The sequence below is a fragment of the Paenalcaligenes sp. DL 463 genome, from assembly GCF_057475185.1.
The window spans coordinates 115,343-171,874 of record NZ_JBYBKX010000002.1; the positions used below are offsets into that span (position 1 = coordinate 115,343).

57 protein-coding genes, 2 tRNA genes and 2 pseudogenes (2 of these 61 only partly in view) are annotated in these 56,532 nt (G+C 49.3%); 24 read left to right on the forward strand and 37 right to left on the reverse strand.

Annotated elements, in window-relative coordinates; all coding sequences use genetic code 11:
• From AC2UZI_RS10605 to wrbA, 5 genes are all read left to right on the forward strand, one after another.
• On the forward strand, positions 1-660 hold the 3' portion of the coding sequence (locus AC2UZI_RS10605) for an adenosine deaminase (RefSeq protein ID WP_486943844.1). Its footprint begins 375 nt before the window's first position; 660 of the gene's 1,035 nt are visible here — the last part of the coding sequence; its start codon lies off the left edge, out of view; its stop codon occupies positions 658-660.
• 4 nt (positions 661-664) lie between these two features.
• Entirely contained in the window at positions 665-1,252 is a 588-nt protein-coding gene (locus tag AC2UZI_RS10610) for a DNA-3-methyladenine glycosylase (protein ID WP_486943845.1), read from the forward strand.
• Positions 1,253-1,256: 4 nt separating this feature from the next.
• Positions 1,257-1,592, forward strand: a complete 336-nt coding sequence (locus tag AC2UZI_RS10615) for an I78 family peptidase inhibitor (protein ID WP_486943846.1) — start codon at positions 1,257-1,259, stop codon at positions 1,590-1,592.
• Positions 1,593-1,601: 9 nt separating this feature from the next.
• Positions 1,602-2,003, forward strand: coding sequence for a PaaI family thioesterase (locus AC2UZI_RS10620; protein WP_486943847.1), 402 nt, complete (start codon positions 1,602-1,604; stop codon positions 2,001-2,003).
• A 72-nt stretch (positions 2,004-2,075) separates the two neighbouring features.
• The gene (gene wrbA, locus AC2UZI_RS10625) at positions 2,076-2,675 is read left to right on the forward strand and encodes an NAD(P)H:quinone oxidoreductase (protein WP_486943848.1); all 600 of its coding nucleotides are present in this window, start codon (positions 2,076-2,078) and stop codon (positions 2,673-2,675) included.
• Positions 2,676-2,783: 108 nt separating this feature from the next.
• Here the strand turns inward: wrbA and AC2UZI_RS10630 are convergent, their stop codons facing one another.
• On the reverse strand, positions 2,784-3,947 hold the full coding sequence (locus AC2UZI_RS10630) for an alpha-hydroxy acid oxidase (protein ID WP_486943849.1): 1,164 nt from the start codon (positions 3,945-3,947) through the stop codon (positions 2,784-2,786).
• Between the two features lie 266 nt (positions 3,948-4,213).
• Between AC2UZI_RS10630 and AC2UZI_RS10635 the strand changes: the two genes are divergently transcribed.
• Positions 4,214-4,290 (forward strand) — tRNA-Arg (locus AC2UZI_RS10635).
• Between the two features lie 145 nt (positions 4,291-4,435).
• On the opposite strand, the gene AC2UZI_RS10640 is transcribed toward AC2UZI_RS10635, so the two are convergent.
• The gene (locus AC2UZI_RS10640) at positions 4,436-5,002 is read right to left on the reverse strand and encodes a tyrosine-type recombinase/integrase (RefSeq protein ID WP_486944010.1); all 567 of its coding nucleotides are present in this window, start codon (positions 5,000-5,002) and stop codon (positions 4,436-4,438) included.
• An 82-nt stretch (positions 5,003-5,084) separates the two neighbouring features.
• Between AC2UZI_RS10640 and AC2UZI_RS10645 the strand changes: the two are divergent.
• Both AC2UZI_RS10645 and AC2UZI_RS10650 read left to right on the forward strand, forming a co-directional pair.
• Positions 5,085-5,339: pseudogene (locus AC2UZI_RS10645) on the forward strand (transposase); the annotation flags it as partial.
• 89 nt (positions 5,340-5,428) lie between these two features.
• Positions 5,429-5,862, forward strand: a pseudogene (locus tag AC2UZI_RS10650) (transposase); the annotation flags it as partial.
• Here the strand turns inward: AC2UZI_RS10650 and AC2UZI_RS10655 are convergent.
• The 6 genes from AC2UZI_RS10655 to AC2UZI_RS10680 all read right to left on the reverse strand — a co-directional run bounded on the left by AC2UZI_RS10655 (position 5,831) and on the right by AC2UZI_RS10680 (position 10,820).
• The gene (locus tag AC2UZI_RS10655) at positions 5,831-6,349 is read right to left on the reverse strand and encodes a nucleotidyl transferase AbiEii/AbiGii toxin family protein (protein WP_486943850.1); all 519 of its coding nucleotides are present in this window, start codon (positions 6,347-6,349) and stop codon (positions 5,831-5,833) included. The pseudogene AC2UZI_RS10650 and the gene AC2UZI_RS10655 overlap by 32 nt on opposite strands.
• Positions 6,301-6,900 (reverse strand): type IV toxin-antitoxin system AbiEi family antitoxin domain-containing protein, encoded by a 600-nt coding sequence (locus AC2UZI_RS10660; RefSeq protein ID WP_486943851.1) that lies wholly within the window; start codon positions 6,898-6,900, stop codon positions 6,301-6,303. Before AC2UZI_RS10660 ends, AC2UZI_RS10655 begins: the two co-directional genes overlap by 49 nt.
• Before the next feature lie 383 nt (positions 6,901-7,283).
• Positions 7,284-7,745 carry a methyltransferase family protein gene (locus AC2UZI_RS10665; protein ID WP_486943852.1) on the reverse strand — a complete coding sequence of 154 codons (462 nt, stop codon included), beginning with the start codon at positions 7,743-7,745 and terminating at the stop codon, positions 7,284-7,286.
• Between the two features lie 23 nt (positions 7,746-7,768).
• Positions 7,769-8,476, reverse strand: a complete 708-nt coding sequence (locus tag AC2UZI_RS10670) for a Crp/Fnr family transcriptional regulator (RefSeq protein ID WP_486943853.1) — start codon at positions 8,474-8,476, stop codon at positions 7,769-7,771.
• Positions 8,477-8,564: 88 nt separating this feature from the next.
• On the reverse strand, positions 8,565-10,469 hold the full coding sequence (locus AC2UZI_RS10675) for a heavy metal translocating P-type ATPase (protein ID WP_486943854.1): 1,905 nt from the start codon (positions 10,467-10,469) through the stop codon (positions 8,565-8,567).
• Positions 10,470-10,586: 117 nt separating this feature from the next.
• Positions 10,587-10,820: a heavy-metal-associated domain-containing protein gene (locus AC2UZI_RS10680; RefSeq protein ID WP_486943855.1), complete on the reverse strand. Its 234-nt coding sequence runs from the start codon at positions 10,818-10,820 to the stop codon at positions 10,587-10,589.
• A 147-nt stretch (positions 10,821-10,967) separates the two neighbouring features.
• Here AC2UZI_RS10680 and AC2UZI_RS10685 point away from each other — a divergent pair, with 147 nt between their 5' ends.
• A complete protein-coding gene (locus AC2UZI_RS10685; protein ID WP_486943856.1) occupies positions 10,968-11,624 on the forward strand; it encodes a DUF924 family protein in 657 nt (218 codons plus the stop codon).
• Between the two features lie 187 nt (positions 11,625-11,811).
• On the opposite strand, the gene AC2UZI_RS10690 is transcribed toward AC2UZI_RS10685, so the two are convergent.
• Together AC2UZI_RS10690 and AC2UZI_RS10695 are read right to left on the reverse strand one after the other, a co-directional pair.
• Entirely contained in the window at positions 11,812-12,258 is a 447-nt protein-coding gene (locus AC2UZI_RS10690; protein WP_486943857.1) for a type II toxin-antitoxin system VapC family toxin, read from the reverse strand.
• 5 nt (positions 12,259-12,263) lie between these two features.
• Complete coding sequence (locus tag AC2UZI_RS10695; protein WP_486943858.1) at positions 12,264-12,530, reverse strand: antitoxin; 267 nt, start codon at positions 12,528-12,530, stop codon at positions 12,264-12,266.
• Positions 12,531-12,986: 456 nt separating this feature from the next.
• On the opposite strand from AC2UZI_RS10695, the gene AC2UZI_RS10700 reads away from it, so the two are divergent.
• The gene (locus AC2UZI_RS10700) at positions 12,987-13,991 is read left to right on the forward strand and encodes a zinc-dependent alcohol dehydrogenase family protein (protein ID WP_486944011.1); all 1,005 of its coding nucleotides are present in this window, start codon (positions 12,987-12,989) and stop codon (positions 13,989-13,991) included.
• 101 nt (positions 13,992-14,092) lie between these two features.
• On the opposite strand, the gene AC2UZI_RS10705 is transcribed toward AC2UZI_RS10700, so the two are convergent.
• From AC2UZI_RS10705 to AC2UZI_RS10725, 5 genes are all read right to left on the reverse strand, one after another.
• Positions 14,093-15,301, reverse strand: a complete 1,209-nt coding sequence (locus tag AC2UZI_RS10705) for an MFS transporter (protein WP_486943859.1) — start codon at positions 15,299-15,301, stop codon at positions 14,093-14,095.
• A gap of 58 nt (positions 15,302-15,359) precedes the next feature.
• Positions 15,360-16,388 carry a methionine synthase gene (locus AC2UZI_RS10710; protein ID WP_486943860.1) on the reverse strand — a complete coding sequence of 343 codons (1,029 nt, stop codon included), beginning with the start codon at positions 16,386-16,388 and terminating at the stop codon, positions 15,360-15,362.
• Between the two features lie 27 nt (positions 16,389-16,415).
• Positions 16,416-17,399 (reverse strand): DUF1852 domain-containing protein, encoded by a 984-nt coding sequence (locus AC2UZI_RS10715; RefSeq protein ID WP_486943861.1) that lies wholly within the window; start codon positions 17,397-17,399, stop codon positions 16,416-16,418.
• A 482-nt stretch (positions 17,400-17,881) separates the two neighbouring features.
• Positions 17,882-18,787 (reverse strand): LysR family transcriptional regulator, encoded by a 906-nt coding sequence (locus AC2UZI_RS10720; RefSeq protein ID WP_486943862.1) that lies wholly within the window; start codon positions 18,785-18,787, stop codon positions 17,882-17,884.
• Between the two features lie 114 nt (positions 18,788-18,901).
• Positions 18,902-19,834 (reverse strand): LysR family transcriptional regulator, encoded by a 933-nt coding sequence (locus AC2UZI_RS10725; RefSeq protein ID WP_486943863.1) that lies wholly within the window; start codon positions 19,832-19,834, stop codon positions 18,902-18,904.
• 191 nt (positions 19,835-20,025) lie between these two features.
• On the opposite strand from AC2UZI_RS10725, the gene AC2UZI_RS10730 reads away from it, so the two are divergent.
• The 3 genes from AC2UZI_RS10730 to AC2UZI_RS10740 all read left to right on the forward strand — a co-directional run bounded on the left by AC2UZI_RS10730 (position 20,026) and on the right by AC2UZI_RS10740 (position 22,450).
• On the forward strand, positions 20,026-20,451 hold the full coding sequence (locus AC2UZI_RS10730; protein ID WP_486943864.1) for a DUF4148 domain-containing protein: 426 nt from the start codon (positions 20,026-20,028) through the stop codon (positions 20,449-20,451).
• A gap of 152 nt (positions 20,452-20,603) precedes the next feature.
• On the forward strand, positions 20,604-21,581 hold the full coding sequence (locus AC2UZI_RS10735; protein WP_486943865.1) for a glutathione S-transferase family protein: 978 nt from the start codon (positions 20,604-20,606) through the stop codon (positions 21,579-21,581).
• 47 nt (positions 21,582-21,628) lie between these two features.
• A complete protein-coding gene (locus AC2UZI_RS10740; RefSeq protein ID WP_486943866.1) occupies positions 21,629-22,450 on the forward strand; it encodes a DUF3108 domain-containing protein in 822 nt (273 codons plus the stop codon).
• 34 nt (positions 22,451-22,484) lie between these two features.
• Here AC2UZI_RS10740 and AC2UZI_RS10745 read toward each other — a convergent pair whose 3' ends face one another.
• The 3 genes from AC2UZI_RS10745 to AC2UZI_RS10755 form a co-directional block, all read right to left on the reverse strand.
• Positions 22,485-23,051 (reverse strand): NADPH-dependent FMN reductase, encoded by a 567-nt coding sequence (locus AC2UZI_RS10745; protein WP_486943867.1) that lies wholly within the window; start codon positions 23,049-23,051, stop codon positions 22,485-22,487.
• An 82-nt stretch (positions 23,052-23,133) separates the two neighbouring features.
• Positions 23,134-24,480, reverse strand: a complete 1,347-nt coding sequence (locus AC2UZI_RS10750) for an APC family permease (protein ID WP_486943868.1) — start codon at positions 24,478-24,480, stop codon at positions 23,134-23,136.
• Positions 24,477-25,343, reverse strand: a complete 867-nt coding sequence (locus AC2UZI_RS10755; RefSeq protein ID WP_486943869.1) for an SAM-dependent methyltransferase — start codon at positions 25,341-25,343, stop codon at positions 24,477-24,479. Before AC2UZI_RS10755 ends, AC2UZI_RS10750 begins: the two co-directional genes overlap by 4 nt.
• 213 nt (positions 25,344-25,556) lie before the next feature.
• Between AC2UZI_RS10755 and AC2UZI_RS10760 the strand changes: the two genes are divergently transcribed.
• Positions 25,557-26,537, forward strand: coding sequence for an arsenic resistance protein (locus tag AC2UZI_RS10760; protein ID WP_486943870.1), 981 nt, complete (start codon positions 25,557-25,559; stop codon positions 26,535-26,537).
• Positions 26,538-26,710: 173 nt separating this feature from the next.
• A complete protein-coding gene (locus AC2UZI_RS10765; protein WP_486943871.1) occupies positions 26,711-27,526 on the forward strand; it encodes a siderophore-interacting protein in 816 nt (271 codons plus the stop codon).
• 39 nt (positions 27,527-27,565) lie between these two features.
• Here AC2UZI_RS10765 and AC2UZI_RS10770 read toward each other — a convergent pair whose 3' ends face one another.
• From AC2UZI_RS10770 to xsc, 8 genes are all read right to left on the reverse strand, one after another.
• Positions 27,566-28,510, reverse strand: a complete 945-nt coding sequence (locus AC2UZI_RS10770) for a cache domain-containing protein (protein ID WP_486943872.1) — start codon at positions 28,508-28,510, stop codon at positions 27,566-27,568.
• A complete protein-coding gene (locus AC2UZI_RS10775) occupies positions 28,510-29,850 on the reverse strand; it encodes a TRAP transporter large permease (RefSeq protein WP_486943873.1) in 1,341 nt (446 codons plus the stop codon). Before AC2UZI_RS10775 ends, AC2UZI_RS10770 begins: the two co-directional genes overlap by 1 nt.
• Positions 29,850-30,419 (reverse strand): TRAP transporter small permease, encoded by a 570-nt coding sequence (locus AC2UZI_RS10780; RefSeq protein ID WP_486943874.1) that lies wholly within the window; start codon positions 30,417-30,419, stop codon positions 29,850-29,852. Before AC2UZI_RS10780 ends, AC2UZI_RS10775 begins: the two co-directional genes overlap by 1 nt.
• Positions 30,420-30,526: 107 nt before the next feature.
• On the reverse strand, positions 30,527-31,522 hold the full coding sequence (locus AC2UZI_RS10785) for a TRAP transporter substrate-binding protein (protein ID WP_486943875.1): 996 nt from the start codon (positions 31,520-31,522) through the stop codon (positions 30,527-30,529).
• A gap of 78 nt (positions 31,523-31,600) precedes the next feature.
• Positions 31,601-33,004 (reverse strand): NAD(P)/FAD-dependent oxidoreductase, encoded by a 1,404-nt coding sequence (locus AC2UZI_RS10790; protein WP_486944012.1) that lies wholly within the window; start codon positions 33,002-33,004, stop codon positions 31,601-31,603.
• Positions 33,005-33,050: 46 nt separating this feature from the next.
• Positions 33,051-33,440, reverse strand: a complete 390-nt coding sequence (locus AC2UZI_RS10795; protein WP_486943876.1) for a nuclear transport factor 2 family protein — start codon at positions 33,438-33,440, stop codon at positions 33,051-33,053.
• A gap of 22 nt (positions 33,441-33,462) precedes the next feature.
• Complete coding sequence (locus AC2UZI_RS10800; protein ID WP_486943877.1) at positions 33,463-34,272, reverse strand: thiazole synthase; 810 nt, start codon at positions 34,270-34,272, stop codon at positions 33,463-33,465.
• Between the two features lie 75 nt (positions 34,273-34,347).
• Positions 34,348-36,168: a sulfoacetaldehyde acetyltransferase gene (gene xsc, locus AC2UZI_RS10805; protein WP_486944013.1), complete on the reverse strand. Its 1,821-nt coding sequence runs from the start codon at positions 36,166-36,168 to the stop codon at positions 34,348-34,350.
• 274 nt (positions 36,169-36,442) lie between these two features.
• Between xsc and AC2UZI_RS10810 the strand changes: the two genes are divergently transcribed.
• Positions 36,443-37,393 carry an AAA family ATPase gene (locus AC2UZI_RS10810; RefSeq protein ID WP_486943878.1) on the forward strand — a complete coding sequence of 317 codons (951 nt, stop codon included), beginning with the start codon at positions 36,443-36,445 and terminating at the stop codon, positions 37,391-37,393.
• Positions 37,394-37,434: 41 nt separating this feature from the next.
• Entirely contained in the window at positions 37,435-39,144 is a 1,710-nt protein-coding gene (locus AC2UZI_RS10815; protein ID WP_486943879.1) for a cobaltochelatase CobT-related protein, read from the forward strand.
• Here the strand turns inward: AC2UZI_RS10815 and AC2UZI_RS10820 are convergent.
• Positions 39,141-39,950, reverse strand: coding sequence for an IclR family transcriptional regulator (locus AC2UZI_RS10820; RefSeq protein ID WP_486943880.1), 810 nt, complete (start codon positions 39,948-39,950; stop codon positions 39,141-39,143). The genes AC2UZI_RS10815 and AC2UZI_RS10820 overlap by 4 nt on opposite strands.
• Before the next feature lie 148 nt (positions 39,951-40,098).
• On the opposite strand from AC2UZI_RS10820, the gene pta reads away from it, so the two are divergent.
• The 7 genes from pta to AC2UZI_RS10855 all read left to right on the forward strand — a co-directional run bounded on the left by pta (position 40,099) and on the right by AC2UZI_RS10855 (position 47,991).
• On the forward strand, positions 40,099-41,106 hold the full coding sequence (pta, locus tag AC2UZI_RS10825; RefSeq protein WP_486943881.1) for a phosphate acetyltransferase: 1,008 nt from the start codon (positions 40,099-40,101) through the stop codon (positions 41,104-41,106).
• Positions 41,103-41,873, forward strand: coding sequence for a TSUP family transporter (locus AC2UZI_RS10830; protein WP_486943882.1), 771 nt, complete (start codon positions 41,103-41,105; stop codon positions 41,871-41,873). The genes pta and AC2UZI_RS10830 overlap by 4 nt, the downstream gene beginning before the upstream one ends.
• A 351-nt stretch (positions 41,874-42,224) precedes the next feature.
• Entirely contained in the window at positions 42,225-43,211 is a 987-nt protein-coding gene (locus AC2UZI_RS10835; RefSeq protein WP_486943883.1) for a PDR/VanB family oxidoreductase, read from the forward strand.
• Between the two features lie 86 nt (positions 43,212-43,297).
• The gene (locus AC2UZI_RS10840; protein ID WP_486943884.1) at positions 43,298-44,401 is read left to right on the forward strand and encodes a Rieske 2Fe-2S domain-containing protein; all 1,104 of its coding nucleotides are present in this window, start codon (positions 43,298-43,300) and stop codon (positions 44,399-44,401) included.
• A 103-nt stretch (positions 44,402-44,504) separates the two neighbouring features.
• Positions 44,505-45,695, forward strand: a complete 1,191-nt coding sequence (locus tag AC2UZI_RS10845) for a CaiB/BaiF CoA transferase family protein (protein ID WP_486943885.1) — start codon at positions 44,505-44,507, stop codon at positions 45,693-45,695.
• A gap of 16 nt (positions 45,696-45,711) precedes the next feature.
• On the forward strand, positions 45,712-46,455 hold the full coding sequence (locus AC2UZI_RS10850; RefSeq protein ID WP_486943886.1) for an enoyl-CoA hydratase/isomerase family protein: 744 nt from the start codon (positions 45,712-45,714) through the stop codon (positions 46,453-46,455).
• 171 nt (positions 46,456-46,626) lie between these two features.
• Positions 46,627-47,991: a short-chain fatty acid transporter gene (locus tag AC2UZI_RS10855; protein WP_486943887.1), complete on the forward strand. Its 1,365-nt coding sequence runs from the start codon at positions 46,627-46,629 to the stop codon at positions 47,989-47,991.
• A gap of 92 nt (positions 47,992-48,083) precedes the next feature.
• On the opposite strand, the gene AC2UZI_RS10860 is transcribed toward AC2UZI_RS10855, so the two are convergent.
• The 10 genes from AC2UZI_RS10860 to cysS all read right to left on the reverse strand — a co-directional run.
• Positions 48,084-48,977 carry a LysR family transcriptional regulator gene (locus AC2UZI_RS10860; protein WP_486943888.1) on the reverse strand — a complete coding sequence of 298 codons (894 nt, stop codon included), beginning with the start codon at positions 48,975-48,977 and terminating at the stop codon, positions 48,084-48,086.
• Positions 48,978-49,093: 116 nt separating this feature from the next.
• Positions 49,094-49,630 carry a hypothetical protein gene (locus tag AC2UZI_RS10865; RefSeq protein WP_486943889.1) on the reverse strand — a complete coding sequence of 179 codons (537 nt, stop codon included), beginning with the start codon at positions 49,628-49,630 and terminating at the stop codon, positions 49,094-49,096.
• A 142-nt stretch (positions 49,631-49,772) separates the two neighbouring features.
• A complete protein-coding gene (locus AC2UZI_RS10870) occupies positions 49,773-50,531 on the reverse strand; it encodes a tyrosine-protein phosphatase (protein ID WP_486943890.1) in 759 nt (252 codons plus the stop codon).
• Positions 50,532-50,658: 127 nt separating this feature from the next.
• Entirely contained in the window at positions 50,659-50,817 is a 159-nt protein-coding gene (locus tag AC2UZI_RS10875; RefSeq protein WP_486943891.1) for a hypothetical protein, read from the reverse strand.
• 218 nt (positions 50,818-51,035) lie between these two features.
• Positions 51,036-51,128 (reverse strand) — tRNA-Ser (locus AC2UZI_RS10880).
• A gap of 37 nt (positions 51,129-51,165) precedes the next feature.
• Positions 51,166-52,434 (reverse strand): aspartate kinase, encoded by a 1,269-nt coding sequence (locus AC2UZI_RS10885; protein WP_486943892.1) that lies wholly within the window; start codon positions 52,432-52,434, stop codon positions 51,166-51,168.
• 91 nt (positions 52,435-52,525) lie between these two features.
• A complete protein-coding gene (gene tilS / locus AC2UZI_RS10890) occupies positions 52,526-53,608 on the reverse strand; it encodes a tRNA lysidine(34) synthetase TilS (protein WP_486943893.1) in 1,083 nt (360 codons plus the stop codon).
• Positions 53,580-54,545: an acetyl-CoA carboxylase carboxyltransferase subunit alpha gene (locus tag AC2UZI_RS10895; protein ID WP_486943894.1), complete on the reverse strand. Its 966-nt coding sequence runs from the start codon at positions 54,543-54,545 to the stop codon at positions 53,580-53,582. Before AC2UZI_RS10895 ends, tilS begins: the two co-directional genes overlap by 29 nt.
• Positions 54,546-54,576: 31 nt before the next feature.
• Positions 54,577-55,194 carry a DNA-3-methyladenine glycosylase family protein gene (locus tag AC2UZI_RS10900; RefSeq protein WP_486943895.1) on the reverse strand — a complete coding sequence of 206 codons (618 nt, stop codon included), beginning with the start codon at positions 55,192-55,194 and terminating at the stop codon, positions 54,577-54,579.
• A gap of 8 nt (positions 55,195-55,202) precedes the next feature.
• Positions 55,203-56,532: the 3' portion of a cysteine--tRNA ligase gene (cysS, locus tag AC2UZI_RS10905; protein ID WP_486943896.1), read on the reverse strand. The gene runs 119 nt beyond the window's last position; only the last 1,330 of its 1,449 coding nucleotides appear in the window; its start codon lies beyond the right edge, outside the window — the gene reads right to left on this strand; its stop codon occupies positions 55,203-55,205.

Here is a 56,532-nt window from a genome sequence, read left to right on the forward strand (position 1 = left end):
GCCTGTAGAGATGCACAAGCGCAATTGGGTATAAGCAGCTATCTCATCCTTAGCTTTTTACGTCACCTCAGCGAAGAAGAGGCGTTTGAAACCCTAGAAGCCGCCCTACCGCTTCGCGACGCGTACAGCGATTTATGGATAGCCATTGGGCTGGACTCTGCCGAGAATGGCAACCCACCTGAAAAATTTGCCCGCGTCTATGCGCGTTGTAAAGCGCTCGGGTTTAGGCTGGTGGCTCATGCGGGTGAAGAAGGTCCGGCGCAGTACGTCAAAGATGCACTGGATATTCTTCACGTTGAGCGCATTGATCACGGTGTGCGCAGCGAGGAAGACCCCGCCCTAGTGCAGCGTATTCTTCAAGAAAAAATCGCCCTTACCGTTTGTCCTTTGTCTAACCTAAAGCTAAAAGTGGTAGACGATTTAAGCACACACAACTTAGCTCGCTTACTGCGTCAAGGCATGCGTATCACCTTAAACTCCGATGATCCCTCTTACTTTGGAGGCTATTTATTGGATAACTACTTAGCCAGCGCCCATGCGTTAAATTTAAGCAAGGATGAGCTCGTCACCTTAGCTCGTAACAGCATCGAAGCGTCTTTCTTATCTGCTGCTGATCAGGCTAAACACCTGCAGGCACTTGAGCAGGCACAAGCACATTAAGCTCATGCAGCTACCCGAACGATACACTCGCGAATTTTACGCTCAAGACACAGTCACTGTGGCTCGCGCACTGTTGGGTAGCTATCTGGTCGTAGGGCGGCCTACTCAGCTTCAAATCGGGCGAATTGTAGAAACCGAAGCGTATCTGGGAAAAAACGATCTGGCCGCCCACAGCTCCAAAGGCATCACGCCTCGCACCAAAATCATGTTCGGCCCCGCTGGCCATGCTTACGTCTACCTGATTTACGGCTTACACCATTGCTTTAATATCGTGACCGAAGCTGAAGGTAGCGGCACAGCCGTATTAATACGTGCCTTAGAACCGGTGCATAATATCGAAATGAATGCTTCTGGACCGGGAAGACTGTGCAAAGCCTTGTCGCTAGATCGCTCGCATAATGGGCTAGATCTTTGCCATGGCGAGCTTTACGTGTGCCCAGCCAAAAGCAATGCCTTACTTGCACAAGAAACCATACTTCAAGCCCCTCGCATTGGGGTAGATTATGCTGGCGACTGGGCACAAAAACCGTTGCGCTTTTTACTCAGTCCAAACTCCTATGTTTCCAAACCTGCACCGATAAAAAAGGATTAAAACCATGAGCTTTACTGACACCAAGCGCCTGATTTTCTCTGTATTCGTTGTGATAGGTTTAAGCGCATGCGGCGCTAGTCAAGAAGACCCTTCTTCCTCTGCCACCTCCCGAGACTACTCGGCATCCAGTAATACGGCATCATGCGATACCGCCCCCGTGCAATCAGCGGTTGGCCAATCGCTAGGTTCAAATACGGCTGCCGATTTGCAGAAGCGTTCGGGTGCAATAAGCCATCGTATTCTTAGACCTGACGCGCACTACACTACCGACTACGACCCCGAACGATTAAACATCCGTATTGATGAAGCCGCCTCCATTAGCAACATTTATTGTGGATAGCCTGCCCCTATGACGGTTGATGAGTTACAGCGCTGCCTGCACCACCACTTTGCCCCTTGGGTACGCTCTTTGCCGTTACACGTTCAACAACGTAGCGACAACTCACTTACCCTGACGTTGGCCGCCGATGCGCAGCTTTATGATGCGTCGGGCGCGCTTAGTGCGCAGGTTTATGCGGTAGCAGCGCAAACAGCCATGAGCTTAGCGCTCACACGTAGTGAGAGCGATTTATCTACGATGCATTGCATGGCTTTTAATATGAATGTGATGAACACTCGCTATGCTAATAGCGTAACGCTGGTTGCTAGCATCCTTCGTCGTGGCAGAAGCGTCGCGTTTGGCGAAATTTCGCTCTACGATCAACAGTCACAACTCGTGGCCCATGCTAGTGCAACATACACCTTGCGTTAGCGTTACCAATGCGTTACATCTGAATCCTAAACATCGATCTTTCTTGATCTATCACCCCTCAGGAGATTCACCATGGCAAAGGTACTTGTTTTATATTATTCGTCATACGGTCATATCGAAACCATGGCACAAGCTGTTGCCGAAGGCGCAAAAAAAGCCGGTGCACAGGTAGACATTAAACGCGTACCTGAACTGGTACCTGAGTCAGTGGCCATAGCTGCCCACTATAAAATGGATCAGCCTGCCCCCATTGCCAAAGTTGAAGAATTAGCCGATTACGATGCCATCATTATTGGCTCAGGCACCCGTTTCGGACGCATTGCTTCGCAAATGGGTAACTTTTTAGATCAAGCAGGTGGCTTGTGGGCTAAGGGTGCGTTGAACGGTAAGGTAGGCGGAGCTTTCACATCGACAGCTACCCAGCACGGGGGCCAAGAGACCACCTTATTTAGCGCTATCACCAACCTATTGCACTTTGGAATGGTAGTTGTAGGCTTACCGTATAGCTTTCAAGGTCAAACCCGCCTTGACGAAGTCACAGGGGGAAGCCCTTATGGCGCCAGTACAATCGCCGGGGGCGACGGCTCACGCCAACCCACCGCCAACGAACTGGATGGGGCCCGGTACCAAGGCCAACACATTGCCGAAGTGGCGATCAAACTTTTCGGTTAACACTTCGTTCACTTGACGCCATACGTAAATAAAAAAGCCCACATAATGATTGATGTGGGCTTTTCTACGTCAATATGCTGTACAAGCTATCTTGTACAACGCATTGAATTAGCGATCAAAGATATCAGGGTTCAATAATATGCTGCGGTCGATCTCTTTAATATCATTACGTCCACAAAAACCCATCGTAATGCTTAATTCGTTTTCAAGCATTTCTAAGACGCGTGTAACGCCTGCTTCGCCCGCTGCACCTAAGGCATACAAGAATGCCCGACCAATCATTGTAGACTGAGCACCCAGTGCCACCGCTCGTAGAATATCTTGGCCTGAACGTATACCACTATCCATCCACACTTCGGTCTGATTGCCAACGGCATCGACAATGTGCGGGACTGCCGAAATGGCTGACGGCGAGCCGTCTAACTGACGTCCACCGTGGTTAGACACCACAATAGCATCGGCGCCAACGTTCACCGCATGGCGAGCATCATCGGCTTCCATAATGCCTTTAAGGATGATTTTTCCACCCCAGCGCTGCTTAATCCATTCAATATCATTCCAAGACAAGCTAGGATCGAACTGCTCTGCCGTCCAGGTGGATAACGAGCTTAAGTCGCTTACGCCTTTAGCATGGCCTACGATATTTCCAAAACTACGACGCTTCGTTTGACGCATGGCATTGCACCAACGCGGCTTGGTCGCAAGATTCAGCAAATTCAGCAAGGTAGGCTTCGGTGGCGTGGACAAACCATTTTTAATGTCTTTGTGACGTTGCCCCAAAACCTGGAGGTCAAGCGTAATCACTAACGCTGAACAATTCGCAGCCTTAGCACGATCAATAAGCGCAGCAATATATTCGCGATCGCGCATCATATATAGCTGGAACCAAAACGGAGCACGTGTATGTTCTGCAATATCTTCCAATGAACAAACGCTCATGGTCGATAAGGTGAACGGCACACCAAACTTATGCGCAGCACGCGCTGCTAAAATTTCACCATCGGCATGCTGCATGCCCGTTAAACCGGTCGGTGCAATCGACACTGGCATACGTACGGGCTCGCCCAACATCGTAGTTTGTAGGCTACGAGTTTCAATATCCACCGCCACACGCTGCCTAAACAATAGACGCTGAAAATCACTATCGTTGGCTCGGTACGTGGACTCAGTCCATGACCCAGAGTCAGCGTAATCATAAAACATGCGCGGCACGCGTCGGCGTGCTAGCTTCTGAAAATCAGCTACGCACGTAATTTTGGATAAATCTTCCACACTGCATCTCCTGTAGTACTTGCGGTGTCACAAGACCGTTATTCTACAAGTAATAGAAGAGTAAAGCACTTACTCCATACAAATAATTCCCCCACTTGATAAAAACAATGCTAGAATAGCGTTCTTCGTAAGACAGAAGACGGTTTTTTGTTGTGAACGGGTCGCCGTTTAACGAGTTAAGGCAACAGCTGATTAACTCAAAAAATTAACCACATGTTAAGTGTTGACAACCTCAAAATTTACATGCTATAGTTCTTCTTCTTTGCGCGGCTGTAGCTCAGTTGGATAGAGTACTTGGCTACGAACCAAGGGGTCGTGGGTTCGAATCCTGCCAGCCGCGCCACTATTCTTAAAAAAGCCACTTCTTCGGAAGTGGCTTTTTTATTGGCTTACAGCGGGTCTATGGGTTAAAAGTATACCTTTTAAAGCAGAATGTTTTAGGTGGTCTTTTTGGGGTGTGGGGATTTTAAGCCAAATAATCCCCACACCTATGTTTGCTCAACTCGTGACTTCAACTTCGCCTGTCGTAATAAAGTTAGTAAATCCATAGATTCCTCATAATCTCCTTTCTTAGAAATAAGCTCTAAAGCATCATAGATTTCTCTGATCTGGGCAGCAGCATAATGAGATGACATACCGCTATTGCTATGCCATAGAATCTCGTCTTGAGTACGTTCAGCTACGCCAGCCATACGCAATCGCATACCTACGGTATGACGTAAATCATGCACATGCAGATCATCTAGCCCTACCTCTCGTCTCACCCTTTGCCAGGCTGTATTGTGTAAAGAGCGAATGGGTTTATAAGTCGGTTTAGTATCCTCTTTGGTTACCCGATAAAAAGTAAATACGAACTCATCATGCCTGCCTCTTTGGTTATCAATAACTTGTTGAGCAACTGAGTTGCAAACAATTATCTTTTCCTGCTTACGTCCTTTGACATAACGTCTAGGAACAATGAAAAGACTGCACGGCTTACCGGCAATATTGAATTGATACTCCCATTCCCAACGTAATTGGCAAACCACGTTAGAACGAACCCCTGTGTTTAAAATGAATAGGGTTTGTAACTATCCCCTAAAATAATACAGCTGAAGCGTAGAATTTTTCTTACACCAAGAAAAAAGGATTTTTACGATGAGCAAACGGATGACAGAAAGCCAAATTGTGGCGATGTTGAAAGAAGCGGAAGCTGGGATACCGATTAAAGAGCTGTGCCGCAAGCATCATGTAGGTAACTCCACATTTTATAAATGGCGAGCCAAATATGGCGGCATGGAGCTCTCCGACGTAAAACGACTCAAAGAGCTTGAGGAGGAGAATCGTCGCTTAAAGCAGATGTATGCTGATTTAAGTTTGAAGTCTCAGTTGCAGGAAGAAATCATAAAAAAGCTGTAGTGCCTGTTGCGACGCGTAAAGACTGGTAATCCCCCCACCAAACCGTAGTGCTTTAAAGTAGAATTTCTCGCAAAGGAAATTCAATGAAAAAGTCTCGTTACACCGACAGCCAAATCATGGCCATCTTAAAACAAGCTGAAGCCGGTACACCGATACCAGAACTGTGCCGTGAGCACGGTATGAGCAATGCCACATTTTATAAATGGCGTGCGAAATACGGCGGCATGGACACCTCCATGATGGCTCGGCTCAAAGAGCTGGAGCTAGAAAATCAACGGCTCAAGAAAATGTATGCCGAAGAGCGCTTGAAAGCGGAAATCGCGCGTGAGGCCATCGAAAAAAAGTGGTGACGCCATCTCGGCGTAAAGAGATGGCGCAACGTGCTGTACAGCACTACAACGTGAGTATTCGTCTGGCCTGTACGGTATTTAGCATTAGCCAGAGCTGCTATTACTATCAGCCAAAACACGCTCAAGAAAACGATGTCATCGCAGACTGGTTAATTCAGTTAACGACAGGACGGCATCACCGTATCCCACATCAACTTGAACTGAGCAACGAGCCCCATCAACCCGTCCGAGTAAAGTGACACGAATACCTGCGTAATTCGATTCTTTACGAATTTCTGCAGCTTGGATGCTAGTTACGTCAAATTGAATCCCGTCATCGACCTCTAACAGACATAAATCTTCAAAAGCCGCTACCAAGTACGGTTCCTCCGCCAGACCAAAGCCAAGTAAATCTATGTCTCGCGTCGGGCGTAGAGGCACATCGAACCAAAGATCAAACAGTAAGGCACCTTTAAGCAGAAAATGGTCGGCATGCTCAGAAATGCTCAATCGGTACAACAGACGCTCAAGAGCATATCGTGTCAGCACCAATGAAAAATCGCGCTTTTCCGCCCTGGCCTTATTAAAAAGTCGTGCACGTACTGACGCACCAACATTGCGCACATTCAAGTCAGTGCCTCCAGGTAAGGCCGCATCACATTTGTCATGCGACATATTTTTGCGTAATGCCAGATTTCATCCATCGTTACACGTTTCGTATTCCATGCATCACGCAGTGCTTCCAGCGCGACATCCAGACCGATCTTATTGCGAAACTTAAAGCAGTCAACTACCGTTTTAGCTACGCTGGTTACACGCACCTTGACGCCTTCTACAGTATGAGTTTCGACGCCTTCGGTTAGCGCAGCTCCACTGAAACGAACAATCCGCAGGGGTGGATATTCCATTTTTGGGGCACGTGCTTTATTGGGAATGGCGATCCACACCTCGAAAGGTGACTGTGTCGTCAGCTCATGAAACCGGAGCGCTGACAGTAGACAAATAAGCACATCTGGATGCTTGCTGGCAACTTCGACCAGTGTCGTATGTTCGGATATGGGTCGATCAGGCAATGCGTAAAGCCCTCGACTAAGTCGTGTCAGTTTGCCTTGCCGTTCCAATGTGCTAAGCGCCATGCGAGAGAAGCCGTGGGCTTCTACATCACGTGGACGGATTAGACCGTGGCGTTGAACCAGATCAAGGACAAGACTGTTAGAACTTTTCATTACATCATTATTTCATAACGTCGGTATTTGTCAATATTTACCGACGGTTCGATGTTTCAAAAGAACCTCGCATTGATTATTGAAGGATTAAAAAGCTTCACATTCATGAGGATAACAGGCCAACCCTACGAACCAAGGGATCGTGGGTTCGAATCCTGCCAGCAGCGTCATATTTAAACTAGTGATATCAACTAGTTATAACCGCCTAGAGCACAAAATGCTTTAGGCGGTTTTTTTATACCATGGGGATTTTGTGAGCACTCACTCTACCGCAGTCCCAAAATGAATCTCTACGGCAAATCTCCCAGCGCTCGCCTGTGCATGGTTCGCCCTGCTGTAAACAGACAGCTTTTGGCGCTTTTCTTAATTTCGCAATCAAAATACTATAGCCACCGGCGTACTTTACTCTTGTAGCTGTCGAACGCCACCCCAAATTTTTGGCTCAATAGGCGTTCCTCGGGAATGATCTGAAAGCGCGTGATATAGGCAATAAAAACAATCAAGCCCGTCATCGACAGCACATTGCCAAGATAAATCGCCCATCCGGCAAGAAGAAGCAACACCCCAAGATACATGGGGTTCCGACTGTAGCGATAGACCCCTGAGCTGATCAGGTTCGAAGCTGATGCGGGGTGTTTTGGATCCATTGTGGTGCGCGCGCGTCTGAAAGCAACCATGCTCACCAGGCTGATAACAAGCCCAAGCAGTGCAAAAACATAGGCGATCACGGTGTTCTGGAGCCAGGCCAGGGTGAATGCAGAAAACATCCTTGACACCACCCACATCATCAGTCCGATCAGGAACATGACAAGGGGTGGCGGAATAAGCAACTCAAGTCGTTTCATAGCTATCATCATCCTGGCGGGTTTTAATCCACCTGTAAAAGTGCATCCAGATCAAGAATCGCGATCTGGCGCTGACCGGACTGTGAAATCCACCCTGCTTCTTCAAACTCACCCAACCTGCGACTGACAGTTTCCGGGGTAGTACCCAGAAAAGAGGCCAGATATCGGCGGCTCATGGGCAGACTGAAGCTTGGGGAATCTGCTTGCTCGGCCTGGTCGACCAGATACTGGGCCAGGCGCGCATTGATGGACTCCGTAGCGATCGCCGTCGTCTGCTTTTCGCTGGTACCCAAACGTCGCGACAGTTCTGCAAGCACATGCAAGCTGATATCGGGATATTGACGTAGAAGCTCACGTACATCGGCCTGATAAATCGTACAGATTTCGGATGCCTGCATGGCCTCGGCATACGAATCCTGGGCGCTAGCCGAAAACAAGGCCAGTTCTCCGGCAAAATCACCGGGACTCAGGATGCGTACCAGTTGCTCTTTTCCGGCATCGGAAAGCCGGTACACCTTCACCTTCCCCTTATGGACAATGAAGAGCTTATCTGAGGGGTCGCCGGCCCGATGAATAAACTGGCCTCGTTCATAGGTACGCATGGCCGCTTTATCAGCAATTATTGCCAGCGTATCGGAAGGCAGATGATTAAAGATCGGTACCCGTGAAACGCACAAGGTCGGGATGTGCTCACAGTTATCAACTGGTGAAGAATGAGGCTTAAGGGTCATACTTGATCACTCATGTGGTGGGGTTGTGTCATAACAAAGGCTCCAGCCGCCTGGCCGGAGCGTCTTCTTACTTCAGACTCGCTCAAAATCAGGCGCCTTGGGAACCCGGGCTGGCGTTTACGAGTTTGTCGGTCTGTCGCGCGGCTTGACCCCGTGCCCGATAGCTTATCAGCCTGACCGCGTTAAGGGTAACCAGTATGACGCTGGCTTCGTGGATGAGCATGCCGGATGCAAGGAAGATCTTGCCCAGCAGCACCCCGGCAAGCAGCACAGCCACGGTACCCACGGCCATAATCGTGTTTTGCTGCATATTGCGTACGGTCGCCTTGGCCAGGGAATAAGCGTGCGCGAACTGATCCAGCCTGTCCGACATCAGAACGATATCGGCTGCTTCCATCGAAATATCGGTACCCCCGACACCCATGGCCAAGCCAACATCGGCAGTGGCAAGCGCGGGCGCATCGTTGATGCCGTCACCCACCATGGCCACACGATAACCCTGACTTTTCAGCGTGTTGACCCACGTCACCTTGTCTTGGGGCAGCAGTTCAGCGTGTACGGCATCCAGACCCAATGCGTCACCTACCAGCTGTGCCGTATGACGGTTATCGCCCGTAAGCATAATGGCTTGCTTCACGCCCGCATGTCGCAGTTGCTGGATGGCCGATTTGGCTTCAGGCTTGATCTGGTCAGCGATCGAGATCACACCGGCCAACGTCTTGTCGATGGCCACTAGTACAGCCGTATTGCCAGCTTTTTCACGTTCGATGGCATAGGCGTCAACCTGGCCGGTGAGCGCCACACCCTGATCGGTCATAAGCTTGCGGTTACCGATCGCCAGGTGCTGCTCGGCGACCGTGGCAACCATGCCCCCGCCCTTGATGATGGCCACATCTTGTGGTTCTTCGGTCAGGGCAAGATCCCGCTTCCTGGCTTCCGCGACAATGGTTTGACCCAGATGGTGTTCGGACACTTTTTCAGCATCGGCCACCAGGCGCAGCAGTGCATTTTCTTCCATGCCCCAGGTTTTGACTTCAGTGACCTCGGGCTTGCCTTTAGTGAGCGTACCCGTCTTGTCAAAGACGACAAGATCAACTTTAGAGAGCTTTTCCATGATTTCGCCACCCTTGACCAGCACCCCGTTACGCGCACCGTTCCCGATACCGGCCACCATGGACACTGGCGCAGAGATTACCAGCGCACCCGGACAGGCGATCACCAGAAAGGTCAGCGCCAGTTCGACGTTACGCGAGAACATATACACCAGGATGGACATAATCACGATAGCGGGCGTATAGATCTGGGCGAAGCGGTCCAGAAATTTCTGCGTGGTTGTCTTGGTCTCTTGCGCCTCTTCTACCATTTCAATGATTTTGGCAAAAGTGGTGTCATCCCCCACGCGATCGGCCGTGACTTCGATATAGCCATTATCAAGGATGGTGCCGCTGAACACGCGATCCCCTAACGATTTGCTGGCCGGCACGGATTCTCCCGTAATGGCGGCTTCGACAATCAGCGCCTGACCCGAAGCGATGATGCCGTCTACGGCGACTTTTTCGCCTGAACGGATCAGCACTCGATCGCCTTTGACCACCTCTTCGACCGGTACCGTAACGTGACCTTCGGGGCGAATCACCGTCGCTTCGGTGGGGGTCTGGTCAATCAGCTCACGCAAGGATGAGCGGGTCTTTTCCAGGGTGCGCGATTCCAGGTAGGCACCAAAAATAAAAAGGAAGGTCACGACGGCCGATTCGGCATATTCGCCGATAATCAGGGCACCGATGACAGCGATCGTGACAAGCAGCTCAATGCTGAAGGCCTTCATGCGCAGCGCTTTGAAGGCCTTGACAGCAATAAAGTAGCCCGCGAACAGGGACGAGACAATCAGGACATAGTCCTTCCATTGCGAGAGATCTACCCAATGCAGACCAAACGCCGCCAGCAACATCAGACTGGTGATGGCGGCGATATGAGAATTTTTCAATTTGTTCATACCGTACTCCAGGGTGTACAGGTTCAGGGCGACCGGATACGGGCCGCCAATGACGGCCTAGCTCCGGGAGCCCAGTAGTGATGGATTAAGAATGATGCTCACAATCCAAAAAAGCGGCTATGCAACTTTTTTCGAGAGCACTGGATAACCCAGTTTTACGATGACATCCTGCACGGCATCGGCCGTGGTTGTGGCCGCATCGAATTCGACGCGAACGTGTCCCGAGTTAAACATCACCTGGACCTTTTCTACACCATCGACTTTGCCGACCGTGTTTTCGATCTTCTTGATACAGGAAGGACAGGTAAAAGGCTCCATGTTGAAAACGGCTTTGCTCAAAACTTTAGACATATGTTGACTCCTTAGCGATTGAATTGATGGTTCTATCGTAAGGTGCAACCACACGTGCCACCATTGACGGGTGACAAGTTTCAGATTGGCTCCGAAAAAGATTTTTCTATACCATATGGACAATGCAGACTCTTACCGGTAGGGCAAATGAACGACAACGGTGCCAGCCAGAATTGGCAAGAAGTGCTCGATTTCTGGTTTCCTGAAGGACATTCACGCCAGATTGACCTTGCAACCCATAAAGATTATTGGTTCTGGCGGATGCGTGGTGGAGCAGACAACGAAATTACGAGTCGCTTTGCAGACCTGACCGCGAGAGCGGCGGCTGGTCGCCTTGGCCAGTGGGCGGCTGACCCGGAAGGCAGACTGGCCCTCGTCATCGTGCTCGATCAGTTTTCAAGATCGGTGTGGCGAAACAATCCCCGATCCTTTGCTCAGGATACCGCCGCACTAGCGTTGACCATGGAAGGACTGTCGAATGACCACTACGCCCGACTGCCTACGCCTTGGCACAAGGTAGTTTTTGGCCTGCCACTTGGGCATTGCGAAGGGGACGATCATCTCGAGCGCCTTGATCTTCTTATTAAACTTCGTGAAGAAATAGCCACGCAAGCGCCGCCGCACCTGTTGCCGGTATACCAGTCTTTGGTGAAGCAGGCTCAAGATGTGCGACAGGTTATTGCTGCTTTTGGACGGCACCCACACCGCAATCAACTACTGGGCCGCCAATCCACGCGTGATGAACAAACCTATCTGGGCAAGAAGCAGTTTCCACATTTACGAGCATTTCAAGATCTACAGTAAGCACGTAACGACCAGCGTACCAGTCAAGCTTTTTCAGCCTGCAATAGCACGTGGTCAACAAACGTGTAGTTGCCCGTGGCCTGCCCGGGTTTTTTCGATCCACTGTAACTGGACGGCGTTTTGTATTCCTCATAGCTATAACCTCCTCTAGCCAATGGGTCGCATCCAGGACATTGATAAGCAGGTGTTATGCAGATGCTGTCCAATCGTCGATCACTAGTCCTGCACTTTTTGGCACTCGACTGAATACGCGGTCTTTCGTCACAAGCATAAGTTTTTCATGACGCTTTTTAGCGTCCTGTTGCCGTGCACTGGTATGTGCAGCAATCATCATGTCCATGGATGCCAATGTAGTGCCAGCGGCTTCGCAGGCAGCACGTAGCTGTCCATATGCTTTGGCCACGTCTGAAGTCCAAGGCAACACCTCAACGCGGGCTAAAAACTCCGTCACCCGCTTTGTCAGCCCTTTCGGATAATCGCGTTTAGCGACCCCATACAGCAACTCTGCTTCGGTCACCACTGAGATAAAAATGCAATGCATAGGCACCTGCACCAACCGCTCACGCACGATGGGCAAATCACCTTTGATGATGTGACTGGCTATGTTGGTATCAAGCAGGTACGTTTTCATCATCAGATTTAATTCTGATCATTCGATCTGGAAAATGGATCACCCGATGATTCTGGTTGATCACGGTCTGCCTCGGTCATAAAGTCTGCGGGCACATCAGTAGTCTTATCAAGGGCAAAGAAATCAACCCACGAATCGGGGCGGCGTGACAAGATAACATCGCCCGTTTCAGGGTCGCGTCTTATATAGACTTCACTTTCGTCAAAACGAAAGTCTTGAGGCAGCCTAACCGCCTGGCTGCGTCCATTCATAAAAATTTTGGCAATCTGAGTCATAGCAAGCTCTTAATGATTGGTATATACCAAAATATATATCAAGCAGATCTGACACGCCAAACTCCTTATCGGATTTTCGTGCTGCCACGGAGCCACCTGCCTCGGCCATGCCGTACCATCCTACGAACCAAGGGGTCGTGGGTTCGAATCCTGCCAGCCGCGCCACTATTCTTAAAAAAGCCACTTCTTCGGAAGTGGCTTTTTTTATCTTGTGTTATGTGCGATGCGATGCGCATAAAGACCGAAAAGGTGGATGTAGCCTGAGTCAACGGGCCCAGTAACATCGAGCGCCTGTACACCTTCATGCATCGTAATCGCAACGGTAAATCTCATGCAGGGCTCTCTTCTTTTAAAGCGGTACTTTTCAGGCTTTTGATCAGACATCCTAAGAAAAGATGGTACTTTGATACGATAACCACGATTTGCAGTGGCTATTCATTCGGAGAAAGTATGAGCATCAAGACCATGTTTGTCGAAGCCGGAGGTGGCTTTGACGCGGTTTCTGTCGGAACAACCCAAGCCAAAGATCCTCAGGCGGGCGAAATCACTGTTCGGCTGCGCGCTAGCTCCCTGAACTATCATGATCTTGGGGTAGTCAGCGGTGCAATGGCGCCTGCCGAGCGTCGTATCCCCATGTCAGACGGCGCTGGTGAAGTGATAGCGGTTGGGGCGGGCGTGGAAGAATTCGCGGTAGGCGACCACGTTGTCAGTACCTTCTTTCCTGATTGGCTGGCCGGTGAGCCCACCGTCGCCGGCTTCGGGCGCGTGCCCGGTGATGGCATTGACGGCTATGCGCGTGAACAGGTGACCATGCCTGCAACCGCATTCACTCTGACTCCTAAGGGATACAGCCACGCAGAAGCCGCCACGTTGACGACGGCCGGGCTCACTGCCTGGCGTGCATTGTTTGAAAACGCAAACCTCAGTCCAGGCCAGACCGTATTGGTTCAGGGTTCGGGAGGGGTGTCCATCTTTGCATTGCAGCTTGCCAAAATCGCTGGTGCTCGCGTAATCGCCACTACGTCAAGCGAAACAAAAATGGCCAGACTGAAAGAGCTGGGTGCCGACGACGTCATTAACTATCGTGAAGATCAAACCTGGGGTAAAACGGTCTTGCGCCTTACAGAAGGCCGAGGTGTAGACCACGTCATCGAAGTGGGTGGACCTTCCACGCTAGCCCAGTCCATAGCAGCAACGCGAGTGGGCGGCCATATCGCGGTGATTGGTGTGCTGAGCGGTATGAATAGCGAACTGCCTCTGGGGCCTGCATTGGCCCGCCACGTGAATCTGAAGGCATTCATTGTGGGGAGCCGTCGTCATCAGGAAAATTTCGTTCGCGCCATCGAAGCCAATGGCCTGCGACCCATCATCGATAAACACTTCGCTATGGAAGACATGGTGGAAGCTTTCAAATATCAGGCCAGCGGCCAGCACTTTGGGAAGATTGTGCTAGATATCTAGGACGATGGTGGCACCCGCCTACGAAGCAAGGGGCTGTGGCTTCGAGCCCTTCCAGCTGCGCCACTATTCTTAATAAAGTCACTTCTTCGGAAGTGGCTTTATTATTTTGTGCTGATCTTGGCCGGCGTCAACCCCAGCACAGCCACTGCCAGCACCAGTGGCACAACGGAAACCCACAGCACCGTGTCCCAGTCGTACGCTGCCAGCAGACTGCCTGATGCGAACGATCCCACTGCCATTGTGCCGAACACGATGAAGTCGTTGAACGATTGGACCCGTGTTTTCTCTTCTGGGCGATGGCATTCCAGCACCATCGCTGATGCGCCCACAAAACCGAAGTTCCAGCCTATGCCAAGTAGCGTTAGTGAGATCCAGAAATGAGCGACTTCTAGCCCCGATAGCCCAACAAGAATCGACAACCCGGTAAGCGCAAGACCAGCCATCACAACGCGCCCTGCCCCATAGCGGGTGATAAGTCCGCCTGTAATAAAACTTGGCGCGTACATGGCAATTACATGCCACTGGAGGCCTAGATTGGCGTTTTCTTGCGAATGCCCGCACATTTGCATCGCCAATGGTGCGGCCGTCATCAAGAAATTCATCAGCATGTACGACACTGCGCCACATGTGATGGCAGTAATAAAAAGAGGCTGCCGCACGATAACGCCTAAGGGTCGACCTCCGGCAATCTCTGCTGCAGTGGGCTTGGGTAGCTTAACACCCAGTAAAACGATGGCGGACAGAGCCGCAGCTACTGCTTGGGCAATATAGGTAGCTGCGAACATGTGAGGAGGCCAAATGTACATGGTATGGGTAACTAACTGTGGCCCGACCACTCCGGCCAGTACTCCACCGCCCATGACGAATGACAAGGCACGCGCCCGTTTTACGGGCTCTACACCATCGGCGGCAGCAAAACGAAACGACAAAACAACCGCAGCGTATGCCCCACCAAAAAAGGTGGCCATGCAAAATAGCCAAAACGAGCCGATATAAACCGCCAGCGCTGCCAAGATTCCCGTCAACACGCCACATCCGGTACCAGCTAAAAAAGCCGCACGTCTGCCGTAGTGCCGAGCAATAGCCCCAGCCGGCAGGATGCAAGCTGCCATGCCCACTACAAAAATAGAGATCGGCAACGTTGCCAGAGATTTACTCGGTGCAAGCATGTGCCCGACGATGGATCCTGTCGCATACACAACCACAGCGTTCGCGCCTGCCAGCGCCTGAGCAACGGTTAGACGAAAAACGTTACTGCGTTGCTGAGACGTAGGCAGTATAGAAGGCTCATCGGGATTTTGTGGGGACACTGTAATGGCCATAATCAACTTACAAAAGATTTCACCGATTACACCATAATCGTTTGGACTATGCCGAAATTTCTGCCCGCACGATTTCCGCACCCGCAGCGAGCGCCTCAAGTTTGCCTCTTGCTACTGCTCGAGGCAAAGGCGCCATGCCGCAGTTAGTGCAAGGGTAGAGCTTGTCAGCATCAACAAACTGCAGCGCCTGCCTGAGGGTGTTAGCGACTTCCTCAGGCGTTTCAACGATGTTGGTGGCTACGTCGATGGCGCCTACCATCACCTTTTTCCCACGTACGAGTTCAATCAAATCAATCGGAACACGAGAATTGTGGCATTCGAGCGAAATGATGTCGATACTGGATTGCTGTAGTTTTGGAAAAGACGCTTCGTATTGACGCCACTCGGATCCAAGCGTTTGCTTCCAGTCGGTATTGGCCTTAATGCCATAACCGTAACAAATATGCACCGCAGTTTCGCATTTAAGCCCTTCAATTGCCCTTTCCAAGGCAGCCACTCCCCAATCGTTCATCTCATCGAAGAAAACATTGAAAGCGGGCTCGTCGAATTGGATGATGTCAACACCTGCGGCTTCAAGCTCTCTCGCTTCTTGATTGAGAATTTTTGCAAACTCCCATGCTAGTTTTTCACGGCTTTTATAATGATCGTCGTAAAGCGTATCAATCATTGTCATCGGCCCGGGTAGCGCCCACTTAATGGGTTGGGTGGTGTGCCTCCGCAAGAACGTAGCATCCTCTACAAAAACAGACTTTGAACGACTCACAGCGCCGACTACTGTTGGAACGCTTGCATCATAACGATCTCGAATTCTTACGACCTCCCGCTTCTCAAAATCGACTCCGTTCAGGTGCTCTATAAACGTGGTGACAAAATGCTGGCGAGTTTGCTCACCGTCACTGACGATGTCAATACCTGCGTGCTGCTGCTCTTTCAGAGCCAGAAGTAGAGCATCTTGTTTCCCCTCTATCAACTCATCCCCTTGAAGCTTCCAAGGTGACCAGAGTTTTTCGGGTGCAGCAAGCCAAGAAGGTTTAGGCAAACTGCCTGCCGTAGAGGTTGGTAATATTTTTTTCATGTTCGTTATCTCGTGCATCGTAGGTAATTAAAGAACGTAGTCGGCAGCCCATTGCTCAAGGCGTTCTTTGTAAGGGTTGATAAACTCAATCTCTGCATGCTTTCCTTGCTTAACGGCCAATTGATTCCGCTCTTCGCGATCATAGATAATTTTTGTAAGTGAACAGTTTTGATTATCTAGGCTCGGTTGATAAATGCTTCCCGCAGCAGAATTAGCGTTATAAATTTCAGGGCGATATATCTTCTGAAACGTTTCCATTGTGCTAATGGTACTGATAAGCTCAAGATTGGAATAATCGTTCGATAGATCACCCATAAAATAGAAAGCATAAGGGGCGACGCTGGTAGGCGGCATAAAATATCGTACGTGCATCCCCATTTTCTCAAAGTATTGATCCGTCAACGACGTCTCGTTTTGACGGTATTCGACACCCAGTATGGGATGCCGGTTTTCAGTCCTGTAATAGGTTTTGCTACTGGAGACACTAATACAAATCACGGGTTGCTTGTGGAAGTGTTTTTTGTATGAATCCGAGTTCAGAAAGTGTTGGAACAGTTTTCCATGCAAATCACCAAAATCATCGGGCACATTAAAAGCTGATTTGTCACGATTATGCTCTTTCAGCAGAATGCTGAAATCATAATCTCGCACATAAGAGGAAAAATTATTTCCCACAATTCCCTCTATACGCCCACCCGTTTTCTTATCAATGACGTTTGGTCTTAATATCTCAATCAACGGGAACGTATCTTCATGCTTGTCGGAATTCAGGCCCACCTCAACAGAAATAATTTCCAGCTCAACAGAGTAGCGATCTCCGGTCGGATTATCCCAATGCGCCAGACTGTTGAAACAATGATCAATCATCCTAAACGTATTTTTCAGGTTCTCCTGACGATTTTTCCCTCTGGCTAAATTCGCAAAATTTGTTGTAGCGCGGGTTGAATCTGAAGGGCGATAATTCTCGTCAAAGGGAATGGTTTGGATGTTATAAAAAAATTCTGTTTCCATTTACAATCGCGTCCTAAATTTAAATACTCAGTCCCAGAAGTTGCTCTGCTAAGACCGCTGCCTTTGATGGGCGATGCAATCCACCTGAAACCGCGGCCACACGAAGTGGACATATGATGTTTTCTTTCATAAAAATTTGATTTTTTCGATACTCGATTGCACATTTTTAAGGAGTATCATCCGCTCGCGTACCGTAACCACCTTGATGCCAAACCAGCTCTCATCTTATTTTTTCGCGCGGTACGCTCCTCGATCAGGAACAATGGATGCTAACCTTTGCTCAATCATGAAGTAAAATGGTCTTATTTCATTAAGCCATGAATTTTTGTCATTATTTGGCGCGAAACTTCGGTTCTGTAGAAACTATCATCAAATAAATCGACCCCGCTTCATCTGTGTGAAGACGCGGTTTGCTCACATCACATTAAAAATGGATTAGCCTGGTCTGACGCCGCTTTATGACTCTAAAAATATCGCAGCAGCTAACTAGTAGACAATGCGTCTATAGCGAGCGATTGTGCCACAGTGATAAACGCTTTTAGGTACTCAGACTCGTGCTCGGAGTCGCGCCTGCCCAGATGGATTTGTTTGTGTATACCCTGCTTTCCTAAGCGTACGGAACTGATCTTCATACGTTTGGCGTACTCCAACACCAGCCAGCGAGGTAGAGCCGCTACGCCACGACCCGCAGCCACCATTTCCAGCATGATGTCGGTGCTTTCAAGACTTTTATGAACACGCGGCATGACACCTGCAGGACTCAAAAATTGGCTGTAGATATCCAATCTGGCAAGCTCTACTGGGTAGGCAATAAGGGTTTCCGAGACTAAGTCCTTCGGCTGAACGTAGGGAAGCTGCGCAAGCGGATGTTCACGCCCCACTACCAAAACTTGCTCGTAATCGAACACCGGCAGATAGCTCACGTCGGGTGTCAATAAGGGGTCAGGCGTAACGATGAGGTCGATCTCGTGGTTAAAAAGTGCGCCCATGCTGCCGAAACGAAACTTCTGTTTCACATCGATGTCGACATCCGGCCAGTCACCCATGTACCGCGAAACCACCTTGAGTAGCCATTCGTAGCAGGGGTGGCATTCCATGCCTATGCGTAAAGAACCGCGCCCCCCATCAGCGTACTCCCTGAGATAGGTCTCGGCAGTTTCAAGTTGCGGGAGCAGACGTTGCGCCACGGCCAATAGGTACTCACCCGCCTGAGTCAACCGCAAAGAGCGACCTTCCCTCAGCCACAGCGGCACGCCAGCTAAGCGTTCGAGCTTGGCGATGGTGTGGCTCAGTGCTGACTGTGTCAGATGCAGTGATTCTGCGGCTGCGGTCACAGTACCGTGTCGCTCGACTGCCCGCAGAATTTCCAGATGCGATCGCTCAAGCATGTCGATTATGAATAAAACTAATTGTTATGTAAGAAACCACTATTTTACATCATGCGGTACAAAGCCAAGAATGACAACGACAAACTAAACTTGCTAGACAGACGAGGCCCTACATTAGCACACCATACACTTTTTCAGTGCTTCATTATTCTGCTCACGAGTGTGTTTGATCAAGTAATCCAAAAACACGCGAGACCGCTGGGGAATGAACTTACGACTGGGCAGCGCTGCATACATCGCCAGTTGCCCCGTAATCCACGGACTCAAGATCCGCACCAAATCGCCACGCATTAAATACGGCGCTGCAATATCAAGCGCTACAGACGTGATACCGACACCATCTATGGCCGCACGCAACAGGGTGTCGGTGTGATTCGCAATCAGAACCGGATCAACATTCGTTTCTACGACCTCATCGGGTTTAGTGCTAAGCCACATTCGCCAAGCCCGAGGGGGGCCGTCAGGCCGCCTAAGAAAAAGGCAATCGTGTTGAGCAAGATCGGCTGGCTCGACTGGCATCTGTTTGCGTTTTACGTATGCAGGAGAAGCGGCCAGAATCACTTCTGACTCAATCACCTTACGCGCAATAATATCCGCATTGAAACTAGCGTCAGTTCCGAGCAAAGTGATGTCGTAGTCTTCTATCGGAGGGTTCCGGTGAGCCTCGACCTCGATGTCAACAATGATCCCTGGGTAGCTTTCTCTGAAGGACGACAGTAAGGGAGCAATTACGTGACTTGCCAAAACGGGTTGTGTGTTGACGCGCAAACGTCCGGCCAGTTCACTTGTGTGCGCGCTGGCTAATGCATCGGCCTCGTCGACGTCCTGCAGAATCTGACGCACCCGTGCCAAATACGTTTCGCCAGCCTCAGTCAGGGAAACTCGGCGTGTGGTGCGCTGAAACAGCCGCGTGCCCAAGTAAGCCTCTAGCTCTGCGATCAATCTCGTCACCACCGGTGGGGACATTTCCATGGCACGGGCAGCCGCCGCAAACCCGCCTTCGTCAGCGACTCGTTCAAACACTCGCATCCATAACAAACGATTCATGGTTTTCCTTTACTTAGTGACTATTATTCCTAATTTAAGAATAGTAAGTATATATTTTTACCATTTATTCCTTTATCAGGATTTACTAAAGTTACTACATCGACGAGTTCAAACACTAAAGCACTCGCCGGAATCACTAAGAGTAACGCTCTGGTGATCCCACTAACGAATTGATTTAAAGGATTTACATCATGACACGCACACAACTTTCCGCTATTGCCATCGCCTTCAGCTCTATTTTTGCCACACAAGCCATGGCTGCAAACGACGCCTCTGTAACACGAGCTCAAGTACAGGCTGAGTTGGTCGAAGCGGTACAAACTGGAAACATCGTATTAGGCGAAAGCAGCAAGCGCTTAAATGAAATTTTTCCGCACAACTACCCAGCACAACAATCAGCATCGACCGTAACCCGCGCACAGGTCAAAGCAGAATTAGCTGAAGCCGTACGAAGCGGTAACATCGTTCGGGGTGAAAGCAGCGCACGATTAAACGAAATTAACCCACAGAACTACCCTGAACAACAACATGTTGCGAGCAAAACTCGCGAAGAAGTTCGTGCTGAACTGGCTGAGGCTGCCGCCAATGGCTTGCTTGACCGCCACATTCCAGCTTAAATCGTTGACTCATTTCAAGACGATCACCTCAATAATCAAGCAACAGAGCGCAGTCATCCTGAACGCGCTCTAACAGCAACCTTTATTTAACGCGACGTTGTCTTTCAGTCGACGTCACCATTACACTATTCATCAAAGTAAAAGGAGTGACCATGGGACTATTAGTTGATGGACGTTGGCATGACCAGTGGTACGACACATCCAGCACTGGCGGTCGTTTTGTACGCAGTGATGCCCAGTTTCGCAACTGGATCACACCCGATGGCAGTGCTGGTCCTAGCGGTGAAGGCGGCTTCAAGGCAGAGGCCGGTCGCTACCACTTGTATGTATCGCTAGCCTGTCCTTGGGCTAATCGCACGCTAATTTTACGAGCCGTTAAAGGTCTGGAAGACATGATTAGCGTTTCGGTGGTCAACCCCTACATGGCAGAAAACGGTTGGACCTTCGAACCTGGCCCCGGTGTGATTGCCGATCCCGTTGGACAGGCCGACTATATGTATCAGGTGTACCTACGCGCCGACCCTGAATACAGCGGCCGCGTCACCGTACCTGTACTGTGGGACTTACAACAAAACACCATTGTTAGTAACGAGTCTTCCGAAATTATTCGAATGCTGAACTCAGCTTTTGATGGGCTGGGCGCAAAAGAAGGAAACTATTCACCCGTTGATCTGTTGCCAGAAATCGATGCTATCAATGCTTTCACCTACGACAACGTCAATAACGGGGTCTACAAAGCGGGCTTTGCCACGGCTCAAGATGTTTATGAAACGGAAGTCCAACAATTGTTTGCCGCACTGGATAAGCTTGAAATCAAACTGGGCCAGCAGCGCTACTTGGTAGGCGACCAAATCACAGAGGCCGATTGGCGATTATTCACCACCCTCATTCGTTTTGATGCGGTTTACCACGGGCATTTCAAGTGTAATCTCAAACAACTCGCCGATTACGAGAACCTGTGGAGCTACACACGAGAGCTATACCAGCAACCCGGCGTTGCAGACACGATAAACTTTGACCACATTAAGCAGCATTATTATCGCAGCCACGGCACCATCAACCCCAATGGTATTGTGCCTGCAGGTCCTATGCTTGATTTAGAGCGTGCTCCCAGCCGAAAAATAGTCTAAGTCACCTGATCTGCACACCCTTTGAAGCACACCCTGCCGCACTTACCATGATGCAATCGATACTACAACTTATTAAAGAACGCGGTGATAACACCTTGTTCAATCGCTCGGTTTTTCCGCTTCTTACTAGGCTTATTCAGCGACGGCCATTACGTCCGCTCAAGCTTGGGGTAAGAAAGTATGCTTGGCTAGCCGCAGGGCTGCTTTGTTTACACGGTGTGCAGGCCCAAGACATTGATTATGTAAATGCTAACTTTTCCGTTGAGTACAACAATAAACTAACACAAGGGGAAAACCGCTTAAGCATTCAACGAGAACAGAAGCAATACGAGATCAATTTTGGTTTAGATCATTGGTTATTGTCGTCCCACCAAACCGCTGTCTTTACTATGGAGCAATGTCAGGCACAGCCTCTGTCCTATACCTCGACAGCTAAGCGCCCATTAAAAGACGAAAGCACCCAAACCTTAAATTTTGATTGGCAGCAAAAGAAGGCCACCTTTCAGAGTGACGGAGAGCATAAAAGCTTTGATTTAGACACGGCTTTATATGATCCCCTAAGTTTCTTTTTTGAAGCGCGTTGCGATTTAATCGCAGGGAAAACAGCGTTTTCCTACCCGCTCATTCATAAGGGAAACAAAAAAACCCACCACTATAAAGTGGTGGGTATCGAAACAGTTGAAACAGGACAAGGCCAAGTCGACGCGCTCGTTATTGAACGCGAACGAGAGAGTAAAAGCCGTCAGACACGGCTTTACGTCGCGCCCAGCCTCGATTACTTATTAGTCAAAATCGAGCACCAAGAAAGCCGCTTATTAAAAATCGTTGCAACGCTCAAGAGCATGGATTATCAACTGATCAATCACTAGGAATTATCGAGCTTCGGCAAGGGCTTAATCGGACTTAATCACGCATTGTTTTTAAGGCCACAGCCCATTTATGCAACTCGTCTAACAGGCTTTCTGCTGAACGATCAATGGAGTCGTTGGACTGAAACTTCTTATTTTCATCAACTAAAGTTCCCACCATTGGCACCGCGACACCTTCAACCATCGGCATCATTTTTAAGGTCGTCACCAACTGCTTAGTAATTTGTGCTGCCCGTAAACCGCCCGAAACCCCGCCATAACTGACAAAGCCACACGGCTTATAGTTCCACTCTTGGTACACATAATTAAGCGCATTCACTAAGGCCGGCGTGGGGCAATAGTTATATTCAGGGGAAACAAAAATATACGCATCGGCACTTGCGACACTTGCGCTCCACTTTTTAGTGCCGTCGTGCTCGTACTGCTGCAGGCGAGGGTGTTGGGGTTCGTTATAGACAGGAAGCTCGAAATCAGCCAAATCAATAAGTTCGACATCAAACTGACCATGGCGCTTGGCATAGTCAGTAAACCAGTCAGCAACCGAAGGCCCTATCCGCCCTGGGCGTGTACTACAAATAACAATCTGCAATTTCAATGACATAAGAATTCCTACTAATAAAACAAAGAATATGAACACCCTAGCGTTGGACGAACAGTAACGATACGCTCATCGCGTACTTACGCTACGTCGTCGACAGCTTCTTATCCAACCAGAGTAATGGCAAACCCATGGCTAAGACCGCAAGCCCTAATAACGCACCAGAACCCGCATACTTCACACTAGACCAACATAATGCTAAGCAGCTTAACGAAAACACAATTGGCGTAAAGGGGTATAACGGCACACGAAACGGACGCGGACGATTTTTATCGCGCACGCGTAACATCACAACGGCTCCGCCAGTTAAGGCCATAAATAGCCAAAAGACAGGTGCGGTATAAGCAACCATCGCTTGCACCCCTCCGTTACTTAACGCGCCGAAAAGAATCAGTAGCAACGTAATCAAGCCCTGCAAAATTAACGCTCGAGCCGGCGTTGCTCCGCGAGCGTTCCATGCCCCTAGGCTTCTAAAAATGGGGACTTCCCGGCCCAGAGCAAAATACATGCGGCCACCGGTGAAAACGCTTCCATTTATCGTGCCCAATGCGGTGCAGCACACAAGCAAACTTAGGACGATAGCCGCCCAGGGGCCGGCGACTAATTGCATCAGATCAGCACCCACCGCCTGCGAGTCACGTAGTCCTTCCAGACCAAAAATTCGCAAATAGACAAAATTTATCAGTATGTAGACCGCGGTAATCACCACCGTACCAATCAACAGCACACGACTCATGTTTCGCTGGGGGTTGCGCAGCTCGCCAGAAAGATACGCCGCTTCGTTCCACCCCCCATACGTCAGCAGCACAAACACCATCCCCATTCCTAATGATCCTGCTAGCCCCCCAGTAGGGGCTTGCCAGACCGAATGACTAACACTGGCACTCGTGTTCGCGTCAGCAAGGGTAAAGCCAACAATGCTAACGATCAGCAAGGCACTGATCGTGGCTCCGGTTAGTATCAGTTGTAGCCTTTTGGACTCGACGGTACCCACAACATTCAGCAAGGTGAGTAACACCACGGCCGATGCGCCGTGAATCGCTGGACCATACACACCCAAAGGCAACAGTGTTTGCGCGTAATCGCCGTAAATAAACGCCACAGCGGCGATGGAGCCGGTTTGTATAACCGAGCCACGTACCCATGCAAATAACAAGCTGATGGGTGCCCCCCAAGCCCGCCGCAAAAAATGGTATTCCCCTCCAGAGTCGGGATAGGCAGAGCCTAACTCGGCATAACATAAAGCGCCCACCAGCATGACCAAACCACCCATCAGCCACAAGCCCATGTAGATGACAGGTGTCGCCGAGTGCTGCGCCACCAGTGGTGGAAAGCCGAAAATGCCTATTCCTACAACTACTCCGACTAAAACGGCTACGGCATCAATGACTGAAAGCTCAGCTCGGACAGGCTCCTGTTTAGCTGACGTCATAACCCTTCACGCTTTGTTGCCTGCCACCCCAGTACCGAACCATTCTCGGCTAACGCCACAATCGTATTTCCTTCCACACGACCGGTGTAACGCTGCGGGGTTTGGCCATCTTGACTGATGTAGAGATGAACCACATCCCCCTCTAGCTTTCCACGCAAACTAAAAGAGGCGTTATTTTCTCCCGTCGCACGTCCACTGACTTTTTGGAAGGTTTGGCTGAGATCGGCTGTAAAGTCACCATCACGCCCCACAAACAACCATCGTCCCTCGATATTCTCAGGCACAACCCAATAAAATATCTCTAAACCATCAGCAACGGAGCGCGCATCGGGCTCCCAGTCACCCATGGTAAAAGCATGCGACACAATACGCGTACCAGGACGTAGGTCCAATATTTTGGGCCGTAGCTGCAAATTAACCGTAGGCAATAGGTACATGCTCACTACCGTGGCGTTAGAAAAATCCGTTTCGAATAAATCCTGAACTTCAAAGCTCACACGATCCGCCACACCCGCTTCTTCGGCCAACTCACGAGCCTCCGTCACGCGCACCGGATTGATGTCCACACCAAACGCCCCTTTGGCACCACGATCACGCACTGCAGCCACAGCGATACGACCATCGCCTGCTCCGAGGTCAATCAGAAAGTCTGATTCCTTAACGTCAGCTAAACTCAGCATCTCTGCCACCACACTATGGGGTGTGGGTACAAAAGGCACATCGAGCTTAAATTCTTGAGAAGTGGATGTTGCGTTAGCGTTATTAACTAACAGAGACTGCATTGCACAGATAGCAAGCAAGAGGAAGATCGCAGCAAACTGCTGGGGAAAACGGTAACCACGCGTAGTCGACCATCTAGACATGAACGCCTCCTTTCGTATCAATTTTGTGAACGACGATTGGTGTAGCATGGGGACTCAAGGTCCGCGAACAACACAGTGTACAGCAAGCTTAGTGACTTTATGGACGATAACTGTGGCTGGATTCTCAGATGGTGTAAGCCTTCAACATTGATAAAATGTACTACCCCTGTTTATGGTCAAAAACCATGAGCCAAATCGCATAAGGATTGTGTTTTGTCAGCACGTAAATCGGCGTTAAAAGACCGCTTAGAAAGCGCCCAAGTTATCATTTACTTCTTTTCAGTGGGCCTAGCAGCAACAATCGCAACAAGGTTGAGCGGCACTGAGGCGCTAGAAAGTGCCATCACCCCGGCATTAGGTCTTATGCTGTTCGCCACCTTTTTACAGGTTCCTCTTGCTGAGCTAAAAAGCGCTTTCGCTAACACGCGTTTTCTGATCACGCTGCTGATCAGCAATTTTCTGCTTGCCCCATTGCTCGTGGCACTGTTGCTGCAATTCGCACCCTCCGACCCGCTGGTCCGCTTAGGGCTATTACTCGTATTACTAACTCCCTGCATTGACTATGTCATTACGTTTGCTCATTTAGGACGTGCTGACTCACGGTTACTGCTCGCCTATACCCCTGTGCTGCTGATCGTACAAATGCTGTTACTGCCGTTATACCTACGGCTATTACTGGGTGATGCAAGCCTGCAACTTCTACATGTAGCGCCTTTTATTTCGGCGTTTGCTTGGCTTATTCTGCTACCCCTGCTCTTAGCTTATCTCGTACAACGCTGGGCAGCTCAAAGCGCCACGGGTAAAGCGATTAGAATAAATCTTGATCTACTACCCGTGCCGGCAACCGCATTCGTATTATTCATTGTGGTTGCAGCCGTTGTGCCGCAACTGGCCACTGTTAAGTACGCCGCCTTACACATTATTCCGCTTTACGCTGCGTATGCCATCGCCGCGCCGCTAATTGGGTGGATAGCCGCTAGAGTAAGCGGGCTGGAAGCCAAAGCAGGTAGAGCCATTGCATTTAGCACCGGTACGCGAAACTCATTAGTTATCTTGCCGGTAGCGTTTGTCGTTCCTGGGGCAATTCCAATATTGCCCGCAGTCATCGTGACCCAAACCCTTGTCGAGCTGATGGCGTCCATTCTCTATATACGTCTTATACCTAAGCTAAAAACAAAACCCCGAACGGTATAGCACTATCTTTCTCGTGGTAGAGGACACACAGAACACACAATGAGAGTGATTCGCAATATTAATTGCGTTACGGTGCTCTGCATAGTATCTTAAAGTACGTGGCTTAGCAGTTTAGCAAGCACACGTTCAAGACCCCGTCCCGACATAAGGACCTTATTTTCTGTGAACACACCATGACAACCAACCCTTCATTTACCGTAGAAAGACAGCGACATCCGATCAAGGTTCGTCTATTAACGGTAAAACGTATCACCAGCCTGAGCCCTTCAATGCGGCGTATTACGTTTACCGGTGATGATTTGGGTGGGTTTAACTCGGCGTCGTTTGACGATCACGTCAAATTAATGGTCCCCAACGCTGCTGGCGAGGCACTTTCTCTTCCTACTCTCGGTGAGTCCGGCTTGGTTTTTGATGAAAACAAAGCAAAACCCGCCCTGCGTGACTACACACCACGACGTTATGACGCCGCTGAAAATGAACTGGATATTGATTTTGTATTAGGCCACGATGGCCCCGCAACACACTGGGCAAGTCAGGCCGAAGTTGGGCAACAGGTGGGGATTGCGGGACCACGAGGCTCATTTGTGGTCCCAACCGTCTTCGACTGGCACCTTTTAGTAGGAGATGAAACTGCCCTTCCTGCCATTAGCCGACGACTGGAAGAGCTTCCACCACAAACTAAAGCCATTGCGGTAATCAAAACCACGGCGAGCGAAACGCCACTTACGCTACCTTCTCAAGCTTCTGTCGAAACGCATTGGGTTCAAGACTCCCCTGTCCAGCCGGGTCAGATGGACATACTGGAATCTGCAGTACGCCAGCTAACATTACCCGAAGGTGAAGGCTTTATTTGGGCTGCCGCTGAGTACAACGTGATCAAGGCAATACGTCAATACTTCGTCGAAGAGCTACACATTCATAAAGATCGAATCCGAGCTTCAAGTTACTGGCGTAATGCCGCTGAGAACACAGAAAAAAATTTCGACTAATCGTAAAAAAGCAAATGGGGGATGACTCGCCTAATCCATTTAGGGCGCGTCCATTAATACAAATGTACCCACCGCCAACACGGCATCGCCCACTTGCTGATAAAAGGCTCGACGCAACTCGACTTGCCCCGTAATAGGGCTAAACCACCAATAATCAATTTGCTGAATGCGATTCGGGTTGGCCTTGTCTGCCATTTCAGTCAAAAAATGAACCCCTTTTATATCTTCCACCTGATCTAATGGCCGACCATTCAAATGGGTGGTAATGGGGTTCCAAACCACCGTACGCTCTGCTTTATCGAGAACAAAAACATATTGATCGATATTGCGATACTGGCTGTGTTTATTGCGAAACTTACGCATCGCCAAAACGGGATCGCTGAAATACTCACTAACCGCCGCCTCTAACAACGTTTTAGCCTCTTCTTCGGTGGAGACTTGGGGCGCATAGCCTGAGGCGATAATGACGTCATCAACCACCCGAAAATAGGTGATTTTGGGTGCCGTGCCACCTTCCATCGGATTAAACCAAAGGTACTCTACGCTGCCTTGCTGCATCGACCGTGCGCGATCAAGCATTTGCTGGAAAAAAGGCCGTCCTTCATCGTCAGTCAAATCAACCACATTTTGTCCGATTAACGAAGCCGACCAGCCACCACTGGATAAGATAAGCCCAGAACGACTAAGACTAAATAAATAAAGTTCGTTATCGATAAAGTTAGGACTGTGGTTGAAATCGTTGACTGCACCGATCCCATTGCGCTGCACGTGAGCTTGCGCCTTATCTAAAAGCGCGTGTACACGTTGTTCTAACGCCTGCGTGCTGGAGAAAATCGAACTTTTCTCTGCTGGCGGGGTTGTTACTTCAGCGGCAGTGCTACGCCCTGCCAACGCCACACTGAGCATCAGCCCTACACCTACAACACCGATAAGCCATTTGAGCGTAGGAGATTCTGCTTTGTAATTAAATAAATACCGCATCATTAATACCCCATTCGCTCAGGTAACCACAAGGTCAATGAAGGGAAAAAAGCAAGGATAAAGATCGCGCAAACCAAGGTGAAAACAAAAGGCAACGACTTCACCACAATCTGTTCAACCGTGGCACCCCCAATCCCAGAGGCGACAAAAATATTTTCCCCAAGTGGCGGTGTAATAAAACCCACCGATAACGCACAAATCACCACAATGCCCACGTGGGTAGGATCAATGCCTAACATATAGGTTATCGGTAGTAAAACCGGAACCAAAATCATGATGGCGGCCAATGTTTCCATGAACATGCCCACAAACAAGAGGAACAGAATCAAAATGGTCCAAATTAAATAAATATTATCTGTCCAGCTGATGATTGATTCTGCCAACATGGCCGGTATACGCTGCTCGACTAATAAACGTCCGAACACAGTGGCCGCAAATAAAATCAGTAACACGCGTCCCGATAACCACGTCGTGGTTCGTAACGAAAAGAATATTTTCTTGTAACTTAATTCACGGTGAATAAACACACCAACGAATAAGGTATAAAAAATAGCGACCACAGCAGATTCTGTTGGCGTAAAAAAGCCAGCATAAATACCACCCAAAATAAGAACGGGTGCCAAGATTGACCATATTCCGCGTCGCAGTGTGGTAGCTAACTGCTGAGTGTCCCAACCTTCGTCCGCCCCCTTATAGCCGTTTTTCTTAGAAATCACGTAATTCATGACTAATAAGCTGGAGGTCACAATAAGGCCTGGCACCACACCAGCAATAAACAATTTCGTGATCGTAACGGAGGAAAAAGGACCATGCATGCTGATAGCTTCGGCAGGCGGACGCAAACCAAGCGCTGAAATGCCAAAAATAACCAGCGGAATCGAAGGTGGAGTAATAATCCCTAACCCCCCTGATGACGCGGTCACAGCCGACGCGTAGCCCAAGTCATAATTACGCTTGGTCATGGCGGGAATCATCAACATACCGACCGCTGCGGTAGTGGCTGGGCCCGAACCTGAAATTGCACTGAAAAACAAACACGCTAAAACTGTCGCAGCACCTAAACCACCCGTAATAGGCCCCGCAAGGCTTTCAGCGATGTCGACAAGCCGCTTGGAAATCCCCGCGGCTTCCATGAGTGCTCCGGCTAAAATAAAGGCGGGTAAGGCCATCAATGGGAAACTACCCACTGAGGTGAAGGCAATTTGTACAAAGGAAATGGGGTTTTTATCCAGCACCAAAAATGCTGCCATCGCCGCCCCAGCAAGCGACACTGTGATGGGCGCGCCAATTAGCAGCAGGACAATAAAACCACCGAATAACAACGTGACGACTTGCTGCTCCATTACTGCACTCCTTTCGTCATTTCGGACCCGACTTCTTTATTCTTTTTCTGCAGCTTCGCTAATTCTAGGCTTTCAGGATCAATAATCTCTACCGCCTTAAACCACGTTAAGTAGTTATTCCATAAAATGCGTACCGACATCAAGAAGAAGGCAATGGGCAACACCATGAAGAAGTATTTCATTGGAATGCCTGTGGTTTGAGACTTCCAAAATACATTCATGCGATTAAAAACAAAATCGTAACTTAGCCACGTAAAGTACAGATTAAACGTCACCCAAACGAGATCGGCGAACGTTTCTGATACTTTTTTAACAATGGGCGGAAAAAAACCAAATTGAAAGGTCACGCGGTTATGCGCTGACATTTTGGCGGCGACCACCGCCCCCATATAGGCAAACCACACAAACATATAGGTTGCGACCTCGTCCCCCCAGGGGATCGAGTAGGCAAAAAACTGCCGTACAATAATTTGTGCGAACAACAAGAGAACGAAGGCGCTAAGTAATAAACCGCACAAATATTCTTCAAAATGCTCGAATAGGTGTAAACCCACCTTTTTTATTGTCATAGAAGCCTCCTTCGCAGATCACGATTTCAGACGAGCGCCATCTTCACCCGCCGACTCTTGCTGCAAGAAGCAAGAGCCGACATGATATGAAAACAGATGTTGATGAATTAACGGCCTAAAGAAGCCAGTATTTCGTCTAAACGATCTTTGCCACCGACAGCGTCGTAGAATGCTGGCCACACTTTTGTGGTTGCCGCTTCTATCCATTCTTTTTCATCGTTCGCAGGGTCTGAAATTTCCATACCAGCCGCGACAAGTTCATCTCGAATACGGTCCTCGGATTCGGCTAAAAAGGCATAGCTATGTTCTGTGGCTTCCATACCTGCGTCTAAAATGGCTTGTTGAATTTCAGGTGACTGCTGCTGGAAAATGGACTCGCTCACAATCAATGGCTCTAACGAGAAGAGGTAACGAATATTGGTGATGTACTTCTGCACCTCATCAAACTTCATGGCCGAAACTGTAATGTAGGGGTTGTCTTGCCCATCAACCACGCGCTGTTGTAGAGCGGTAAAGGTTTCCGTCCACGCAAGTGGAGTCGGGTTTAAGCCCCACGCGTTATAGGTGGAAATCATGATTTCATTACGTGGCACGCGAATAATCAAACCTTGCAAATCTTCTAAGGTCGTAACGGGACGCTTTGAATTGGTCAATACCCTGAACCCTGAGTACGACCAGCCAATGATACGTACGCCCGCATCACGAATCGTGTTTTCCGTAAGTTCTTTACCCACTTCACCCAACGTTAACTTCTTCGCATCATCGGGGCTTTGAATAACGTAAGGGAGGGTTAAGACCGCCACAGTAGGTGAAAACGGAGTGACGTTGTTAATAGCCAGAATCGAGAAATCAAGCAAGCCCATTGCCGCATCATTAACGGTATCTTGCTCGTCACCCAACTGACTATTGGGAAACAAATCAACGTTTATCGCCCCATCCGTTTTCTTATTCAGGCTAGCAGCAAAGGCTTTACCCAGTTCGTGCTGCGTTCCACCTGCCGCATCACCAATGGCCACCTTGAACGTGGTCGCACTGACTGCGCTGGCAACCAGAAAGCTCGCCGCAAACGCCGCTGACCCTTTGAGTAATGTTTTAAGTTTCATTTTTTGTCTCCATCCTTGTTAAAGGTATCGTTATTAATCTGTCTTACAACAAACACTGTTTTGAGGTCGTTCTTCTGCCTAAAGCACCTCGTCCTTCAAGTGATACCAACGGTATAAAAACCGCTGTCCAAAGCGTCTAAACGGAGCAAAAGCCTCCGACTCGACGAGTTCACGTACATTGGGATGAGGTAGGCGGCCTTGAAAAATCGGCAAGTCCAGCTCCTGAGCCTCACCTGCGATCCACTGCGCCATCCGTTTGCCCGCTTGTGCGGAGTACATGACACCGTTTCCGCCATACCCCATGGCATAAAAAATGCGCTGCGCCGGATCAGGTTGCACAATGCGCGGCATCATGTCATGGCTGACATCCACCCAACCCCACCATGAGTAATCCAACTGGATACCCGCTAAGGCCGGGAATTTTCGGCCTATGGACACACGAAGTAGATCTTCGTATTTACGTTCTGGTGCATTCTTACCCGTAATGGCACTACGGCTACCAATTTGTAAGCGGTTATCCGGAAGCAGGCGATAATAATTTCGTAAGACGCGTGTGTCAGTTAACACCTGATGTGTATAGAAATTACACGCCTTAATCTCATCCTCGGTTAAGGGCCGAGTCACAACCGAGTTCGACAAGATAGGAAGCAAACGATTTCTGAACTCTTTATGCAAACCATTAGAGGTATACCCGCCGGTTGCCACGCCTACCGCTTTGGCTTTCACCACGCCACCGGGTGTACGTAAATAGTGATAGCCATTACGGCTTTCCCAGCCTTGCACTGGGCTGGATGGGTGTACCGTGGCACCTAAAGCTCTCGCTTTTTTCAAATAACCAAACGCCAGTTTTCCCGCGTGAATGCCAATCCCTTCAGGCTCATGCATGGCACCTTGTGCTTCGTGATCATTCACCCATTCATTTCGCACGGTTTCAGCATCGAGTATGCGTGCGTTATACCCAAAAGTTGTACGCAGTAACTCAGCTTCCTTCTCAAGCGCAGGCATCACTTGTTTACGATGGGCAATATAGAGATGACCTCCGGGTTGCGGATCACAATCGATGTCTTTAATGAGCTCTTTGAAGTGCTCCATCCCCTCTACGCACTCACGATGCATCTTCAGCGCCACTTCCTCACCCCAGCGTTGGATCCACTGAGAACGCTTTAGCCGCCCTGAGGCGCATTGCGCCTGACCACCGTTGCGCGTACTGCAGCCCCATGCTGTACGATTGGCTTCGAGTACCGTCGCCTTAATACCGTGCTCTTGCGCAAGGTGTATGGCCGTGGTCAAACCCGTAAAACCAGAACCTATAATGGCCACATCCACTTCAATATCATGGGTGATAGGGCCATCGTCGGCTGGGGGCTCGCCAGCCGTGCCAATCCAATAGGTAGGCGCGTAATCGGTCCCCGTACCCGGCCCCCTTGCCACCAAGGGGTCGTAAGCCGGATCATAAGCGCGTTGTGCCGGCGTTGCTTTCATTGGCTGAGTCTGATCAGAGGGCTGCTCTAGCACAATTGACATGGCATCAGTCCCCACTAATAGCAGGACGATTCTTACGGAAGGCGTTCTTTACGGAAATCTTATCGCCTTCAAAAACAAATAAATCCACCATCTGCGCTTCGTGCTTACCGCCCTGTGAATCGGTGCCGGTGAAGCGTGATGTGGACATCGCTTGGTGATCATTTAGTACATAAAACTGACCATCTCGCCAGGCTGCATCCGGAAAATTTTGCCATGCCGACTCGAATGCCGCACGCACCTTTTCTCTACCACGATGCACCGTACCCATCACGTCCGGTCCAGCAATCGCGTAAAAGGTGCAGTCATCAGCCATCATCTCCATGATGGTTTCAATATCGTGATCGTTCCAAGCTTGGGTATAGATTTTGAGAATCGCTAATTTGTTATCGCTCATTATTTTGTTCTCCAGATAAAACTTAATTGGCTACGGGAGCCGCCTGAGTGGTGATCAAGCCCGTTGTCGGGGATGAGGGCTCCGCAAGATAGTGTTTTTTCGGCATACGGCCTGCTAAATACGCATCACGTCCAGCCTGCACGCCTCGGCGCATCGCTCGCGCCATGCGAATTGGGTCGTCGGCGTAGGCAAGGGCTGAGTTCATCAGCACGGCATCACAACCTAATTCCATAGCGATGGTGGCATCTGAGGCCGTTCCAACACCGGCATCGAGCAACACTGGAACCGAGACCTGATCAACAATCAGTTTGATATTCCAAGGGTTTAGCACACCCATACCGGAACCGATAATGGATGCCAAAGGCATCACCGCTACACACCCGATATCTTCAAGCATTCGAGCTTGTATAGGATCATCGGCGCAGTAAACCATGACATCGAAACCATCGGCTACTAGCTCTTTGGCCGCACTGATCGTTTCGGGCATATTAGGATATAAATTTGTAGGACTGCCAAAAATTTCCAGCTTTACTAAACGGTGCCCATCCAACAGCTCACGGGCCAGTTTGGCGGTGCGCACAGCATCCGCTGCACTAAAGCAGCCAGCGGTGTTGGGCAGGTAAGTAAATTCTTGAGGCGAGACGTAATCCAATAAACTCGGCTCGTTGGCCGATTGCCCAATATTGGTTCGTCGTATTGCCACCGTTACGATTTCTGCACCACTCTCTAAAATCGCCGCACGGGTTTGCTCAAAATCCTTGTACTTACCAGTGCCTACGAGCAGACGAGATTGGTACGACTTACCGGCTAGCGTAAAAAAATCTGCTGTCATCTGATTACAACCTCTACATCGTTGTGTGATGGGGGTATCCCCATCACACTCACCTAGCTATTTAGCCTAGTGCCATTACACATAATCCTTGTATTTATCCAACAGACGTACAGGCTTACGCAGCGCATCACGACGGAACGGGTCGCCCAGCTCACGCGTGCACATGATTTCAATGACGCACGTTTTACCTTCATTCATTTGCATATCAACGGCACGTTTCAATGCGGCGCCTACATCTTCTAAGCGATCCACAACAATGCCTTCGGCGCCCATTGATTTCGCAATGTCCGCAAAAGAAGGACTTTCTAGCTCGCCTGCTACAAAACGTCGGTTATAGAACTCAACCTGATTCTTCTTCTCTGCGCCCCACTGACGGTTATGGAATACGATGGCCGTGACCGGAATATCGTGGCGAACCGCTGTGAGCACTTCCATCATGCTCATCGCCCAAGCGCCATCACCAGCGTAAGCAATAGCGGGACGATCGGGTGCTGCCGTTTTCGCACCAATGATGGTGGGAAGTGCGTAGCCGCAGTTACCAAAGCTCATCGGAGCGAAGAAACTACGGGGCTTTTCAAAACGCAAATAGCTATGAGCCACTGAGTTGATGTTACCGATGTCTGTCGAGACCATGACATTCTCAGGCATTGCCTTTTCTAGCTCACGCAAGACTTGTCGGGGATGCAGATAGCTTCCGCCATTAAAGGTCGTTTCGTTCGCATTTTCGGCAATCATGTCTAGACTGTAGGGGTCTTTTTCATGCGTCCACTCGTCCAACTCTTTTTCCCACGCCGCTTTTTCATCAGCGATTTTGGTTGCGCGCTCGGCTTTCGACGCGTCACAAAGCAAGGTCTCATTGGCCAAACGTTTGCTCAACTCAACCGCAACGGCTTTCGCATCACCGCAAATGCCCACTGAAATCTTCTTCACCAAACCCAGCACTTTATGATCGGCATCGATCTGAATGATTTTTGCTGTGGTGGGCCAGTAGTCCATACCGTACTGAGGTAAGGTACCAAATGGTCCTAAGCGTGAACCCAATGCAATCACCACGTCGGCTTGCGAAATCAGTTTCATTCCTGCCTTAGAGCCTTGGTAACCTAAAGGACCGCACCACTGAGGATGGCTGGCTGGGAATGAGTCATTGTGTTGATAGCTGTTCACTACCGGGGCGCCCAAACGCTCGGCGAGCGCAATACACTCTTGAACCGCATCGCCCATCACCACACCACCACCCGAAATGATCACTGGGAACTTGGCATTACGGAGTAACTCGACGGCTTCACTAAGTGATTGCTCTCCACCGTGACCACGATCCAGCTTTTGTGGCTGAGGAATTTCACACGTAATTTCGCCGTAAAAATAGTCACGAGGAATATTAAGTTGGGTTGGCCCCATCTCTGTCTTTGCACGATCAAAGCAACGAGCGGTGTACTCGGCCATACGGGCAGGGTTCGTGACGTGCCCTTGGTATTTCGTGAACTCTTGGAACATGGGAAGTTGTTGACACTCTTGGAACCCACCTAAACCCATGGTGTTTGTTCCTGCCTCGGGGGTAACGATCACCACCGGACTGTGTGCCCAATAGGCGGCAGCAATACCGGTAACAGCGTTACTGATACCCGGACCATTTTGCCCAATTACCATGCCGTGTCGACCTGAAACACGTGCATAGCCATCCGCCATGTGCGCCGCACCTTGCTCGTGCACCACTGGAATCAAGCGAATACCAGCAGGAGCAAATATATCCATGGCATCCATAAATGCCGAACCCATAATACCGAAGATATCGGTCACACCATTGGCAACCATTGTTTCCACAAATGCCTCTGAAGGTGTCATTTTGGTCACTCCGGTTGCCACCTTACGGTTATCTGCAACAGGGACATCTGCCATTTGCGTATCGCCTACTTGGTTATCTGCTACTTGGCTCATCGACTTAATTCTCCAATATGTACCGGCACCTATATGCCATGCTTACCAAAACCTATTTTCAAGACCAGCCATTCTCATTTTCGAGACACTGATTGCATTAATGGTAAATTAACACAAAAAACGAAATGGTTTGTGTCGTTTTTCAGGATAATATATGATTAACCCTAATCGCCAGAGTAAAAATAATGGTAAACACCTAGTAAAACATGCGTGAATTTAATATCAGGAGAGAGACTTGATAAATACAGAACTTATTCCAGAACAAAAAATCTCAGTTAAAGAGACTTTCGGGTTCGACTGCAATATAGAAGTGAAAGGCTTTACCGCTCGTTCCGAGCACGTCCCAAAAATCGATACTGCCTACCGTTTCGACCCTGAAGTCACGCTTTCTTTATTAGCTGGCTTCAGTAATAACCGACGCGTTCTCGTACAAGGGCGCCACGGTACAGGCAAATCCACGCATATTGAGCAAGTAGCAGCCAGACTGAATTGGCCCTGCATACGCGTTAACTTAGATGGTCATATCAGTCGCTTAGACTTAGTGGGCAAAGACACCATTCGGCTTGAAGATGGCCTTCAAGTTACCGCTTTCCAAGAAGGCGTGATCCCTTGGGCCTTACAACGCCCGGTCGCCCTTATCTTTGATGAGTACGATGCAGGACGACCCGACGTCATGTTTGTCATCCAACAAATTCTGGAGCAAGACGGTCGGTTTACGCTGTTGGATCAAAATCGCGTATTAACACCCCATCCCTACTTTCGTATTTTCGCCACCTCGAACACCATTGGGCTAGGTGATAGCACAGGCCTTTACCACGGAACACATCAACTTAATCACGCGCAAATGGACAGATGGAATATCGTGGCAAACTTGAATTACATGAGGCCTGAAGAAGAGGTCGCTATCACCATAAGCCGCGTACCGAACAAAGACACAGAACAAGGCCGCGCGGACATTACAGCCATGGTGACCCTTGCGAACCTCACTCGCAATGCCTTTGCAGCAGGTGATATTTCCACCCTTATGTCGCCACGGACTGTCATCACGTGGGCTGAGAACTGTACGATTTTCAAAGATAAACAGCGCGCGTTTGCCGTTTCCTTCTTAAATAAATGCGATGAGTCTGAGCAAAAAATTATCGCCGAGCTGTATCAGCGTTGCTTTAATGAAGAGCTTGCTACATAGGTGTAGTCGCCGCCTATTGATTCTTTTTTGCGAGCAAAAACATGACGGACTCTACCGAGCTACTCAGAGAACAGCGCCTATTACGCGAACTTAGTGCGAGCGTAACTCGCGCCCTTGCTGACGATCCCAGCGTTCACATACGACAACAACGCTTCTTTAAAGGCAATCAACCCCTTGCTGACCATGCGCCACATCTGCGCTTGCACGATAGCGAGAAAAAAGCCTTATTAAGAGGGGTTGCCGATAGCCATGCCCTACGCCTTCAATACAGCGATGAGGCGCTGCACCAAAGCCAAGTTCCGAAAGCGGTTGTGGCGCGTTTAGTGTTTGATTGGCTCGAAACCCTACGCACTGAATCCTTAGTACCCGATAGTTTGCCGGGCGTAAAAGCCAACTTAATCGCGCGTTTTCATTATTGGTCTGCCGGTTTCCACCATGCTGGACACACCGATACTGAATTGGGATTACTGCTGTACTGCGTCGCACAGATGTGCTGGAGCCGTTTAACCGGTGAACGCGTCTACAGCGAAACCGAAGACTTTATAGAAGCCACTCGTCATGCCTTGAGCGTCCAACTTGGGCATGCATTAGCGGGGTTACGCCGTCATCGTCGTGAACAAGGTTTATATGCTTCCCATGCCCTAGACATTGCGCGTCTTGTCAGTAAAAGTGTTGACCATGCTTTGGCACAGCAAAAAAAGTCCGATGCTCACGACGACAAAGAAAGTTTCAGCGCTTTCGCCTTGCTGTTAGACTTCGATGTGGGTCTTGAAGGAGCAATTGATACAGCGCAATCCGAAATCAGCCCCACCCTTCAAGCACTACATTCACATTATCGCGTTTTTGATACTCAGTTCGACACCCAACGCTACATTGCCGATACAGTGCGTCCGACATTACTGAAGTCGTATCGTGAACAAATCAACAAGCGCATTGCTGCACAAAACCTAAGTTTCAATTTGCTGGTGCATCGTATACGCCGCGCATTACGTTCCAGCCCCGCCACACGCTGGGCCACAGACCAAGAAGAAGGTCTGATTGATGGAAGTCGTCTTAGCCAACTGATTAGTTCGCCCATGGACAGGCGCCTTTTTAAACAACCACAACAACAACTGCAGAATCAAAGCAGCGTCAGTTTTTTGATCGACTGCTCTGGCTCAATGAAAGAAAACGCCGAAACCGTAACCTTGATTGTGGATTTACTTAGCCGAGCTATTGAACGCAGCGGCGCGTTAACCGAAGTGCTCGGGTTTTCGACCAATGCTTGGAATGGCGGTAAGCCGTATAGACGCTGGTTAAGTCAGGGAAGAAAGCCGCACCCTGGACGGCTTAATGAGCGTGATCATCGAATTTTTAAAGACAGTCACACTCGTTGGAAGCATGCACGCCTCTCGCTCATGGCGCTATTGAAATTGGATTTATACCGCGAGGGTATTGATGGTGAAGCAGTGCATTGGGCCTGCCAGCGACTACTACAGCAGCCCACACAACGTAAGCTGCTATACGTGATCTCGGATGGCAGCCCAATGGATAGTGCGACGAATCTGACTAATGATGAGCATTACTTAAATAACCACTTGCAACAAGTGCTTGAGCATTACGCACAGCAAGGTGTCGAGGTATGGGGAATTGGCATTAACCTCGACTTAAGTCGGCTTTATCAACGTTCGCTTATCGCCGACTTACACAAAGGGCTTGATAACTACTTTATTGATGAGTTTGTACAAAGCCTACAGCAACGACGACGTTAATCGCCATTTATTTGCGCCTCAATCTTTGTCAGTGCTTGAGCCGCACGCTGTAAAGCAGGCAACGCAGCAAGCGCTTTATCTGCCGTCATGCGCATGATAGGCGCTTGGGTCGCAACGGCCATATTAGAACGCCCCCCTTTTGCACGGGGTACCACCACAGCAACACAGAACAAGCCAGGCAGAAACTCTTCATTATCAAAGGCATAGCCTTGTTCGCGTACTTTATCTAACTCAGCCTCAAGCGCCTCAAGGGTTTGAATTGTATTTTTGGTATAGACCTCAAAAGATACGTTTTCAAGCAATCGTCTACGCTGCGCCGGAGGCATTTGCGCAAGCAACACCTTTCCGCTGGCTGAACAGTGAACGGGAACTTTAGAACCCGGACGTAAGTAAAAACGTAGCGGTGCCTCGGTTTCGACGCGATCCAAATACAGCACTTCGTTGCCCGCTAAGGCCGTTAGGTTACAACTTTCGCCTAGCTCATTACCCAAGGCGCGAAGCACAGCATGTCGGGCGCCATAACGGGTGTCGTTAAAAAGTAGATCTTCTGCCAGCCGACGTAGGCGGCCTCCAATCCCATAATGGCGTCCATCGGTATCACGAATCAGCATTTCAGAGCCTTCAAGCTGCTGCAGCATGCGATGCACAGTGGGCTTGGGCAGATCTGTACTATCGACCAGATCTTGCAGCGAGAACTGTCTGTCTTGTGTCGCTATTAACTCTAAGAGACTAAAAAGCCGCATCGTTGGGGTGTCCCCGGCGATTTTTATCAATCCGTCATCGACCAAACTTTGCTTTTCTTTCATTAACGCCACCAATAAACTCATTATTTATATCAAATAATACCAAAAAACACGACAAATCATTGACCAGTAGCTAAATTACCGCTAAATTCAATAAAAAACAATAAACGAAACCAAAAATACCAATAACTGAGACTTAGCTGAGTGCGCCATGCAACTACTTGATCGACTCATTGTTCTTTCTAAAAAGTCCCCTGCGCGCATTGTAGTCTGTGAAGCCCACGACCCGCGTATTTTGACTGCCGCGTATCAAGCACAAGAGCAAGGTGTGGCAAAAATGATCTTAGTGGGCCCCCAAGCCCCTATCCAAGAAACGGCGGCACAACTCAAACTCGACATCAGCGCCCTTACCATTGAAGATCCGGCCCTATCAGAGAAAAAGCCAGAATTAGCCCTACAATTGGCAAAAAAGCGTGCGCATAAGGGCATGTCAATTGAAGCGGCCAATACCGCTCTCACTGAGCCTCTCCACTTCGCCACTATGTTAGTCCATTGCGGCTACGCCGACGGTTCCGTGGCAGGTGCCGTATATAGCACCGCTGACGTTGTACGTTGCGCTTTACAAATGATTGGTAAAGCGCCAAACACCACCTTAGTTTCTAGCTTTTTTCTGATGCTACTTAATAAGGCGCACCATCCGACCCAAACTGGCGTTATTTTTAGCGATTGTGGATTGGTCATTGACCCCAACGAAGAAGAGTTAGCCGCCATTGCTCTGGCGGCAGTGGACAGCGCCCGCCTTCTACTTCAGGAAGAGCCACGGGTTGCGATGCTTAGCTTTTCTACGGCCAGCAGCGCAAAACACCCTTCAGTGACCAAAGTCGTGAATGCGGCGCAACGCGTCAAAGCCGCACAGCCCGATTTAGCGATAGACGAAGACATTCAATTCGACGCTGCTATCATTCCAGAAGTCGCCGCAAAAAAACTGAAGCATTCGACCGTCAATGGCATGGCAAACGTGTTTATCTTTCCAAACTTAGAGGCCGGTAATATCGGCTACAAAATCGCTGAACGACTGGGCGGGGTCACCGCAATCGGGCCATTGATACAGGGTTTGGCCAAGCCGGCCAACGATTTATCCCGTGGCTGTAGCACAGAAGACGCATTCAACGTCATTGCCATTACGTCACTACAAGCCCAGAACCGAGATTCGTCATGAGCCTAACCGCCATTGCGCTCTTTATTTTTATTATTGCTCTAGGAACGTACTTTCAGACACTGACGGGTTTTGGCTTAGCCATGATCGTGATTGGCATTAGCAGTGCCACAAATTTAGCTAGTCTAACTTTTGTAGCCACCGTCGTCAGCCTAGTCAGCCTGCTTAACAGCGCGGTAGCCCTACCGCGCCATCTACACCACATCGACTGGCGCATTACTAACACCACCCTACTCGGCATCGTTCCGTCCAGCATTCTGGGTGTGGTATTACTTAATTTCTTCTCCAATCAGGCAACGAGTATTCTTGAACTTTTGCTCGGTATCGTCATCGTTTACAGCGGTATCAACTTTGCCCTGCGCCCTAAACAGCGGCAACAGTTATCAACGCTTCGATCCTTTTTTTCTGTGGGTTTTGTTTCCGGGCTGTGCGGCGGCTTATTCGGAATGCCCGGCCCTCCCCTCATTTTTCATATGTATAGGCAGCCCTTAGAGATTGCCATGATACGCAACATGCTCCTTCTCATGTTTGCCTGTACTGCCTTTACACGTACCTTTTACGAAGCGATTACGACCGGGTTACCCAAAGAGACATTAATCACCTCGGCCATTGCCATCCCTTGTGTGGCACTCGTTACCTTATGGGTTCAACGCCATCCGCCCCCGATTAGCCCACTGGCGATGCGCCGCATTACCTTCACTTCTCTGGTCATTATTGGGTTGGGTTTAATCGTTGGGAGCCTAAAAAGCTTATTTTTCAATCCGATATAACAACCGCCTTCTAGCACATTTAATGGGCCGCTGAGTGATACTCAGCGGCCCATTTTTTATATTTTTATGATGGCTCCAATGCAAACATACTAACTAAATCATAAGGCATTTTGCTATTTTCGCATCTCGTAAAATCGTCTTTTGACAGCAAATAACCATAAGGGAAAACATCAGTTTTTGCTTTGTCAACCGCAAATATTATAGCCACAACCACCTGATAACTAAGGGTTATCAATTTTTTTGACCGTTAGCTCTAAAATATATTGCTTGCTGCTAAAAAACGCGAATCCTATATTGAAAATGCAAACCAAGAATAAGAAATAAATTCAAACAGGATTCTAAGGAGCGCTTATGCAAGCCATGCTGGAGCCAAAGACCCACGTACAGCCGCAAGACGAAAACCTACTGTCCGTAACCGTGCGCTCAATACAGGTTTTAGCTAAGGACATCAAACAATATGAGCTCGTAGCCGATGGCCTGCCCTCCTTTAGTGCTGGGTCCCATATCGACCTGCATCTGGGTAGTGGGATGATACGACAATACTCACTTTGCAATGACCCGAGCGAAACAAACCGCTACGTCATTGCTGTGTTACGGGAAGAAAACGGCAAAGGCGGTTCTCAATACCTGCACGATCAACTTAGCGAAGGCAGTGAACTTCTTATTTCTACGCCACGCAACTTTTTTGCATTACACCCAGACGCAAAGAAACATATTTTCGTAGCGGGGGGCATTGGTGTCACGCCGTTAATGTCGATGCTACACGAAGCCTCAAGGCAAGGGTTGGACTTTCACCTTCACTATCTGGTGCGTTCCCCTGAGCGCGCTGCATTTGTAGAAGACGTAGCCCCAGCCATTGCAGCAGGCAAGGCCTCCGTCTATTACGACAGTGAAGGTACCTGTCCATCACTAACGACCCTGTTTAAAAAGGTGAACGAGGGGGAACACATCTACTACTGTGGACCTTCTGGGTTTATGGATGCCATGGACAACGCGACCGCCCACTGGCCCAAAGGCACGGTTCGGTTCGAGCGTTTTAATGCCCCTGCTACCACTACCGACGAGCCATTGGTCAACACCGAGTTTGAGGTGAAATTGGCCCGTAGCGGCAAAACACTCACCGTAAGTGCCGACGAAAGCATCGTTGAAACCTTAGCACGTCATGGCATCACGGTTGATGTGTGTTGCACAGAAGGCTACTGCGGTACGTGCATGACACGATACCTAGAAGGAAACCCAGACCATCGAGATTCCGTACTTGATGACTCGGGTCGCGAAAATTATTTAATGCTGTGCTGCTCAAGATCTAAAAGTGAAACCTTGGTTTTAGATATTTGAAATAGCGACTGAGTTAAATACAGCAACACGCTACTGAGGCCCACCAGCTTCGCATTCATTACCTTATATCCACCAGGAGCGAAACAATGTCTAAATTTGAGTATGTCAGAAACTGTTGGTATCCGATTGGCTTTTCTGCAGAGTTCGAGAAAAGCAAGCTACAAGGTTTGAAAGTCGCCGATAAACCGGTGGTGGTATGGCGCACCGCTGAAGGAAACATCACTGCTTTTGATGATCGCTGCTGTCATAAGCGGTTTCCCATCTCGCAAAGCAAGATGCTGGAAAATGGCAACGTAGAGTGCGCCTATCACGGGCTGCAGTATGACGAAACCGGTAAGTGTGTAGAAATCCCCTCGCAACCTAACCGCCCTATTCCTGAACGAGCCCGCCTACAGCCCATACCCATCTGTGAGCAAGATGGCATGGTTTGGCTGTGGCCAGGAGACGTGGAAAAAGCGAAAGGTATTAACCCGCCGCGCACCGAAGAGATTGTCGATGAAAACTTGACCTCTATTCCGCTACCTCAGGTGGTACGTTCGCCCTCAAACTACCTATTGCTGATCGAAAATTTACTGGATATTAGTCACTTTTATCCGCTACACGATGGAAACATCGGCGACAAAGCCAACAGTGAAATCCCCGTCAAAATGGAAGAAGGCGAAGTTGACGGCTTTTCATACGTTAAAACCATTCGTGAAGTGCAAAACTACAAGCAACCACCTTTTTTACGGGAATGGTTTCACTACGACATTATTGACCGCGTTCATACCCACGCTATGGAGACCCCCGGCCTGACTCGCGTGGTGATGCGTGTTGCGCCTCCTGGAAAACTTGGCACCGACCTTGAGCGCGGCTACACCTTGCTGCATCTTCACTACCCCATCGATAAAGAAAACTTAGAGTGGCGAATTTCCATTTCCTGCAAAAAAGGCCACACCCCTCTCAATGACAGCACCCGATCAACCCCCGAAGTCATTGCTGAGATGTTCCCAGCCGTGGTGGCAGAGGATGAATGGGCGCTTGAGCGTCAGCAAAAAATGGTTGCCTACCCCGACGAGGGGTATTCAGAGCTTTTCCTAAGCTCCGACACCGCATTACGTCGCGCCAGACAAATCATGATGGCAATGCAACGTGAAGAGCAAAAACCCATTGAAGCGCAGCGAGAGTCATTAACGCAGGCGACGGCTTAACCCGCCCTCGATAGCTTGTTTGTTCGCCAGTATGGACAGCGTTAGAAACCGAACTGTCCATACTGCCCTGCGCGTCGATGCAGATTAAAAGGGAGTTTTAAAAATGGCTGAGACCAATCCATTAGAGGGGCTACGTGTGCTCGAGCTAGGTCAGATTGCAGCGGGTCCCTATGCCGCCTCGCTACTCGCAGACCTAGGCGCCGATGTCGTCAAAATTGAAAACCCAAACAATGGCGATGGCATGCGGCAATGGCCTCCGTTAAGTCAAAGCGATAGCAGCACAGAGGTTTATAGCGAGAACTTTGCATCATTAAATCGCAATAAGCGCAGTGTCGCCCTAGACCTCAAGAACCCGGATGACGTGCAGACCTTAAAAAAGCTTTGCCTATCGGCTGACATTCTTATTGAAAATTACCGCCCCGGCGTATTGCAAAGGCTGGGGCTGGGATATGAAAGCTTAAAAGCCGTAAACCCCAACCTGATTATGTGCTCAATCAGCGGTTACGGACAAACAGGCCCTTATGCCAATCGAGGCGCTTTCGATGTCACAGTTCAAGCCATGAGCGGCCTGATGAGCGTCACGGGAGAAGAGTCAAGCGGTCCGGTGAAATGTGGAGTTCCTATCGGAGACTTTAGTGCGGGCCTTTATGCGGCCTACACCATTTTAGCGGCTGTGTTACGCAGACAAATCACGGGCATTGGTGCTTATATTGACTGCTCAATGGTGGGCAGCTTGATAGGTGTCTCGGCACTACAGACCAGCGAGTACTTCGGCACCGGTCAATCAGGTGGGCGCCTAGGTTCTGCGCACCCACGAAACGCACCCTATCAAGCCTATCAGGCCAGCGATGCCTATTTTGTGATCGCCGCTGGAACCGACAAGCTTTGGCAAGAGGTTTGCCTGGCGGTAGCAGACCCTTCGTTAATTGAACACCCTCATTTTATTAATCAATCGTTACGCGCAAAGAATCAAAAAGAGCTGGCGGGCATTCTCGAGGCCCACTTCGCTAAACAGCCTGCCGCCTATTGGCTTAATGAATTTAACCGACGCGGCGTTCCCGCCAGCCCTCTTAATCAATTCTCGGACGTGGTCAACGATGAGCATGTCAATCATATGGGCTTAGTTCAAGAGCTGTCCCTGCCGAATGGCGTTATCACCAAAACCACAAGCTATCCCATAAAGATAAGCGATTATCAATTCGACATACGCTATCTACCGCCAAAACTCGGGGAACACAATGAAGAAGTAATTTCGCAATGGATAGAAAACGAAACTGTTTTTCCAGAAAACTAAATTAGGAAACCCCTTTATGACGTGGGTACAAACGAAACTAAATGAAGATGGCTCAATATTTTTTATTACTTTAAACCGTACAGAATATGCCAATGCGTTAAATACAGAACTTGTTGAAGCATTAATCTGTGCTGTGGATACTGCCACAACCAGTTCTGCACGGCTCATCGTATTTAAAGGAAACGGGCGTAATTTCTGTGGTGGATTCGATCTACAAAATATTGATTCGGAAACCGACGGCTCGTTAGCCTATCGTTTTCTGCGATTAGAACAATTACTACAAAAAATTCATTACTCGCCTATCCACACACTGGCGTTTGCACAGGGCGCCGTTGCCGGAGCCGGGGCCGACATTGTTGCGGCCTGTAAAAAGAGAGTCGCCATTTCAGAGAACACCTCTTTCCGCTTTCCCGGCGTCCGCTTTGGTGTCTTATTGGGCACAAACCGACTACGGCAGCTTATTCCCCAAGATGCCTACGAGGCCTTATTAGAACAAGACCGAATCGACTTGGATAACGCTCTGCGTTGCGGCTTTATTCACGCGCAAATTACGGAAGCAGAACAGGACGAGTTCATCGCTACGCTTTATAAAAAAATCAGTCGTGTACCAGCTGAGACAAGCGCTCAAATTCTTCAACTCGACAAACAACAAGGGCTAATCGATATGGGATTGTTAGCTAACTCTGTGGCCGACATTAACTTTAGAAAGCGCGTTCAACGCTATTGGCACGACGCGAAATCCGCAGCAAAGAAAAAATAATACTAAAAAACAAATCAATACTCCATCAAAAAGCTGAGTGGAGGCAGCTTTCGTTTTCTGCACCACAGAAACCCCCTATATCAACTCGATGTTGTTTTTATTTAGTAGCACAGCAGTCTTATATACATACGCCTAGAAATACATAAATAACGTATATTTTTGGAGACAAACATGCTAAAAAAAATAGGCGAGTTCACGCAAAAATGCGCTGTACACCTAATACCTGATGCTTTCATTTTTGCCATCATTCTTAGCGCAGTCTGTTATGTGATGGGAGTTTGGCTTACCCCTAGTGGGCCATTGGATATGGTCTACCATTGGTACGATGGGTTCTGGAATTTTCTTGGCTTCTCAATGCAGATGGTTTTCATTTTGCTCACCGGCTACGTGCTTGCGCAATCAGGCCCCGCTCGCCGATGTATGAACAGAATGGCCAAAATCCCGAAAAATGCGGGCCAAGGTATGCTATTAATTTCTATCGTCACGTTAATAGCGGGCTTTATCAACTGGGGCTTGGGGCTGGTCGTCGGTGCGGTCATGGCCATTACCGTTGCCAAAGACCTTAAAGCCCGAGGCATTAAACTGCATTTTCCGTTAGCCGCTGCGGCTGGATATTTAGGTTTAAGCATTCACTCAGCTGGCTTCTCTTCAACCGCTCCGCTGATTTCCAACACCGATGACCACTTCTTGTTCGACATGATCGGGCGCGTTCCTTTTGCAGAATCAATACTACAGCCTTGGAATCTGATTGCTGTGGCGGTGTATATGATAGTGGTTCCTTTTGTGATGAAGGCCATGCACCCCGCAGACGAGGATGTGCAAGAGATTCACTTAAAAGATGAAGACGAAGTCAAAGTCGCAGAAATCAATGAGGGTGAAATCTTAGGCTACGTAGATGGAAAAGTTCCCCTTGCCCAACGCTTGGAAAACAGTGTCGTTTTGATGCTCATGATTGTCATACCCGGTGCCTTCTATACGGGTTACTTTTTTGTAACTCGAGGCTTTGACCTAAATATCAATATTATTAACTTTATCTTTTTAATTCTAGGGATGTTTCTGTACAAAACGCCGGGGGCTTACGTCAAAGCCATGGGCAAGGCTACGGCCTCGGCCAGTGGAATTATTCTGCAATTTCCTTTTTATGCTGGGATTCTTGGCATGATGAGCCTCTCAGGCTTACTCGAGGTTCTGGCAAATGGGATGATTGCCATGTCAACCCAATTCACCTTCCCGTTCCTGGCTTTCTTTAGCGCCGCCATCGTAAACCTATTTGTTCCCTCCGCTGGCGGACAATGGGCAATTCAAGGCCCCATTTTGCTCGAAGCCGGTAGAGCACTAGAGGTACCCGTCGGGGTGACGATGATGGCCCACCAATACGGTGATCAGGTCACCAACATGATTCAACCCTTTTGGGCACTTCCTTTGCTAGGGTTAACCGGCTTAAAAGCCAAAGACGTACTTGGTTATACAGTAATCGTCATGTTCGTAGGGATGATTGTTTTTGGCACCACCATAGCCCTCACGATGTATTTATGATCGTTTATTTAAAGCCTGTTCTTTTGACCATGAGACCTTAACCATCTAGCCCAAACGCCGACAGGGATCACCGCAACCCCTGTCGGCGTTTGTCAAAGCGGTGCCACCGGATCGAAGTCACTAACTTGCACGGCCAAATCGGCAATACACATTGAAAGCGGATTAATTTCATCCGCTGACATCGCCGTAATAAACTCAACCTGCGAAATAGTTGAGGTTTTAACCAGTTGCAACTGTCCCGCATCAAGTTCTCGTTGAAAACAGCGCAAGGGCAAATACGCAATGCCTGCCCCTGCCACAACCATCGACGCCGCCACCGCAATACTTTTACAACGTATTTGATAATGGCACCTCACATTACTGCGTCTAAACCAGTGTTCAATCACCGTATGGTGATAGGAATGCTGACTTAGTCCCACCAGAGGCCAACGCGAAATCTCATGAGCGGTTCGTGCCGTGGTGCCTAAGCCCAGCGCCGGGCTTGCCACCCATGAAAACTCCACACTTCCTAAGGTAGAGGTCGTTAGCCCCGTCATGGGCACTTTCCCAGGCGCTAAAATTAGATCTAATGTTCCCCGCTTTAAAGCCTCCAGTAGCTCCTCTGTTAGCGCCATTTCAATTTCCAGCCGAACCTTAGGGTATTTTTCAGCAATGAGCTCAATCAATTTAGGTAGCCAAGTGGATGAAACCACCTCTGCCACCCCTAAGCGCAATTGGCCAGAGAATGCGTCTGAAGAAGCCACTCGCTGGATGAGCTCTGTACGTAAATCAAGAATGCGACGGGCATACTGCATGAACTCCAGCCCACTCAGCGTCAGTTGAATGGAATGGCTAGAGCGGTCAAAAAGCTCTACCCCTAAATCTTTCTCGAGTTTTCGGATGCGCATGGAAATCGTCGACTGCGTGACAAACAGTCGGTCTGACGCCGCGGAAAAGCTTCCTAGACTACTTACCCAATAAAACGCCTCAAGCTGCTGGAATGTCATGACTGCCACGCCCTCCATGTTGTAATTATTATGGAACTCATGACCAGCATATACCAATTTACTACGAAACCCTTAGCGCGGATGAACCTATCGACAACCGCCTTTGGCCGATCTCGCTAGCCCAATGTCTGCGTAAAGGTTTCTTCGCTAACGCGTTGTAAATAATCTTGAGCCTGTTGCGTTTCGGTCTCTGTTGTGGGATGCGCCACAACGACCCATTCCCCCGCATCACTCGCATCTTTAGCGGGATACACCACGTTATTATGATCCGGCCTAAATGTGATCAAGCCACCCACAAGCAAGCCTAAAAACGACAGAATCGCCACAATCGCAATAAACGAAACAAGTGGCGAGCTGACAATCAAATCAACACCTATGAGGTATAAAACCCCCCACAGGATCAAGCCTCCAATCGCCCCCACAGCGCCCGTAATGGAATGAGATCGAACTGCAGTCCAAGGTATGCGTCGGGTTTCGGGTTCTAATTTTCTCTCTATTTTCGGGTCATCGGGTTCAATTACGGTAACCCATCCTCCACCCTGACCAAACAGCTGCATTAATTGATTGCGCGTGTGCTCAGCCAGCTCGCGGTTCGGCAATGCCACCATCAGCTTGCGATCCGACTCTTCGGCACTTAACCATGATGATCCCATGACGATCTCCTGAGTCATACTAGGAGCTTTTAGGATAAGGTTTTTCTGCTCAGTAGCTGTTACCAAGCTTATCGAAGCGCCACCACACGAAAGCAAGCGGAACGCTGTGGGCGATACACCCTAATGGAAGATACGACGTATCTTAGGCAAGAAGCTTGTGGCGTAAGGTAGCAATGTGAGCATCGTCAATGCCTAAGGCTTTCTCAAGAAACGGTGCAACGCCCCCGAACTCGCGAGTGATGTCATCAAGGGTAGATGCTAAATATTCAACGCTAACACCCCACAACACTTTCATCGCCGCTAAATCTACGCCTTTGCGAGACTCTAACTGAACGTTATAGTGCTGCTGAGTCAGTAAATAATCATCCAATATGTCGTCGCGCTGCACACCTAGCGCGCTTAATAGCATCGCGCAAGCAAAACCCGTACGGTCTTTACCGGCCGTGCAATGCACTACGATCGGGGTAGGGGCTTGAATAACATGCTTAAAGAAACGTGAAAACTGCCCGACGTAGGTGGACGAAAAGCTCTGATACATTTGATGCATAAATTCGTGAGCTTCGTTCACCGTAATTGCGCCGTTTTTAGACACAGACTCGTTAACTAAGCGAGCCACTTCCGGTTCAATAGCACACACTTGGCGTTGAAGAAAATCATAGGCGTAAGCGTTACGTTCACTTTCTAATTGCCCCCGCAAGTCGATACTGCAGCGTATGCCCAGCTCTTCAAGCTTTACTACATCTTGCGCATCAAGCTGACAAAGGTGGGCCGAACGATAAACCTGCCCCCATTTGACCGTGCCATTCTCTGCGCCACGATAACCGCCAATATCTCTGAAGTTACTGACACCATTGAATGAAATTACCCGTTGCTCTGGGTGATCGATATCTAACATTGTCATACCGCTGACCTCTTGCTACGTAATAGAAGGGTAATCATAAAAACCATATCATGAAACCTACTATGCCACATCAATGCGTCATCTTCCTGACAATGTCTTTATACAAAACCCGTACTTATCACAGTGCTTAGCGATACTCATCGTCGCGGTCAGGGTTGTCATGCTCGATATTTCGTCGTTGTTCGTCTTCGAGCGTTTGCCTGCTTTCCTCAAGCACCTGCCTAAAGCCCTTAACAATTAAATAAATGGCTGCAATAGCACCGAGCAAAAACAAAGCAATGCGCATACCCTTCCCCTACAAATTACTGCGAAAATGGCGAACGTTGCACCGTCGGCCCAATAAAAACCGCAACGAGAACATCGATAGTTGATTGTACTGGCAAATTTACGTAGTTTCTTACTCTGCCCTACAGCCGCACCATAACCCTGTTTATGACTGCTGGTTTCCCCTCGTAGAAAACAAAAAAGCCCTTGCTATTGCAAGGGCTTAATTGCGTTTACTTTTGGCGGGGACGGAGGGATTCGAACCCTCGATGCGGGTATAAGCCGCATGCTCCCTTAGCAGGGGAGTACCTTCAACCTCTCGGCCACGTCCCCAAAAGCAAAGCGTTATTCTAGCACAGGTTTCTAAAACTTAGCTAGCACTATCCGCTTTATCTTGGTCTAACTCAAAGGCCTTATGAAGCGTACGTACCGCAAGCTCCATGTACTTATCATCGATCACCACCGAGGTTTTAATTTCACTTGTGCTAATCATTTGAATATTAATGCCTTCTTGAGATAAAGCACGGAACATCGTACTGGCGACACCAGCGTGACTACGCATACCAATCCCAACAATGGATACCTTGGCGACTTTGTTGTCATACACAATTTCGCCTGCTCCTACAGCGGGTCCCACCTGCTCTTTAAGTAATTCGTAGGTACGCTCGGCATCGTTGCGATTCACCGTAAAGGAAAAGTCGGTGGTTCCTTGCACAGACAAGTTTTGTAGAATCATGTCTACGTCAATGTTCGCTGCAGCAATAGGGCCTAAGATAGAGTAAGCCACCCCAGGTGTGTCCGGAACGGCTCGCAACGTAAACTTGGCTTCATCACGGCTAAAAGCAATACCTGAAACAACAGCGGCTTCCATTTTATGATCTTCCTCGAATGTAATCAGCGTACCCGAAGACATTTCTTCTTCGAGTGAAATGAGTGGGTCGGTCAGTGACGATAAGACACGTACTGGCACCTGATACTTACCCGCAAACTCAACAGAACGAATCTGTAGGATTTTGGATCCCAGCGACGCTAACTCAAGCATCTCTTCAAATGACACGACACCCATGCGTCGAGCCTCGGGGACCACTCGGGGGTCAGTGGTGTAGACGCCATCGACGTCCGTAAAAATCAAGCACTCATCGGCGCCCATGGCCGCAGCCACCGCAACGGCCGACGTGTCAGAGCCACCCCGACCTAAGGTCGTGATATTGCCTTCGCTATCAATACCCTGAAAGCCCGTCACAATAACCACTCGACCGGCATCTAAGTCTTGGCGTATACGTTCATCATCGATGGACTTAATGCGCGCCTTAGTATGAGCCGAATCCGTTCGAATTGGAACTTGCCACCCTGCGTAACTACGGGCTGGAACGCCCTTACTCATTAACGTCATAGCAAGTAAAGCACTACTGGCTTGCTCGCCCGTAGAAGCTAACATGTCTTGTTCACGAGGGTCTGGGTGGTCCGTAATTTCCTTGGCCAGACCCAAAAGTCGGTTAGTTTCACCTGACATGGCGGAAGGTACCACCACGACTTGGTGACCCGCTGCATGCCATTTAGCGATGCGTTGCGCCACATTCCGAATACGCTCTACAGAGCCCATCGATGTGCCGCCATATTTCTGTACGATCAGGGACATCTTATTACTCAAATATCAAAATGAATGGAGTCCGAACCCGAAGGTGAACATAGTATTCTAACGATTTTCTGACCAAAGTTTAGTGTGCGTTTCATACCTTTTCATTATGGCGTTGCAAAATTACACGCCCACGCGTGCAGATTACCCAATGATCACCGTGCTTAACCTGCATCTGCCTGTCGAAGCCTAAAGCATGTAATTGTCGTAATTGCCGCATCAGATTGTTTAAACGCGCTTCGGTCGGCATTTGCAACGACGCACGCTCGAACCAATGCCGTAGTACCAGCGCTTGCCGAGAGAACGAAAGCGCTCGCCATGCCTCCAAACCAAAACTATGGTCATCAGCATTAAAATCAAGTGAGCCTAAGTCTTGTTCAGCCACCTCAGTTAAGACCTCATCGGTATCACGGCTTAACTGAGCATGTCTGACCAATACTTTCTGCCAACCCTGCCAACGCTCGTTGAGATGGGGGCTAAGCCGCTCTCGGAGCGCACCTCGTGTGTAGTCATCGTGATGATTCGTTGTGTCGTTCACGGCTTGCCAGTGTAGATGAGTGCTCATCTGCTCACCTATTGTTAACAAGCGAGCACGAGCCACTTGCAACCAGGGACGTACATACACAAGACCACGACGCTGGCTGATCGGCGCCATTGCTTTCAAGCCAGTAGGACCTGAACCCCGTAGTAAGCGTAACAATACAGTTTCAGCCTGATCATCTTGATGATGTGCCAGAAAGATATGCGCTACTCCCGTCGAGGCAGCCATTTGTTCAAACGCACGGTATCTGGCACTGCGCGCGGCCGACTCCATACCATCACCTTGGCTTAAGTCGACTTTCACTCGTTGGGCATGGCACGAGACACCCAATAAGGTGGCTAAGGTCTGTACATGCGACAACCACCCATCGGCCACATCTTGCAAGCCATGGTGCACATGAAAACAGTGTAGTGCTATGTGGCGCTGAGCAGCCCAGACGGCCAAATGCAACGCCAATGTGGCGGAATCAACCCCACCGCTGAGCCCCACAGCGACTTGCTTAGGAGCGGTTCCTAAGCGTTGATAGTGCTCATCAATACATCGAAGTAGTACCGGATCGCACAGCGTAGTCAACGTGGAGCTTGGGGCCTGAATAATAACGGAGGATTTAGGATTTAACTTCTTGGAATCGCCCATATGACAGCAATCGCTCAAGTCGTTGAGCACGGAGTTGGTCAACACTAAGCCCAGACAACTGACGCAATGAATCGGCTAAAGCCCGACTTAATTGACGTGCCATTGTCGCGGGATCGCGATGGGCACCGCCCACAGGCTCGTTCACCACGCGATCAATCAATCCAAACTCTTTCAAACGGTCGGCCGTGATGGCCAACGCCTCTGCTGCCGTCGACGCTTTCTCGGCGCTACGCCATAAGATGGAAGCACAGCCTTCAGGAGAAATCACAGCATAGGTAGCGTATTGCAGCATCATCACCATGTCTGCGACAGCAATGGCTAGAGCGCCACCCGAACCGCCTTCACCAATAATGGTGGTAATGATTGGTACTTTAAGCTCAGACATGGCGTAAAGATTATGGCCAATCGCCTCTGATTGACCGCGTTCTTCTGCGCCAATTCCGGGATAAGCCCCTGGCGTGTCCACGAAGGTAAAAATAGGCAAATTAAACTTTTCGGCCAGACGCATCAAACGTAGCGCTTTACGATAGCCTTCAGGACGAGGCATACCAAAATTACGCTTAGCCCGTTCTTTGGTATCGCGCCCTTTTTGGTGCCCAATAACCATGCACGAAACGCCATTAAATCTCGCCAATCCGCCAACAATAGCTAAATCGTCTGCATACATACGATCGCCGTGTAATTCGTGAAAATCAGTGAAAATTTCGCGAATGTAGTCGAAGGTATAAGGGCGTTGAGGATGGCGTGCTACCAATGCCGTTTGCCAAGGGGTTAGCTTCGAATAGATATTTCTTGCTAAGGTCTGGCTTTTTTGCTGTAGACGATTCACCTCTTCAGAGATATCGACAGCAGAATCGGTTTGAACGTAACGTAGCTCTTCGATTTTATTTTCGAGTTCAGCTAGTGGTTGCTCAAACTCCAGAAATGTATTTCGCATTGTTGTGTCTTCGGTTATTAACCTAGTTTATTTACTCGACAACAGGATCTAGGCTACGCCATAGATACCACGTTGCCACCGTACACCAGGGCGTCCACGCCTGTGCCACTTCTCTGGCCTCAAATCGTGAAACGGGTTCGCCGCTGTAATAATGTTGTGATATGGCTTTGATTAACCCAGCATCGTCTAACGGTAACACGTCTGCACGATGCAAATTGAAAATCAAAAACATCTCGGCTGTCCATCGACCTATGCCGCGGATGGCGCAAAGCTCTTTGATAACAGCCTCGTCTTCCATCTCGTGCCACGCTTCTGGAACCACTTTTCGTTGGTCAAAATGCTCGGCAAGATCCAGAATGTATTCAGCTTTACGCTTGGGCAAGCCCATTTTTCGTAAGGCTTCGATATCGGTGTCTAACACCATTTTAGGCGTAGCGGGTGATTCGAAAGCATCGGAAAAGCGTTGCCAAATCGTGTCGGCTGCACGACGACTAATTTGCTGGCCCATCACGGCCCTGACTAAGGTGGCAAACGGATCAGCCGGCGCACGCAACCATTCGTCAGGGTACATCGGAATGATTTTACGCAAAATTCGATCGCGTTTCATCAAGTGCGTTTTGGCCTCGTCCCAATAAGTCGGTATGCTCATGATTATTCCTAGGCTCGACGCCACTGCGTGAGACCACCGGCTTTATCTTCAAGCTCAATGCCCTGCTCGTGTAATTGATCTCGCAGACGGTCGGCCAACGCGAAGTCGCGTGCCATTTTTGCTGTTGCACGTTGTTCGATAAGCGCTTCGATTTCATCATCGCTTAACGTACTCGTCGTGGGTCGTGAGTGGCGTAAATAGCGTGAAGCCGAACGCAAATACACAGCGGGATCTTTTTGCAATATACCCAGAATTTCGCCAAGTGCACGCATTAGCCCTGCACTATACGAACATGCTTCACGATTGGCTTTGGCGGCAAGCTCAAACAGTACGGCTACCGCCCCTGCCGTATTGAAGTCATCGTTCATGGCTTCAGCAAAACGAATGGCCGCAGGGTCGTCCCAACGTATAACGACGTCTTCTGCTTGAGTATTCGCCAACGCTTGATAAAGCCTATCGATCGCTTGCTGTGCGTCGAATAAGTTATCAGCAGCGTAATTTTGCGTGCTGCGATAGTGATTGCGCACAATAAAAAATCGCAACATCTCGGCTTCGCGGGGGTTAACCTCGTACTCAGCCATGTCATCACTTAGCTCAGAAGCGGCAATCGTTTGACGTATGTTTCGGAAATTCCCTAAGGACTTCGACATTTTGTCAGCGTCGACCATTAAGGGGCCACAGTGCATCCACACATTCGCCAATTGGCCACCAAAGGCACCTTCCGATTGAGCAATTTCATTTTCGTGATGAGGGAATTTTAGATCAGGCCCTCCCCCGTGGATATCGAGGGGCATACCTAATAAGGAATGGCTCATGGCGGAGCACTCGATGTGCCACCCTGGGCGTCCTAAACCGTAAGGGGATTCCCATTTAGACTCGTCAGGTTCGTCCTCTTTCGCTGCCTTCCAGAGCACAAAATCAAGTGGATCTCGCTTAGCGTCGGTAACGGCCACTCGTTCTCCAGCGCGCAGATCGTCTAAACTTTTACCCGACAGCTTACCGTAACCCGAGAACTGACGAACCGCATAGTTCACGTCACCGTCACCGCCTTGGTAAGCAAGCCCGTTTTCTTCCAACTTACGAATAATGCCAATCATGTCGCCCACGTGCTCGGTCGCGCGTGGCTCGGCATCAGGGGTCTGCACGCCCAGTGCTCGCTCGTCGGCGTGCATGGCGGCAATATAAAAATCAGTGACCTCACGCATACGTCGATTCGACTCAACCGCACGACGAATAATTTTGTCATCGATGTCGGTAATATTACGTACATAGTTCACTTGATAGCCTGACTGACGTAGCCAGCGCTGGATGACATCGAAACTGACTAGCATGCGCGCA

What these genes read in the sequence shown, in the direction of transcription:
- AC2UZI_RS10610 (WP_486943845.1), top strand. Translation starts at nt 665, where the DNA reads ATGCAGCTACCCGAACGATACACTCGCGAATTTTACGCTCAAGACACA.
- AC2UZI_RS10615 (WP_486943846.1), top strand. Translation starts at nt 1,257, where the DNA reads ATGAGCTTTACTGACACCAAGCGCCTGATTTTCTCTGTATTCGTTGTG.
- AC2UZI_RS10620 (WP_486943847.1), top strand. Translation starts at nt 1,602, where the DNA reads ATGACGGTTGATGAGTTACAGCGCTGCCTGCACCACCACTTTGCCCCT.
- wrbA (WP_486943848.1), top strand. Translation starts at nt 2,076, where the DNA reads ATGGCAAAGGTACTTGTTTTATATTATTCGTCATACGGTCATATCGAA.
- AC2UZI_RS10655 (WP_486943850.1), bottom strand. Translation starts at nt 6,349, where the DNA reads ATGTCGCATGACAAATGTGATGCGGCCTTACCTGGAGGCACTGACTTG.
- AC2UZI_RS10660 (WP_486943851.1), bottom strand. Translation starts at nt 6,900, where the DNA reads ATGAAAAGTTCTAACAGTCTTGTCCTTGATCTGGTTCAACGCCACGGT.
- AC2UZI_RS10665 (WP_486943852.1), bottom strand. Translation starts at nt 7,745, where the DNA reads ATGAAACGACTTGAGTTGCTTATTCCGCCACCCCTTGTCATGTTCCTG.
- AC2UZI_RS10670 (WP_486943853.1), bottom strand. Translation starts at nt 8,476, where the DNA reads ATGACCCTTAAGCCTCATTCTTCACCAGTTGATAACTGTGAGCACATC.
- AC2UZI_RS10675 (WP_486943854.1), bottom strand. Translation starts at nt 10,469, where the DNA reads ATGAACAAATTGAAAAATTCTCATATCGCCGCCATCACCAGTCTGATG.
- AC2UZI_RS10680 (WP_486943855.1), bottom strand. Translation starts at nt 10,820, where the DNA reads ATGTCTAAAGTTTTGAGCAAAGCCGTTTTCAACATGGAGCCTTTTACC.
- AC2UZI_RS10685 (WP_486943856.1), top strand. Translation starts at nt 10,968, where the DNA reads ATGAACGACAACGGTGCCAGCCAGAATTGGCAAGAAGTGCTCGATTTC.
- AC2UZI_RS10690 (WP_486943857.1), bottom strand. Translation starts at nt 12,258, where the DNA reads ATGATGAAAACGTACCTGCTTGATACCAACATAGCCAGTCACATCATC.
- AC2UZI_RS10695 (WP_486943858.1), bottom strand. Translation starts at nt 12,530, where the DNA reads ATGACTCAGATTGCCAAAATTTTTATGAATGGACGCAGCCAGGCGGTT.
- AC2UZI_RS10710 (WP_486943860.1), bottom strand. Translation starts at nt 16,388, where the DNA reads ATGAAAAAAATATTACCAACCTCTACGGCAGGCAGTTTGCCTAAACCT.
- AC2UZI_RS10715 (WP_486943861.1), bottom strand. Translation starts at nt 17,399, where the DNA reads ATGGAAACAGAATTTTTTTATAACATCCAAACCATTCCCTTTGACGAG.
- AC2UZI_RS10720 (WP_486943862.1), bottom strand. Translation starts at nt 18,787, where the DNA reads ATGCTTGAGCGATCGCATCTGGAAATTCTGCGGGCAGTCGAGCGACAC.
- AC2UZI_RS10725 (WP_486943863.1), bottom strand. Translation starts at nt 19,834, where the DNA reads ATGAATCGTTTGTTATGGATGCGAGTGTTTGAACGAGTCGCTGACGAA.
- AC2UZI_RS10730 (WP_486943864.1), top strand. Translation starts at nt 20,026, where the DNA reads ATGACACGCACACAACTTTCCGCTATTGCCATCGCCTTCAGCTCTATT.
- AC2UZI_RS10735 (WP_486943865.1), top strand. Translation starts at nt 20,604, where the DNA reads ATGGGACTATTAGTTGATGGACGTTGGCATGACCAGTGGTACGACACA.
- AC2UZI_RS10740 (WP_486943866.1), top strand. Translation starts at nt 21,629, where the DNA reads ATGATGCAATCGATACTACAACTTATTAAAGAACGCGGTGATAACACC.
- AC2UZI_RS10745 (WP_486943867.1), bottom strand. Translation starts at nt 23,051, where the DNA reads ATGTCATTGAAATTGCAGATTGTTATTTGTAGTACACGCCCAGGGCGG.
- AC2UZI_RS10750 (WP_486943868.1), bottom strand. Translation starts at nt 24,480, where the DNA reads ATGACGTCAGCTAAACAGGAGCCTGTCCGAGCTGAGCTTTCAGTCATT.
- AC2UZI_RS10755 (WP_486943869.1), bottom strand. Translation starts at nt 25,343, where the DNA reads ATGTCTAGATGGTCGACTACGCGTGGTTACCGTTTTCCCCAGCAGTTT.
- AC2UZI_RS10765 (WP_486943871.1), top strand. Translation starts at nt 26,711, where the DNA reads ATGACAACCAACCCTTCATTTACCGTAGAAAGACAGCGACATCCGATC.
- AC2UZI_RS10770 (WP_486943872.1), bottom strand. Translation starts at nt 28,510, where the DNA reads ATGATGCGGTATTTATTTAATTACAAAGCAGAATCTCCTACGCTCAAA.
- AC2UZI_RS10775 (WP_486943873.1), bottom strand. Translation starts at nt 29,850, where the DNA reads ATGGAGCAGCAAGTCGTCACGTTGTTATTCGGTGGTTTTATTGTCCTG.
- AC2UZI_RS10780 (WP_486943874.1), bottom strand. Translation starts at nt 30,419, where the DNA reads ATGACAATAAAAAAGGTGGGTTTACACCTATTCGAGCATTTTGAAGAA.
- AC2UZI_RS10785 (WP_486943875.1), bottom strand. Translation starts at nt 31,522, where the DNA reads ATGAAACTTAAAACATTACTCAAAGGGTCAGCGGCGTTTGCGGCGAGC.
- AC2UZI_RS10790 (WP_486944012.1), bottom strand. Translation starts at nt 33,004, where the DNA reads ATGAAAGCAACGCCGGCACAACGCGCTTATGATCCGGCTTACGACCCC.
- AC2UZI_RS10795 (WP_486943876.1), bottom strand. Translation starts at nt 33,440, where the DNA reads ATGAGCGATAACAAATTAGCGATTCTCAAAATCTATACCCAAGCTTGG.
- AC2UZI_RS10800 (WP_486943877.1), bottom strand. Translation starts at nt 34,272, where the DNA reads ATGACAGCAGATTTTTTTACGCTAGCCGGTAAGTCGTACCAATCTCGT.
- xsc (WP_486944013.1), bottom strand. Translation starts at nt 36,168, where the DNA reads ATGGCAGATGTCCCTGTTGCAGATAACCGTAAGGTGGCAACCGGAGTG.
- AC2UZI_RS10815 (WP_486943879.1), top strand. Translation starts at nt 37,435, where the DNA reads ATGACGGACTCTACCGAGCTACTCAGAGAACAGCGCCTATTACGCGAA.
- AC2UZI_RS10820 (WP_486943880.1), bottom strand. Translation starts at nt 39,950, where the DNA reads ATGAAAGAAAAGCAAAGTTTGGTCGATGACGGATTGATAAAAATCGCC.
- pta (WP_486943881.1), top strand. Translation starts at nt 40,099, where the DNA reads ATGCAACTACTTGATCGACTCATTGTTCTTTCTAAAAAGTCCCCTGCG.
- AC2UZI_RS10830 (WP_486943882.1), top strand. Translation starts at nt 41,103, where the DNA reads ATGAGCCTAACCGCCATTGCGCTCTTTATTTTTATTATTGCTCTAGGA.
- AC2UZI_RS10835 (WP_486943883.1), top strand. Translation starts at nt 42,225, where the DNA reads ATGCAAGCCATGCTGGAGCCAAAGACCCACGTACAGCCGCAAGACGAA.
- AC2UZI_RS10840 (WP_486943884.1), top strand. Translation starts at nt 43,298, where the DNA reads ATGTCTAAATTTGAGTATGTCAGAAACTGTTGGTATCCGATTGGCTTT.
- AC2UZI_RS10845 (WP_486943885.1), top strand. Translation starts at nt 44,505, where the DNA reads ATGGCTGAGACCAATCCATTAGAGGGGCTACGTGTGCTCGAGCTAGGT.
- AC2UZI_RS10850 (WP_486943886.1), top strand. Translation starts at nt 45,712, where the DNA reads ATGACGTGGGTACAAACGAAACTAAATGAAGATGGCTCAATATTTTTT.
- AC2UZI_RS10855 (WP_486943887.1), top strand. Translation starts at nt 46,627, where the DNA reads ATGCTAAAAAAAATAGGCGAGTTCACGCAAAAATGCGCTGTACACCTA.
- AC2UZI_RS10860 (WP_486943888.1), bottom strand. Translation starts at nt 48,977, where the DNA reads ATGACATTCCAGCAGCTTGAGGCGTTTTATTGGGTAAGTAGTCTAGGA.
- AC2UZI_RS10865 (WP_486943889.1), bottom strand. Translation starts at nt 49,630, where the DNA reads ATGGGATCATCATGGTTAAGTGCCGAAGAGTCGGATCGCAAGCTGATG.
- AC2UZI_RS10870 (WP_486943890.1), bottom strand. Translation starts at nt 50,531, where the DNA reads ATGACAATGTTAGATATCGATCACCCAGAGCAACGGGTAATTTCATTC.
- AC2UZI_RS10875 (WP_486943891.1), bottom strand. Translation starts at nt 50,817, where the DNA reads ATGCGCATTGCTTTGTTTTTGCTCGGTGCTATTGCAGCCATTTATTTA.
- AC2UZI_RS10885 (WP_486943892.1), bottom strand. Translation starts at nt 52,434, where the DNA reads ATGTCCCTGATCGTACAGAAATATGGCGGCACATCGATGGGCTCTGTA.
- tilS (WP_486943893.1), bottom strand. Translation starts at nt 53,608, where the DNA reads ATGGGCGATTCCAAGAAGTTAAATCCTAAATCCTCCGTTATTATTCAG.
- AC2UZI_RS10895 (WP_486943894.1), bottom strand. Translation starts at nt 54,545, where the DNA reads ATGCGAAATACATTTCTGGAGTTTGAGCAACCACTAGCTGAACTCGAA.
- AC2UZI_RS10900 (WP_486943895.1), bottom strand. Translation starts at nt 55,194, where the DNA reads ATGAGCATACCGACTTATTGGGACGAGGCCAAAACGCACTTGATGAAA.